Origin of the sequence: Endozoicomonas sp. G2_1, from assembly GCF_017744155.1 — a bacterium.
Taxonomy (GTDB): Bacteria; Pseudomonadota; Gammaproteobacteria; order Enterobacterales; family Alteromonadaceae; genus JAGHQT01.
This window is the reverse complement of record NZ_JAGHQT010000014.1, coordinates 1-57,671: the sequence shown is the minus strand read 5'-3', so window position 1 is coordinate 57,671 and position 57,671 is coordinate 1. Positions and strand designations below refer to the sequence as shown.

The 57,671-nt window shown below is 43.8% G+C and carries 50 protein-coding genes (1 of these 50 running past the window's edge); 34 read left to right on the top strand and 16 right to left on the bottom strand.

The window, feature by feature from the left end; all coding sequences use genetic code 11:
* The 3 genes from argH to J7384_RS14460 all read left to right on the top strand — a co-directional run.
* Nucleotides 1-975, top strand: partial view of an argininosuccinate lyase gene (gene argH, locus J7384_RS14470; protein ID WP_209115173.1) — the 3' portion only. 960 nt of this gene lie to the left of the window's left edge; only the last 975 of its 1,935 coding nucleotides appear in the window; its start codon lies beyond the left edge, outside the window; the stop codon is at nt 973-975.
* 105 nt (nt 976-1,080) lie between these two features.
* Nucleotides 1,081-2,391 (top strand): amino-acid N-acetyltransferase, encoded by a 1,311-nt coding sequence (gene argA, locus J7384_RS14465; RefSeq protein WP_209115172.1) that lies wholly within the window; start codon nt 1,081-1,083, stop codon nt 2,389-2,391.
* A 59-nt stretch (nt 2,392-2,450) separates the two neighbouring features.
* On the top strand, nt 2,451-2,984 hold the full coding sequence (locus tag J7384_RS14460) for a hypothetical protein (protein ID WP_209115171.1): 534 nt from the start codon (nt 2,451-2,453) through the stop codon (nt 2,982-2,984).
* 64 nt (nt 2,985-3,048) lie between these two features.
* Here the strand turns inward: J7384_RS14460 and J7384_RS14455 are convergent, their stop codons facing one another.
* The gene (locus J7384_RS14455) at nt 3,049-4,032 is read right to left on the bottom strand and encodes an endonuclease/exonuclease/phosphatase family protein (protein ID WP_209115169.1); all 984 of its coding nucleotides are present in this window, start codon (nt 4,030-4,032) and stop codon (nt 3,049-3,051) included.
* Nucleotides 4,033-4,254: 222 nt separating this feature from the next.
* On the opposite strand from J7384_RS14455, the gene J7384_RS14450 reads away from it, so the two are divergent.
* Both J7384_RS14450 and J7384_RS14445 read left to right on the top strand, forming a co-directional pair.
* Nucleotides 4,255-5,259, top strand: a complete 1,005-nt coding sequence (locus J7384_RS14450) for a 2-dehydropantoate 2-reductase (protein ID WP_209115167.1) — start codon at nt 4,255-4,257, stop codon at nt 5,257-5,259.
* 30 nt (nt 5,260-5,289) lie between these two features.
* A complete protein-coding gene (locus J7384_RS14445) occupies nt 5,290-5,604 on the top strand; it encodes a DUF2007 domain-containing protein (RefSeq protein WP_209115166.1) in 315 nt (104 codons plus the stop codon).
* An 18-nt stretch (nt 5,605-5,622) separates the two neighbouring features.
* Here J7384_RS14445 and J7384_RS14440 read toward each other — a convergent pair whose 3' ends face one another.
* From J7384_RS14440 to J7384_RS14425, 4 genes are all read right to left on the bottom strand, one after another.
* The gene (locus J7384_RS14440) at nt 5,623-7,365 is read right to left on the bottom strand and encodes a sugar phosphorylase (protein ID WP_209115215.1); all 1,743 of its coding nucleotides are present in this window, start codon (nt 7,363-7,365) and stop codon (nt 5,623-5,625) included.
* Between the two features lie 11 nt (nt 7,366-7,376).
* Entirely contained in the window at nt 7,377-8,603 is a 1,227-nt protein-coding gene (locus J7384_RS14435) for a glycosyl transferase (RefSeq protein WP_209115164.1), read from the bottom strand.
* Nucleotide 8,604: 1 nt separating this feature from the next.
* Complete coding sequence (locus J7384_RS14430) at nt 8,605-10,368, bottom strand: HAD-IIB family hydrolase (protein ID WP_209115163.1); 1,764 nt, start codon at nt 10,366-10,368, stop codon at nt 8,605-8,607.
* A gap of 307 nt (nt 10,369-10,675) precedes the next feature.
* Nucleotides 10,676-13,300 carry a penicillin-binding protein 1A gene (locus J7384_RS14425; RefSeq protein WP_209115162.1) on the bottom strand — a complete coding sequence of 875 codons (2,625 nt, stop codon included), beginning with the start codon at nt 13,298-13,300 and terminating at the stop codon, nt 10,676-10,678.
* Between the two features lie 210 nt (nt 13,301-13,510).
* Here J7384_RS14425 and J7384_RS14420 point away from each other — a divergent pair, with 210 nt between their 5' ends.
* From J7384_RS14420 to J7384_RS14375, 10 genes are all read left to right on the top strand, one after another.
* Complete coding sequence (locus tag J7384_RS14420) at nt 13,511-14,590, top strand: pilus assembly protein PilM (protein ID WP_209115161.1); 1,080 nt, start codon at nt 13,511-13,513, stop codon at nt 14,588-14,590.
* Entirely contained in the window at nt 14,578-15,150 is a 573-nt protein-coding gene (locus tag J7384_RS14415; protein ID WP_209115160.1) for a PilN domain-containing protein, read from the top strand. The genes J7384_RS14420 and J7384_RS14415 overlap by 13 nt, the downstream gene beginning before the upstream one ends.
* A gap of 2 nt (nt 15,151-15,152) precedes the next feature.
* The gene (locus tag J7384_RS14410) at nt 15,153-15,755 is read left to right on the top strand and encodes a type 4a pilus biogenesis protein PilO (RefSeq protein ID WP_209115159.1); all 603 of its coding nucleotides are present in this window, start codon (nt 15,153-15,155) and stop codon (nt 15,753-15,755) included.
* Complete coding sequence (locus J7384_RS14405) at nt 15,752-16,282, top strand: pilus assembly protein PilP (RefSeq protein ID WP_209115157.1); 531 nt, start codon at nt 15,752-15,754, stop codon at nt 16,280-16,282. The genes J7384_RS14410 and J7384_RS14405 overlap by 4 nt, the downstream gene beginning before the upstream one ends.
* Nucleotides 16,283-16,311: 29 nt before the next feature.
* Nucleotides 16,312-18,345 (top strand): type IV pilus secretin PilQ family protein, encoded by a 2,034-nt coding sequence (locus J7384_RS14400; RefSeq protein WP_209115156.1) that lies wholly within the window; start codon nt 16,312-16,314, stop codon nt 18,343-18,345.
* 179 nt (nt 18,346-18,524) lie between these two features.
* A complete protein-coding gene (gene aroK / locus J7384_RS14395) occupies nt 18,525-19,043 on the top strand; it encodes a shikimate kinase AroK (protein ID WP_209115155.1) in 519 nt (172 codons plus the stop codon).
* Nucleotides 19,043-20,107, top strand: coding sequence for a 3-dehydroquinate synthase (gene aroB / locus J7384_RS14390; RefSeq protein ID WP_209115154.1), 1,065 nt, complete (start codon nt 19,043-19,045; stop codon nt 20,105-20,107). Before aroK ends, aroB begins: the two co-directional genes overlap by 1 nt.
* Before the next feature lie 42 nt (nt 20,108-20,149).
* Entirely contained in the window at nt 20,150-21,550 is a 1,401-nt protein-coding gene (locus J7384_RS14385; protein ID WP_209115153.1) for a hypothetical protein, read from the top strand.
* A gap of 41 nt (nt 21,551-21,591) precedes the next feature.
* Nucleotides 21,592-22,560 carry an elongation factor P--(R)-beta-lysine ligase gene (gene epmA / locus J7384_RS14380; RefSeq protein ID WP_209115152.1) on the top strand — a complete coding sequence of 323 codons (969 nt, stop codon included), beginning with the start codon at nt 21,592-21,594 and terminating at the stop codon, nt 22,558-22,560.
* A gap of 130 nt (nt 22,561-22,690) precedes the next feature.
* Entirely contained in the window at nt 22,691-23,071 is a 381-nt protein-coding gene (locus tag J7384_RS14375; protein WP_209115150.1) for a MerC domain-containing protein, read from the top strand.
* An 83-nt stretch (nt 23,072-23,154) separates the two neighbouring features.
* On the opposite strand, the gene glnG is transcribed toward J7384_RS14375, so the two are convergent.
* The 4 genes from glnG to glnA form a co-directional block, all read right to left on the bottom strand.
* Nucleotides 23,155-24,555, bottom strand: coding sequence for a nitrogen regulation protein NR(I) (glnG, locus tag J7384_RS14370; protein ID WP_209115149.1), 1,401 nt, complete (start codon nt 24,553-24,555; stop codon nt 23,155-23,157).
* Complete coding sequence (glnL, locus tag J7384_RS14365; RefSeq protein WP_209115148.1) at nt 24,552-25,637, bottom strand: nitrogen regulation protein NR(II); 1,086 nt, start codon at nt 25,635-25,637, stop codon at nt 24,552-24,554. Before glnL ends, glnG begins: the two co-directional genes overlap by 4 nt.
* Before the next feature lie 80 nt (nt 25,638-25,717).
* On the bottom strand, nt 25,718-26,239 hold the full coding sequence (locus J7384_RS14360; protein WP_209115147.1) for a DUF4124 domain-containing protein: 522 nt from the start codon (nt 26,237-26,239) through the stop codon (nt 25,718-25,720).
* 126 nt (nt 26,240-26,365) lie between these two features.
* Nucleotides 26,366-27,772: a glutamate--ammonia ligase gene (gene glnA / locus J7384_RS14355; RefSeq protein ID WP_209115146.1), complete on the bottom strand. Its 1,407-nt coding sequence runs from the start codon at nt 27,770-27,772 to the stop codon at nt 26,366-26,368.
* Between the two features lie 337 nt (nt 27,773-28,109).
* Here glnA and typA point away from each other — a divergent pair, with 337 nt between their 5' ends.
* The 4 genes from typA to J7384_RS14335 all read left to right on the top strand — a co-directional run bounded on the left by typA (nt 28,110) and on the right by J7384_RS14335 (nt 31,587).
* Nucleotides 28,110-29,933, top strand: coding sequence for a translational GTPase TypA (gene typA / locus J7384_RS14350; protein ID WP_209115144.1), 1,824 nt, complete (start codon nt 28,110-28,112; stop codon nt 29,931-29,933).
* 180 nt (nt 29,934-30,113) lie between these two features.
* Nucleotides 30,114-30,527 (top strand): MAPEG family protein, encoded by a 414-nt coding sequence (locus tag J7384_RS14345; RefSeq protein ID WP_209115142.1) that lies wholly within the window; start codon nt 30,114-30,116, stop codon nt 30,525-30,527.
* Nucleotides 30,528-30,573: 46 nt separating this feature from the next.
* Nucleotides 30,574-31,044: a two pore domain potassium channel family protein gene (locus tag J7384_RS14340; RefSeq protein WP_209115140.1), complete on the top strand. Its 471-nt coding sequence runs from the start codon at nt 30,574-30,576 to the stop codon at nt 31,042-31,044.
* Nucleotides 31,045-31,062: 18 nt separating this feature from the next.
* Nucleotides 31,063-31,587, top strand: coding sequence for an ATP-binding protein (locus J7384_RS14335; RefSeq protein WP_209115138.1), 525 nt, complete (start codon nt 31,063-31,065; stop codon nt 31,585-31,587).
* 63 nt (nt 31,588-31,650) lie between these two features.
* On the opposite strand, the gene J7384_RS14330 is transcribed toward J7384_RS14335, so the two are convergent.
* From J7384_RS14330 to J7384_RS14320, 3 genes are all read right to left on the bottom strand, one after another.
* Entirely contained in the window at nt 31,651-32,553 is a 903-nt protein-coding gene (locus J7384_RS14330) for a fused MFS/spermidine synthase (protein ID WP_209115136.1), read from the bottom strand.
* Nucleotides 32,546-33,172, bottom strand: coding sequence for a fused MFS/spermidine synthase (locus J7384_RS14325; protein WP_247741805.1), 627 nt, complete (start codon nt 33,170-33,172; stop codon nt 32,546-32,548). Before J7384_RS14325 ends, J7384_RS14330 begins: the two co-directional genes overlap by 8 nt.
* A gap of 163 nt (nt 33,173-33,335) precedes the next feature.
* Complete coding sequence (locus J7384_RS14320) at nt 33,336-33,707, bottom strand: hypothetical protein (protein ID WP_209115134.1); 372 nt, start codon at nt 33,705-33,707, stop codon at nt 33,336-33,338.
* A gap of 128 nt (nt 33,708-33,835) precedes the next feature.
* Between J7384_RS14320 and J7384_RS14315 the strand changes: the two genes are divergently transcribed.
* On the top strand, nt 33,836-34,387 hold the full coding sequence (locus tag J7384_RS14315; RefSeq protein WP_209115132.1) for a MarR family winged helix-turn-helix transcriptional regulator: 552 nt from the start codon (nt 33,836-33,838) through the stop codon (nt 34,385-34,387).
* A 48-nt stretch (nt 34,388-34,435) separates the two neighbouring features.
* Here the strand turns inward: J7384_RS14315 and uvrA are convergent, their stop codons facing one another.
* On the bottom strand, nt 34,436-37,258 hold the full coding sequence (uvrA, locus tag J7384_RS14310) for an excinuclease ABC subunit UvrA (RefSeq protein WP_209115130.1): 2,823 nt from the start codon (nt 37,256-37,258) through the stop codon (nt 34,436-34,438).
* A 275-nt stretch (nt 37,259-37,533) separates the two neighbouring features.
* On the opposite strand from uvrA, the gene J7384_RS14305 reads away from it, so the two are divergent.
* From J7384_RS14305 to J7384_RS14290, 4 genes are all read left to right on the top strand, one after another.
* A complete protein-coding gene (locus J7384_RS14305) occupies nt 37,534-38,898 on the top strand; it encodes an MFS transporter (RefSeq protein WP_209115129.1) in 1,365 nt (454 codons plus the stop codon).
* Between the two features lie 38 nt (nt 38,899-38,936).
* Complete coding sequence (locus J7384_RS14300; RefSeq protein ID WP_209115128.1) at nt 38,937-39,467, top strand: DinB family protein; 531 nt, start codon at nt 38,937-38,939, stop codon at nt 39,465-39,467.
* 49 nt (nt 39,468-39,516) lie between these two features.
* A complete protein-coding gene (locus J7384_RS14295) occupies nt 39,517-39,732 on the top strand; it encodes a hypothetical protein (RefSeq protein WP_209115127.1) in 216 nt (71 codons plus the stop codon).
* A 96-nt stretch (nt 39,733-39,828) separates the two neighbouring features.
* Nucleotides 39,829-40,638 carry a UDP-2,3-diacylglucosamine diphosphatase gene (locus tag J7384_RS14290; protein ID WP_209115126.1) on the top strand — a complete coding sequence of 270 codons (810 nt, stop codon included), beginning with the start codon at nt 39,829-39,831 and terminating at the stop codon, nt 40,636-40,638.
* Nucleotides 40,639-40,664: 26 nt separating this feature from the next.
* Here the strand turns inward: J7384_RS14290 and J7384_RS14285 are convergent, their stop codons facing one another.
* Complete coding sequence (locus J7384_RS14285) at nt 40,665-41,156, bottom strand: hypothetical protein (protein WP_209115125.1); 492 nt, start codon at nt 41,154-41,156, stop codon at nt 40,665-40,667.
* Between the two features lie 199 nt (nt 41,157-41,355).
* On the opposite strand from J7384_RS14285, the gene J7384_RS14280 reads away from it, so the two are divergent.
* The 4 genes from J7384_RS14280 to J7384_RS14265 all read left to right on the top strand — a co-directional run bounded on the left by J7384_RS14280 (nt 41,356) and on the right by J7384_RS14265 (nt 49,422).
* Nucleotides 41,356-43,383 (top strand): NADPH-dependent 2,4-dienoyl-CoA reductase, encoded by a 2,028-nt coding sequence (locus J7384_RS14280; protein ID WP_209115123.1) that lies wholly within the window; start codon nt 41,356-41,358, stop codon nt 43,381-43,383.
* Nucleotides 43,384-43,408: 25 nt separating this feature from the next.
* The gene (locus J7384_RS14275; protein WP_209115122.1) at nt 43,409-45,433 is read left to right on the top strand and encodes an NADPH-dependent 2,4-dienoyl-CoA reductase; all 2,025 of its coding nucleotides are present in this window, start codon (nt 43,409-43,411) and stop codon (nt 45,431-45,433) included.
* A gap of 157 nt (nt 45,434-45,590) precedes the next feature.
* Complete coding sequence (locus tag J7384_RS14270) at nt 45,591-47,555, top strand: methyl-accepting chemotaxis protein (protein WP_209115120.1); 1,965 nt, start codon at nt 45,591-45,593, stop codon at nt 47,553-47,555.
* Nucleotides 47,556-47,664: 109 nt separating this feature from the next.
* Entirely contained in the window at nt 47,665-49,422 is a 1,758-nt protein-coding gene (locus J7384_RS14265; RefSeq protein ID WP_209115118.1) for a GGDEF domain-containing protein, read from the top strand.
* Between the two features lie 18 nt (nt 49,423-49,440).
* On the opposite strand, the gene J7384_RS14260 is transcribed toward J7384_RS14265, so the two are convergent.
* On the bottom strand, nt 49,441-50,163 hold the full coding sequence (locus tag J7384_RS14260) for a 2OG-Fe(II) oxygenase (protein ID WP_209115117.1): 723 nt from the start codon (nt 50,161-50,163) through the stop codon (nt 49,441-49,443).
* Nucleotides 50,164-50,290: 127 nt separating this feature from the next.
* Here J7384_RS14260 and J7384_RS14255 point away from each other — a divergent pair, with 127 nt between their 5' ends.
* The gene (locus J7384_RS14255) at nt 50,291-50,686 is read left to right on the top strand and encodes a thioesterase family protein (RefSeq protein WP_209115115.1); all 396 of its coding nucleotides are present in this window, start codon (nt 50,291-50,293) and stop codon (nt 50,684-50,686) included.
* 13 nt (nt 50,687-50,699) lie between these two features.
* Here the strand turns inward: J7384_RS14255 and J7384_RS14250 are convergent, their stop codons facing one another.
* Nucleotides 50,700-52,820, bottom strand: a complete 2,121-nt coding sequence (locus J7384_RS14250) for a TonB-dependent hemoglobin/transferrin/lactoferrin family receptor (RefSeq protein ID WP_209115113.1) — start codon at nt 52,818-52,820, stop codon at nt 50,700-50,702.
* A gap of 243 nt (nt 52,821-53,063) precedes the next feature.
* On the opposite strand from J7384_RS14250, the gene J7384_RS14245 reads away from it, so the two are divergent.
* The 5 genes from J7384_RS14245 (at nt 53,064) to ssb (ending at nt 57,489) form a co-directional block, all read left to right on the top strand.
* The gene (locus tag J7384_RS14245; protein WP_209115111.1) at nt 53,064-53,921 is read left to right on the top strand and encodes an ABC transporter substrate-binding protein; all 858 of its coding nucleotides are present in this window, start codon (nt 53,064-53,066) and stop codon (nt 53,919-53,921) included.
* Nucleotides 53,922-53,955: 34 nt separating this feature from the next.
* Nucleotides 53,956-55,005, top strand: a complete 1,050-nt coding sequence (locus J7384_RS14240; RefSeq protein WP_209115109.1) for an iron ABC transporter permease — start codon at nt 53,956-53,958, stop codon at nt 55,003-55,005.
* Nucleotides 54,998-55,909 (top strand): heme ABC transporter ATP-binding protein, encoded by a 912-nt coding sequence (locus J7384_RS14235; protein ID WP_209115107.1) that lies wholly within the window; start codon nt 54,998-55,000, stop codon nt 55,907-55,909. The genes J7384_RS14240 and J7384_RS14235 overlap by 8 nt, the downstream gene beginning before the upstream one ends.
* Complete coding sequence (locus J7384_RS14230; protein ID WP_209115105.1) at nt 55,887-56,612, top strand: DUF2470 domain-containing protein; 726 nt, start codon at nt 55,887-55,889, stop codon at nt 56,610-56,612. Before J7384_RS14235 ends, J7384_RS14230 begins: the two co-directional genes overlap by 23 nt.
* 169 nt (nt 56,613-56,781) lie before the next feature.
* Nucleotides 56,782-57,489 (top strand): single-stranded DNA-binding protein, encoded by a 708-nt coding sequence (gene ssb, locus J7384_RS14225; protein ID WP_209115104.1) that lies wholly within the window; start codon nt 56,782-56,784, stop codon nt 57,487-57,489.
* Nucleotides 57,490-57,671 lie beyond the last annotated feature (182 nt).

The following is a 57,671-nucleotide window of genomic DNA, read 5'->3' as shown; positions in this document are numbered from 1 at the left end:
ATGCAGGAAGATAAAGAAGGGCTATTCGACGCTCTTGATACTTGGCATGAGTGCTTAGAAATGGCGGTGTTAGTGGCTGATGGCTTGAAAGTAAATCGCAATAGAACGCTGGCGGCGGCGCAACAAGGTTATGCAAATGCCACAGAACTTGCCGATTATTTAGTCAGTAAAGACATTCCATTTAGGGAAGCCCATCACATTGTCGGTGAAGTGGTACTTGCCGCCATTGATAAAGGCTGTCCATTGGAAGATTTAACCCTCACCCAACTTCAAGAGTTTAGCGATAAAATCGAGCAAGATGTTTATCAACACTTGTCGATTGAATCGACGTTAGATAAGCGTGAAGTGCTTGGTGGTACCTCGCGTGGCCAAGTGGAAAAAGCGATCGCGAGTATTCAGTCGGGCAACGACGAAATTCTTAACGAACAAGTGGTTGGTGCACCGGGTAAACAGCAAATTAAAGTAGCGTTAAAGCAAGTTAAGCAGCGCTTAGATGCTCAACGTGCGGCCGCTATTTCTGTGCGTCGCGCGCGTATGTCAGACGTTGATAAAATTTATCAACAAGTGGATTACTGGGCCGATAAAGGCGAAATTTTACCGCGCTCACGCGACAATATTATTCACGACATTCAAAATTTTGTTGTTGCTGAAATTGCCGGTGAAGTGGTTGGCTGTGCCTCGCTTTACATTTACCAAACTGGTCTTGCCGAGATACGTTCAATTGTTGTTGACGAAAAAGCTCATGGCCAAGGGCAAGGGCAGGCAATGGTCCAGTATTTATTAGATTTTGCTCACCAAATCGAGCTGCAAAAAATCATTGTGCTAACTTATGTACCTGATTTCTTTACCAAGCTTGGTTTCAACTTAATTGATAAGAATTCGTTGGCTGATAATATTATTGAAGACAGCGAGCCAAGCCCGCATAAGAATCCAGACGACGAGGTGGCAATGGAATATTTGGTCGGCGGCTACTAAGTTGCTCAACCACAAGGGGCGAAATGATTCGCCTCTTTTTCATTAAAACGACAAAATTAATCCGTTTAATAACGAATAGCTTCAACAAAAAGAGTTTAACAGCCTATGTATAAGAGTGGTCCAAGCGACATCAAGTGGTTTAGACATGCAGCCCCTTATATTAATGCCCACCGCGGCAAGACTTTTGTCTTGATGTTTGGCGGCGAAGCGGTGCAAGACGCCAACTTTGCCAACATTATTCACGATATCGCCTTGTTGCGCAGTCTTGGTGTGAAGCTGGTATTAGTACATGGCGCGCGTCCGCAAATTGACCAGCGCATGCAGTGGCAAAACGTCGCGCCCAATATGCAGGACAATGTTCGCATTACCGATAGCGATACTTTATCTGCGGTAAAAGACGCCACAGGTTCAATGCGCATTCATATTGAAGCATTGCTGACCATGGGCTTGATTAATTCGCCGATGCACGGCGCTGAAATTCGCGTCAGCACAGGTAATTTTGTCGTTGCTCGTCCAATTGGTGTTAAAGATGGTGTTGATTACAAATACACAGGCGTTGTTCGCCGCATCGACACCGTTGGTATCAACACCCAGCTCGATTACGGCTCTATTGTGTTGTTGTCACCGGTCGGTTATTCACCGACTGGTGAAGTGTTTAATTTGACCTTTGAAGACGTTGCCACACAAGCGGCAATTGCACTGAATGCTGATAAGTTGATTACCTTTAGCAAAAACGACGGTTTACTCGACAGCTCAGGTAAGTTGATTAAAAGTTGTGATGTTAGCCGCGTGAAAAAGCTACTCAATAGTAGTGATGATTACCAACAACAATTGTTGCTAAAAGCAATCGCTGAAAGTGCTGACGGCGGTGTTGAGCGTTGTCATTGCTTGAACTACCAAAGTGATACCGCCTTACTACAAGAGTTATTTACTCGCGACGGCGCTGGTACGCTAGTGGCAAAAGACTACAAAGAACAAATCTCAACCGCGTCTATTGATGATGTTGGCGGCATTTTAGAACTGCTTGAACCACTTGAAGCTGAAGGGGTACTAGTAAAACGCTCGCGTGAATTGCTAGAAATGGAAATTGACCGCTTCACTGTCATTCGCAAAGAAGATGTTACCATCGCCTGTGCCGCGCTTTATCCTTATTCAGAAGAAAACTCTGGTGAAGTTGCCTGCGTTGCTATTCATCCTGATTATCGCAAGGGCAATCGCGGTGTCCGTTTGCTACAAGCGCTTGAGCAACAGGCCAAAGACTTAGAACTGTCGAGTATTTTTGTGTTAACCACGGTCAGTGGCCACTGGTTTAGAGAGCAGGGTTTCATTGAGCAGCCAATAGACAAATTGCCAGAGGGCAAAAAGCAAATGTATAACTATCAACGCAAGTCTAAGGTGTTTGTGAAGGATATTTAGTTTTTTTGTACTAAGTAAACTAATTTAATCAACCGGATTAATAAGCGGGAATATAGTTTATGTTTCTTACAAAGTCCTTAGTTAAATATACTGTTTGGCTTTCCGTTGTGTTGATTTGCTTTTCTAATAAAACATTTGCGAATTGTGAGTTAAAGAATCTCTATCAAAAATACCTGCACTTTGATAAGAGCCATGAATCTCAAGAGGATTATTGGAAGCGCGTCAATTCTTTTATATTTATCGATAAAGAAAAGTTAACTGAACAATATGAAAAACTTAGCTCAAGTGATAAAGATTCTAGCTTTTTAAGTCAGTTTACAGACTTAAATGATTTTATATTGTATCACCGGTACCAAAAGTTTGAGTTGCTAACTATCTACAAAACACCTTCACATTTTTCTCAAAGATGTAAAAAAGAGAGGGGGCATTTAAAACTGTTAATGGATGTCCACTTTGTCTCAGAGCATTGGAAAGGTGTTAACATCTATTTCATAAAAATTAAGGGCGAATGGATGTTTGATTATACTTGGCCTGTTGTCAACAATGAGTTTGATAATTGGAAGCAGGATTCAAGCTTTAGAATCTACAATTAGTGTATTCTTGTCGCAATATGTCAGGCTTAGTTCAACCTGACATATTGCTTGATTAATGAAGTCACTACCAATTCAACTCGACAGCTATTGGACAGTGATCACTTAGCGCATTGCTTAGCTCCCGGCTGTACTCACCATCAAACACCAACTGGCTAAACGAATCAGCTTGGTACATTTGCTTAGCTCTTGGGTCGAAGACAATATGGTCGATGTAGTCTTTGTAGTAACCACCCCAACACTTAGATTCGGTAGTTAGGGTTGGCGACCACAATTTTTCTGCGTCGTGATCGTCAATGATTTGCCAAAGGCCTTGGTTTTCTGGGTATTGTTTGGCAATGTCTTGACTAAACCGGCGGTTAAAATCACCTAAAACAATAAAGGGTTTGTTTTCACTGGCGCGGGCATCAATCCAGCTTTCCAGTGGTGAGCGTTGTTTGGCTAAGCGCTGACAAGCATCTTTTCTGCGCAACTCGCGATCTGTGCTAGCAGGCATGGCAGCGACACTTTCGGGATCAAGCGGATTGTCAAAACAACCTGACTTTAAGTGCACGGCAAGTAAACGCAGTGATTTATCACCTTGAGTTAAGGTAATGTCGATACCATTGCGCACACGACCCACATCCAGTGCACGATATTCAGCTGATTTGATCTCTAGGTTCAGTGACTTTCGCACCGCAACACCGACTCGCTGAACCCAGTCTTTGGTAGAAAAGTAATAGTGATAATCATCGCCAAAGACCTTGCGGGCATAGTCAGCGTTTTCTACTTCTTGCAAGGCGATAACATCGGCGTCGAGTGCTTTCGCGTACTTAGCAAGCTGTTGATAGTCGTCGTTATCACGCTTGTTATATTCATGCGAGCCAAGCCATGCGATGTTCCAAGTGGCGACTTTTAAACTTGATACAGTAGTTTCTTGAGTTGCAGGCTCGTTGCCAGCAGTGGTATCAGTCGAGCAAGCGCTGACAAGACTTAGCGCGCTAATAATCGCCGACGCGGCAATGAGTTTTTTAAATCCTAGTTTATTAACTCGAGGTTTTTGTGAATTCATGATTTTGTCCAGTTGGTCTGGTTTTCCAATATTAAGGCTATTTTAATGGTTTGCCCCGCGATTGATAGCGCTTTTGCCGATATCAATCTTGTCGAGCCTGTTATTTACCGCATTTATCTTAGTTATGCTCATCAATAAGTTCGTCCATTTACTATAAGCCCTTGGCCTTACTAGCTTTTTGTTTTAGTCTGAAAACTCTGTTTAATTCAAAAGCGCGTGAATATGAAAATTGCAATTTTTGGTGCCGGTTCTATTGGTTGTTACCTTGGCGGGCGGCTGCTAGCGAGTGGTCAAGACGTCGTGTTTATTGGCCGCGATAGCATTAAAAAGACATTGGCTGACCACGGCCTTGTATCAGCTAATCTCGATGGCTCTGAAAAATTCTGTGTAGCAAACGCGATTAAATTTATTGAACCGAGCGATTTAGCAAATGTCGATGTTGTGTTACTGACGGTAAAATCAAAAGACACTGAAAGCGCTGCCCGAGACATTAAGCCTTATTTAGCCAAGCATTCAGCACTCGTGAGTTTGCAAAATGGTATCGGTAATGGCGAGTTGCTTACCAAGCTAATGCCTGAGCACAAAATTATTACCGGTATGGTGCCGTTTAATGTCGTTAACCAAGGTCAAGGGCGCTTTTTTTGTGGCACTGAGGGTGCACTTGCCTTTGAGAGTATTGAGCCAGCGAAAATGCTTAGTCAGTACTTTGTCAGTGCTGGTATTGATGCTATGGTCAGCGACGATATTGCCAGTATTCAGTGGGGCAAACTGCTGTTAAACCTAAATAATGCAATTAATGTGATCGCTGATTTACCGTTGAAACAACAACTGGAAAACCGCGACTACCGCCGAGTTTTAGCGCTATCAATGATTGAAGCACTTGGCGTATTGGCCAAAGCAGGTATTGCACCGGCAAAAGTAGCCAAGGTAGGGCCAAGTTTGCTGCCTCATTTACTTAAATTGCCAAACTGGCTGTTCACGCGAATTGCCGCCAGTATGCTCAAGATAGATGCTCAGGCGCGCTCGTCAATGTGGGAAGATTTACAGTTAGGTCGACCAACTGAAATTGCCTATCTCAATGGTGAAATTGTCAAATTGGCACATCAAATAGGTAGCTCAGCGCCAGTCAACGAGGCAATTATCAAGTTAATTGAGCAGATTTTTACTGAGGGTAAAGACAACCGCATGCAGATAACTGGTAGCCAGCTGTATCAGCAGCTCAGGTAGTTGAATTAGTGCTGGTACGGAAGGCATTTGATGAAACTAGTTTATAAAAGTGAGCAGCGCTTTAGTGTTAATCATCTGGAACTGCAGCTTAATCAATTAGGGATAAAAACACTGATTAAGAACGAGTTTGCCGGCGGTGCAGCCGGTGAGTTGTCACCGATTGATGTATGGCCTGAACTCTGGATTTTAGAAGATACCCATGAGCAGTTAGCACTAAAAATTGTTGCAGAGCACGAACAAAATCAACAAAAAGGTAACGATATTGATTGGTTTTGTCGCAGCTGTGGCGAAGCCAACGGCGCTCAGTTTGAACTTTGCTGGCAATGCCAAACAGTGCGCAATTAGCGAGCAAAAACTTAATTATTAAACATTACTCAACCACACCGTTTGATAGGGGCTTAAGGTCATAGTATCGGTTAACGCTGCTAGTTCAGTGTCGGTAATAAGTTCGCGCCAGCGCTCTGTTAGTACTAGGTTTAATTCACTGAGCGGCAATTGAACGCTTTGGTCACTAATATTACTGATACAAAAAATACTTTGCTTGCGGTCGATACTTTGGCGCCAAAAACCAAATAACTGTAAACCTAAGTGCAGAGTAAACTGAGTAGCGTTAGGGTGAAAAGCCGCTTGTTGCTTGCGTAAATCAATTAATGCTAAAAGTTGGTTCAGTACTTTGTGGTGATGACTGTTACCGTCAGCCAGCTTGTCTTTTAGTTCGGGGTATTGCCAACGGTGGCGGTTAATGGCGCGATTGTGATGGGTATTTTTGAGCTTTTCATAATCGTTCGTGGTGGCCAGTAAACTGTGAATATAAATACCGGGAATTCCCTCTAAGCCCAACATGATGGCATGAGCACAAATAAAACGCGCCATCCCCCATTTATCTGGGCCGTTAGTAGTACCCTGTAGTGCGTCGAATAGGGTAATATTCATTTCATAGGCTTTTTGTTCTCCACTTTCACTGGTGCGCCAAGAAATACGACCGCCAAATTGCTTCATGGTGTTGATCAAGGTGCTGATTTCTTGATCGGTCAGTAGGCCTTCGGCGGGGCGTAAGCCAATGCCGTCGTGAGAGGCAATAAAATTAAAATAAGTCGTGCCATTTTGTGCCGGTGGCATACTCATCAACCAGCGCTTTAGATACAGACAGTCTCCGGTAATCAAAGTGTTAATTAGCAGCGGCGGTAATGAAAAATTGTAAATACAATGGGCTTCGTTGGCATTGCCGAAGTAGGTTAAGTTTTGGGTGTTGGGAATATTGGTTTCGGTAATAATTATGGCATCGTTACGGGCGTGCTCCACCAAAGTTCTCAGCAGCCGAATCACTTCATGAGTTTGTACTAAGTTGATACTTTTACTACCGACTTCCTTCCACAAAAACGCGACTGCGTCGAGCCTAAAAATACTGATGCCAGCATCGAGATACTGCCGAATGATGCTAACAAATTGCAGCAGTACTTCAGGGTTGCGAAAATCTAAATCGACTTGGTCGTGGCTGAAGGTACACCACACGTGTTGTTCACCGTTGGCAGTTTGGACTGTGCGCAGCAGTGGCGATGTTCGCGGCCGAACTACCAGCGATAAGTCGTCTTCTGGGCTAGCGGTAAAAAAGTAATCGCAACCTTGGCCTTCACCTTTGATGAAGTTGTCAAACCACGCGCTGCGGCTTGAGCAGTGATTGATCACCAAATCTGCCATCACTTTTTTGCTCTCGGCAAGTTGACTAATGTCTTGCCAGTCGCCCAAGCTTTCGTTAACGCTGGAATAATCAATGACCGAAAAGCCGTCGTCTGAACTGTAGGGAAAAAACGGCAATACGTGAATGCTGTTGATTGTTTGCCCTAAGTAGCTGTCGATAAAGTGTTGCAGGTTTTCCAGCGGTTTGTACTGATGATCAATAATGCTGTCGCCGTATGTGATCATGACAACATCTTGCTCAGACCAATGATTGGCAAATGGCACCGGTGGTGTTGCGTTGTTATCAAGCGCCATAGTGGTGATCAAACGCTCGGCAAGCTCAGCATAGTCAGTGTTAAGCTCAACATCATTGTAAATAATCGCCAACTGCTGAGATAGTTTTTGCTTCAATTGTTCCAATATCGCCATCACACCATACTCTACGCTTGACTGAATTCTTGGTTGTCGAGTTCTACCGCTTGTTTAATTTGGGCCAAAATGTCTGGCTCGGCGCTAATCACTCGGTTCCACGCCGGAATAAACGGTGTCGCCATTGGGTTGTCGAGGAAGGTTTGACCGGCAGTCACGATATTTTGGGCAAACATTTCTACCGCTTTTTCTTCGTTGTGAATGTCGAGGCTGAGGCCATTCATCATGGCATCGTGGCGGTAGGTTTCGACATAGTCTAAAGCGATTCTAAAGTAGGTTGCTTTTAAGGTGCGGAAGGTTTCGGCGTTAAAGGTTTGACCCTGAGTGGCGAGCTTGCGAATAAAGGCTTTGGTGATGTCGATCGACATTTTCGACAAGCCCGCTTCTTTGTTGTCGAGGGATAAATCTTGGTGCTTGTGATCGTAAATATCAGCGATATCGGCCTGACAAATGCGGTTGTAGGCATAGTTGCGCTGCATTTCGCTGAGCACACCAATTTCTAAGCCCCAATCGCTGGGGATGCGCAGGTCAGTTAAGACATCACGGCGGAATGAAAACTCACCCGCCAGTGGATAGCGAAAGCTATCCATATAATCGAGGTATTCGTTACAACCGGCGACTTTTTTAAGTGCTTTGATCAGTGGCGTAACTAATAGTCGCGAAACCCGACCGTTGATTTTGCCATCGGCGACGCGCGCGTAAAAGCCTTTACAAAACTCATAGTTGAAGTGAGGGTTGGCGACAGGGTAGAGTAATCTTGCCAGTAAGTCTTTTTCGTAGGTGAGAATGTCACAATCGTGCAGTGCCACTGCCTCAGCTTTATTGGAGGCGAGAATATAGCCCATGCAATACCAAACATTGCGGCCCTTACCGAGCTCTTTTGGCGCTAGCCCCTTTGCTTGTAACTTGGCATCAAGAGCTTTTAGCCTAGGGCCATCGTTCCACAGCACTTTATGCTCTTGCCCAAGCTTACTGAAAAACTTGAGGGCGTGTTGATATTGCGCTTGGTCGGCGCGATCTAATCCTATGACGATTTGATTGAGGTAAGGCACTTCAGCGATTTGGTCGATGATCTTGGGTAGTGCTTTACCTTCAAGTTCTGAGAACAACGAGGGCAGAATTAAGCCCATTGGCCGACTTTTGCCAAACTCGACTAACTCTTGCTCCATACTTTGATAGCTGCGTTGCTTGAGGTTGTGCAGTGTTGTTACTATGCCGTTTTGATAAAAATCTGCCATTTTAGTGCTCCTGATTCGCCGTGTCGGCGCTAGAGAAAAGTAATTCGGTTAAACATTGCTGCCAGCCTTCTGGGCCGTATGCTTGGCTTTGATAAAACTGATGCGTGCGTTTGAGAATAGGGAAATCGTGTTTAGGTGAACGAATTTGAATGGCGATATCGGCACGTTCAAGCATGTCGTTGTCGTTGCCGCTGTCGCCTAAGGCATAACTAACAAAATTAAATTGCTTTTGCTGCCCTTGATAAATATCCACCAAGTATTGCATTGCGCAGCCTTTATCCCCTTTACCCGTAAGGTGAATAAAGCGACCACCGTGCAGAATATGGCCGCCAAGTTCGGTGATTTGGTCAATAAAATGTGCTTTATTTTCATCACTATCACGCCATAAAATCGGTTCGCCAAATTGTCGCTGTTGAGCGAGTTCTGCTTGGGTAAGCGTTAAACCGGTGCAGCTAGAAACTTGCTCCACGCTCATGTTGTCAAAGTGATCAAATTGATAGTGACTTGAAGCCTTTAATTGGTTCAGTAAATCGAGCCAGTGGTGCCTTGGTTTGTTAAAGCGCTTAACCCAAAAGTCGTCGATCGCATTCATGCCATTAGGTTTACAAGCAAAATAACCTTGAGGAACATAAACCGCGGCGCCATTTTCCACGATAAAAGGTTCGTTGAGATCCAGTTGAGTTTGCAGTTGGCGAATCTCAGCAAAGGTTTTACTGGAATTGATAATTACGGGGGTATTTTGACGTTTAAATTTTTCAATTAATGGTAATGCCGCATCAAAACGATAACTGTGATGATCGAGCAAGGTACCATCGAGATCGGTAAAAATAAGCGGCTGACTCAAGCTCGCGCTATGATCTTGACTCGCAATGATTTCTCGCTCTTTATTTAGAATAAAAACTTGTTGGCAGCGCTCGGGTAACTCGCTTAATGCAAGTTCCGTTAACCGCTGGAAGTGCTGAATAAATTGATCTATCTGAGCTTTGTTCATCAACCCAACACTGCTCGATGCTTGAGCCTGGTTTAAACTTTGGGTTAGTTTTTGCTCTTGTTGCCAACGCCAATCGGCAACGCAGGCAAAGCTGGGTGCTTGCAGCATCAACCAAGTATCAAAATATCGATACAAAGGTTGGTAATATTCAGTTAGCTGTTGATTGACATAGTCGCGCCACCTACCGTCTCCGTCGTGTTCCTGCTCTAGTTTATTACACGGATGTTTTAGCTGTTGCTCGCTTTGTGGCATTGCACCCCAGCACCAACCTTCTAGCAAAACAATATCCGCAGGTGCCTTAGATACTTGCCATTGCTCTTGATCAACAGGGTTGTCGCTGGCTTTGTCAAAACGCGGCAATAAACACGCTTGGCCCGCTGCTAGTTTCGACAAAGTTTCCCGTAACAAAACGGTGTCGTGGCTGCCAGGTACACCGCGCGTTTTTAACAGGGGGTGAATACTGTCGCTAAGCGCTTGTCGCTGTTTGCTCGACAAATAAAAATCATCGAGTGATAAGTCGATTACATTGAGTTGATAGCGCTCACTGAGGTAGTACTTGATGAACGCTACTAAAGTACTTTTACCTGAACCTTGGCAGCCGTTGATGGCAACCATTAGCGGGATTTTGTTGCCGTTGCCGTCTTGGTTTTGTTTCAAAAAATTTTGGTATAGGTGGTCGGCGTAGTCGGTGAAGTAATGCTCAGCACTGGCGATAAAGCTGTCGGCCAATTGATGTTGGCTGACAAAGTCTGTGATCAATTTTGTTTTGAGCATAATGAAATTGCTTAGTCCTTAAAATATTTACTTAAGGATAAACAACTAATATGCCATTAGTGTTTTAAATTTTTGTTTGGTGCTGATTTTAATAAACAATAACAAATGTTTAGGTGTTATGTGGTGCTCGTTTTTTGTTTAATTACCCAATCGAACAAACTGTAAACGCTGAACCAAAAAAGCCCTTTGCACTTTATTGGTGCAAAGGGCTCTGCTATTCATTATTATTTTGTCTATACGTTGTTAATAGTTTGCTGAGCGGTATCTAAACAACGCAAATCGCAGTATTAGTCAACGTAAACGACTGTTAAAAAATTTCTTCCTCAGGTTCAGGCTCTGACTCATTAGATGAGGTCAGCTCTTGTTCAAAGATAATATTGCTATCGTCTTGCTTAACAAACTCAGTGGGTGCGGTGCCTAACGCGAAATATTCAAATAGACTCGATTTGTCGGTTTTGTTGGTTAACTTACCGCTGGCTTTATCAATGCGTACCGAGACAATTTGTTCTGGTGGCTGAAATGGCTCTTCGGGGATTTCGGCAAGTGCAGATTTCATAAACGCAATCCACGCAGGTTGTGCTGACTTAGCGCCAAACTCTTTGCCGGTAATTTGGTCGCGCCCTAAATTTTTGTTGAAACGCGATTGACCCAAGTTGCGGGTGTGGTCGTCAAATCCAATCCACGAGGTGGTGACTAATCTGCGGCTATAACCAGAAAACCACGCGTCTTTTGATTCGTTAGTGGTACCTGTTTTGCCAGCGATATCTCGGCGTTTTAAGCTGCGAGCTCGCCATCCTGTTCCTTGCCAGCCGGGCTTTTTCGACCAGTCAGCGCCCCAAATTGCAGTATTCAATGCTTCGGTGATCAAAAAGGCATTTTCAGGGCTTATCGCGCGCTCGGCATAGCGCGGTAACATAACATTATCGCTTTGCGTTGATACTTGTTCAGAATTATCCAAGTTGTTCGTACTATCGACGCTCGCCTGATTGTTGGTTAATGTCTGATCTAATTGAAGCTCAGTTTGGGTGTTCAGCTCACTCGTTTCAAAAGCATCGACTAAATCTGATGGCGCGCAGCTATCACAAGCGAGAGCAGGGTTAGCTTGATATAAAACATTGCCAAAAGCATCTTCAATGCGCTCAATTAAATAGGGTTCGATTAAGTAACCGCCATTGGCAAAAGTGGCAAATCCGGTCGCCACTTCTAGCGGCGTTAGTGATGCCGAGCCAAGCGCCAGTGATTCATCTCGCGGTAATTCATCTGGCGCAAAACCAAACAGTGAAAGATGGTCGATAATTTTACTCAATCCTACTTTGCGCAATAGCCTTACTGCGATCACGTTTTTTGATTGCGCTAGGGCAAGTCGAACGCGCAACGGGCCATCGTAACGAGGGGGAGAGTTTTTCGGTCGCCAAACCACGCCTGAGCGTCTATCCCACTGATTAATTGGCGCATCGTTAACTAAACTCGCGAGCGTAGTATCATTTTCTAATGCTGCCGAATAAATGAATGGCTTGATATTAGAGCCGACTTGACGTTTTGCTTGAGTAACGCGATTGAATTGACTCTTTTTAAAACTAAAACCGCCGACAGCAGCTTGGATTGCACCGTTATCTGGAGAAATCGCCACTAACGCTGAACTTGCTTGAGGTAATTGACTCAAGGCGTAGTCGGTATTTTGAACATCATCGTTCAATGCCTCAACCCAAATGACATCGCCATAATTAACGATTTGATAGGCATTTTCGGGCTCTTTTCCTTGTTTAGTATCAGAGATATAAGGTCTAGCCCACGCCATATCTGGCCATTTGATATAGCCCTCTCGACCATCTTTTGCGCGTATGGTGATTTGTTGTGCTTTAACGTCTGTGACTACTGCCGCTTCAATGTTTTGATAGCTGGTGATGTTGGCAAGCGCTTGGCTAATTTCATCATCGGTCAATGGTTCAATACCGTAGTCAGTTAATGCTTGAACATCGATTTCGGTTTGTTCACTCAGTAGCGAGTTGAGTTGCTCTTGCCATCTATCTTCTGCGAGTGATGGTCTTAGCTGCGCAATAGCACCTCGGTAGCCGTGACGTTGGTCGTATTTTTTAAGGTTTTCTATTAAGGCGTTTTGTGCTGCCGACTGCATGGTTGATGGCGTTGTTAAGTAGACCTTGTAGCCGCCAGTGTATGCCTGTTCTCGACCGTAGCGTTCGAGCATTTCTTGGTGCGCCATTTCAGCAATGTAAGGAGCATCAAGTGCTATTTGGGCACCGTGACGTTTACCGGTAATCGGCGCATTGTTGGCTTGCTCGTATTGCGAGGTGTTAATGTAACCGCTGACTAACATCCGTTGTAATACCACTGAACGCCTTGCTTTTGCGCGACTTGGTGAACGAATCGGGTTAATGGTTGACGGTGCTTTGGGTAAACCCGCCAATACCGCGACCTGCGCTAACGTTAACTCTTTCGGCTCTTTGCCATAATAAACTTGCGCAGCTGCGCCAAAGCCGAAAGCTCGATGACCCAAAGGAATTTTATTCATGTAAAGAGCGAGAATTTCGTCTTTCGTCAACAGGCTTTCAATGTGAAAGGCCAAAAATACTTCGCGAATCTTACGGGTATAAGTTTGTTCTCTGGTGAGGAAAAAGTTACGAGCAACTTGCATGGTAATGGTACTGGCACCGCCTTTGTTTTGTCCCATCAGCTTACCGACAACCGCGCGCATAACCCCTATTGGGTCGACACCAAAATGGTGATAAAACCTATCATCTTCGGTGGCTAGAATTGCGTCGATTAATTGTTGCGGCATGTCTTCTAGTGCCATTGGTGTGCGCTTTTTCTCGCCAAATTGAGAAATGAGCTTGCCATCGAGGCTGTAAATTTTCATCGGCGTTTGCCATTGGACGTTTTTCAGCGACTCGACACTAGGTAGTTCGTCGCGCATACTCAAATAGAGGCCGACCAGTGCTAAGCAACCTAAAACAAAGAGAATAAATCCAATTTTTATAAATTTTTTCAGTAATTGCACAACAAAAGCTCAATTTTTTGCTAAAAAAGGTCCAATGGGGCTAGTATATCGTGTAAAAGCATGTAATAAATGTATTTATACATATAATGTTTGATTATTATTATAAAAACTATCAAGTAGGACGTTATGCTGAGTAGTCTATGGAAAAAGAAAACACCAGTTATGGTGGGCATAGATATTGGTACCCACTCGGTGAAGGCTGTTTTGTTAGGACAAAATGGTGATGGATACGTACTTGAAGCAGTTGCCATGGAACCTATGCCAAGAGGTGCCGTGATCGACAGGGAAATTCAGGATATCGAAGCGGTTGGCAATGTCATTGCAAAAGTCCGCAAAAAAATTAATGCTTCAGTGAAGCAAGCCTCGACAGCTGTTTCTGGTCAAACAGTGATCACCAAAGTTATTTATATGGACGTCAACCTCAGTGAAGACGAACTCGCTAGTCAAATTGAGATTGAAGCCGATAGCCTTATTCCTTACCCGCTTGACGAAGTTAGTCTTGATTTTGAATCGTTAGACGTTAACGAATCAGATCCAACTAAAGTTAATGTTTTGTTGAGCGCCGCTCGCACTGAGTCGGTTGAGGCACGAGTTTCCGCCCTTGAAACTGGCGGCTTTGAAACCAAAGTTGTCGATGTTGAAGGCTATGCCATGAGTAGGGCTTATGATTTAGTCTTGCCGATGTTACCTGACGACGCCGACAAAAAACTGGTCGCTATGATTGATATTGGTGCCAGTATGACTCTGTTTTCGGTAATGGACGCTGGCAAGCACATCTACAGTCGCGACCAAGCCTTTGGTGGTGAGCAATACACTCGCTCCATTGTTTCTTATTATAATCAGTCTTTCGAAGAGGCTGAATTGTCAAAAGTAAATCGCGATTTACCGCCAAATTATACCTTTGAAGTGTTGGCACCATTTCACACCGTGTTAGTGCAACAAATTCGACGTGCTATTCAAATGTTTCTGACCTCTAGCGGTAAAGAAAAGATTGATTACCTCGTGGTATCTGGCGGTACTGCGCATGTTGAGGGTATTGAAGAATTGCTCAATGAAGAGTTGGGTATTCACACTGTGATGGCTACGCCGTTTAGCAACATGGAAATTAGTGACAGTATCAATCAAGATGAGCTTGCGCAAATAAGTCATCAGCTGATGGTTGCATCTGGTCTGGCATTAAGGAGTTTTTCTTCATGGCATATATAAATTTATTGCCTTGGCGCGAAGAGGCTCAAAAGGCAAAACAAAAGCAATTTTTTACCATTCTTGCCGCTGTTGCTTTGTTTGTTATTGCCATTGGTCTGTTAGTTGGCCAATTTTATCAGATGCGTATCGACGGTCAAAACGCGCGCAATCAGTTTTTGACTAACGAGATTACTCTGCTCGATCAGCGCATCGCTGAAATAAAAACGTTGAATGATAGAAAATCTGATCTGCAAAAACGGATGGACGTTATTGAACAGTTGCAGCTTAGCCGCAATGTCGGTACCCAAGTACTCGACGAAATTGCCAAAGTAGTTCCGGTTGGTATTTACTTAACCAGAATGGAGAAGCAAGGCAATGTCCTACAATTGTTCGGCAAGAGTGAATCGAATAACCACTTAGCGAATATGATTCGCGCTATTGAAGGCTCTGATTTGTTCGACAATGCAGTGCTGGAATCGATTACCAACAAAGATGAAACCAATAAATTGCTTAGTGACTTTAAAATGAAAGTGACTATCAAAGGCTTATTGGCCACTACAACACCAACGGGAGGAAAATAAGTATGAATATTGATTTCTCCCAACTTAAAGACGCCGACTTAGACCTAAATAATATTGGTCAGTGGCCCGATGCGGCCAAGTTAGTTCTTGGTATTTTTACCGCCGTAATGCTGGCGTTTTTGTCTTATATCGGAATTGTTAAAGACAAAATAGAGACACTTGAGCGTGTGCAAGCCGAAGAGCAGACCCTTAAAGGGCAATATCAAGCCAAGTATCACGTTGCTGCGAATTTGGAACAGTTTCGCGAACAAATGGCGCAAGCGGAAGAGTTGTTTGCCCAGCAGCTGAAAAGCTTACCTGAAAGCCACGAAACGCCAGGTTTGTTAGATGATATTACTTTTGTTGGTACCACCAGCGGCTTAAATTTTGTCACCTTAAATTGGCAGCCGGAAATCGAACAAGAAATTTATATCGAACTGCCTATCGATATTGAAGTACTGGGTAGCTATCACGAGTTTGGTAGTTTTGTCAGTAAAATTGCCGGTTTACCTCGTATTGTTACTGTGCACGACTTTAATATTGATATGGAACAAGAATCGAATGAAGTGTTGCGCTTGAAGTTACAGGCTAAAACATATCGTTATCGGGAGGCTCCAGCACAATGAAGAAATTCTTGATTGCGGCAACTCTGCCGATTTTGTTGACGGGGTGTTTCAACGATACTAGTGATTTGAGAGAGCATATCGCTCAGGTACAAGCCAATACGTCAAATCGCATTGAGCCAATGCCTGAAGTGACTGAATTCGACCATGTTGATTATTCCGCGCAAACCTTGCGCAGTCCTTTTGTTATTCCCAAGCCTGAAGCCATTCAAGAAAAGCTTCAGCAAATGTCTGGTTGTCTTAGCCCTGACCCTCGTCGCCGTAAACAGCCGCTAGAAAAATTTGCCTTGAGCAATTTGACCATGCGAGGCACGCTTGGTGAGTTAGGTGTGACTTGGGCCTTGGTTGAAGCCTCGGACCAAACTTTACACAGGGTAACACTGGGAAGTTATTTGGGTTTGTTTAACGGCCGAATTTCAGAAGTAAGTGACCAAGCAATTAAAGTTATCGAATTAATCCCTGATGGTGCAGGTTGTTGGGTTGAACGTGAAACCGTAGTCGCCATCACTGATACGGCAGCAGCGGGGTAATGGATACAATGTTAGTTATAAATAGATTTATGAAAAATAATAAAATCATCTCGAATGCGATTAAGCTAATCACGTTTGTCGGTCTGTCTCTCTCAGCAACACTGAGCTACGGAGCAAGTCTCACTGGTATTAAATACAATACCTTACAAAACGACGAAATTGCGCTCGAATTTAGTTTGTCTGAAGCGATTAGCCAGTCGCCAAGTGTTCAAACATATATGGCGCCAGCTCGAATTGAGCTAACCTTTGCCGCTGACCAGTTTGATGCTCAGCTAGCGGAAACCCCTGTCGACCACGCTGGTGTAAATGGTATTAGCGTTCAACGTCTAGGTGGTCAAGTAGTTGCGACAGTTAGTTTGGATAAGTTAACTGTTTTTGATGTTAATCAAAGTGGCAACAAATTTACTTTGGTACTCAACCGCTCAGGCGCCGGCTCGCCAGTATCGCAAGTTAGCTCTGTTGGCGCTGACTTTATCAATCAGATTGCTGAAATTGATTTTCGCAAGGGCAGTAACAACGAAGCACAATTGTTAGTTAACCTAGAAGATAGCATGGTTGCCGTTGATGTTAGTGACCGCTTGGGTAAGCTCTACGTTGAATTTCACAATACCAATATCACTGAAGACCACCTTTATAAACTAGATGTTACCGACTTTGGTACCGTTGTCACTGGTGTTGAAACCTTTAAGGAAGGCCGCAACGCGCGCCTAGTGGTTGATATTGATGGCGCATTTACCTTTGAACACCAACAAGTTAATAACGTATTTTCATTAACCGTTAGCCAAGACGTTGAACAACCTGGTTACTTGGGGGATAGCGAAGACTTCACCGGCAAAGCAATCTCGTTAAATTTCCAAGACATTCCTGTGCGCACCGTGTTACAAATTATCGCCGATTATAACGGCTTTAACTTAGTGACTAGTGATACCGTTGCCGGCAATATTACCTTGCGTCTCGATGGTGTACCTTGGGACCAAGCGCTAGATATTATTTTGAAAGTAAAAGGCTTAGATAAGCGCACTGAAGGCAATATTTTATTAGTGGCGCCAAGCGATGAATTAGCAGCTCGTGAAGCACGTGACTTGCAGGCCAAGCAACAAGTCGCAGAATTGGCGCCTTTGTATTCTGAATATTTACAGGTCAACTATGCTAAAGCAGCTGACCTTGCCAATTTGATTCAAAACGATAGCACTAGCATTTTATCGGGGCGTGGCAGTGTTAGTGTTGATGAACGTACCAATACCTTATTGATTCGCGATACGGCTAAGAGTATTGAAGACATCAAACGCATGGTCAGCGTCTTAGATATTCCGGTTCGCCAAGTGGTGATTGAATCGCGAATGGTGACAGTGAATGACGATTTGCGTGAAGAACTCGGTATCCGTTGGGGAATTACCGACGCCGGCGACGATGGCTCTATCTCTGGTACTATCGCCGGTAATGATAGCGCTGCGGCTGGTAATTTACCGAGTATTAACGACAGATTAAATGTTAACTTACCGGTTAATAACGCCGGTGGTCGTTTAGCTTTACAAGTCGCTCGTTTAGGTGATGGCACTATCCTCGACTTAGAACTGACGGCGATGGAACGTGAAAACAAAGGTGAGATTATCGCCAGTCCGCGTATTACCACTGCCAATCAAAAAGAAGCCTATATTGAACAAGGTGTTGAAATTCCATATCAAGAGGCCGCTTCAAGTGGTGCCACAGCTGTTCAGTTTAAGAAAGCAGTATTGAGTTTGACGGTAACGCCGCAAATTACCCCGGATAACCGTATTATTCTTGACTTGCTTGTCACTCAAGATACCGTTTCTGAAATTACCAATGGCCAAGCGCCAGCGGTTGATACTCAGCGTATTTCAACGCAAGTATTGGCCAACAACGGCGAAACGATAGTCTTGGGTGGTATTTACCAGCAACAGATTATTAACAGTGTCAGTAAAGTGCCGGTTTTAGGTGATATTCCTTACTTTGGCTGGTTATTTAGAAATACTAACAATTTTAATGAGAAAACTGAGTTACTTATCTTTGTAACGCCGAGAATTGTTACCGACAATTTATAAAATTATCGCAAGTAAGTGAGATATTATCGCTCACTTACTTGCAATTATCCTCCAACAATTGCGATAATTACGCCCTTAAAATTTTTGAGGGGGTAACCTCTTAGTATCATTATCGAACAAATTTTGATTTTGATAACGCCTGTTAATCAAATTAATTAAACGAGTATTAAGTTAGTCTAATGGCAGAGAAACGTAATATTTTCCTTGTAGGCCCAATGGGTGCTGGTAAAAGTACTATTGGTAGAGAATTAGCAGATAAACTGCATTTAGAGTTTTTCGACTCGGATCAAGAAATTGAGCGTCGCACAGGTGCTGACATCGCTTGGGTTTTTGATTTGGAAGGTGAAGAAGGCTTCCGCAAAAGAGAAGAAGCAGTTATTGAAGATTTGAGTGAAAAGCAAGGCATTGTCTTGGCCACTGGTGGTGGTTCTGTTATCAGCAGCCATGTTCGCAATCGTCTTTCTGCTCGCGGTATTGTTGTTTATTTAGAAACGACTATCGACAAGCAAGTTGCTCGTACTCAACGCGATCGTCGTCGTCCTTTGCTGCAAACATCAGAAGAGCCACGCTCAGTATTAGAAAAGTTAGCGGTAGAACGCAACCCGTTATACGAAGATGTTGCTGACGTTATCGTTCAAACTGACGATCAAAGCGCAAAAGTTGTCGCAAACAAAATTATTGAGCGTTTAGACTTCTAATGACCACGTTAAACCTTGACCTAGGTGAGCGCAGTTATCCAATTTACATCGATAGCCAATTGCTATCTGACGATACACTGCTCACCAAACATATCAAAGGCAAACGAGTTTGCCTCGTTTCCAATGATGTTGTTTATCCGCTGTACGGTGAACAGGTTAAAGGTTTACTTGCTGGTTACGATGTTGACCAGATAGTGCTTCCCGATGGCGAAGCCGAAAAAAGCCTCGCCAATTTTGAAAAAATAATGTCACATTTATTGGCCAATGGTCATGGCCGAGATTCCACCTTGATTGCTCTAGGTGGTGGCGTTATTGGCGATATTACTGGTTTTGCTGCTGCTTGCTACCAACGCGGTATCGATTTTATTCAAGTGCCAACCACCTTACTCTCTCAAGTCGACTCTTCAGTTGGTGGTAAAACTGCGGTTAATCATCCGCTTGGCAAAAATATGATCGGTGCTTTCTATCAGCCCAAAGCAGTCGTCATCGATATTGATAGTTTGAAGACTTTGCTACCGCGAGAATTTGCTGCCGGCATGGCTGAAGTGATTAAGTACGGTATTCTAGGTGATGGCGAATTCTTTAATTGGCTAGAGCATAATCAAGCATTGATTCAAGCTGGTGACAAAACAATATTAGCAGAAATGATAGCGCGCTGCTGTCAATGTAAAGCCGATATTGTTGCTAGTGACGAGACTGAGGCTGGCGTTAGAGCATTACTCAATTTAGGCCATACGTTTGGTCATGCAATTGAAGCAGAACAAGGCTATGGCAAGTGGCTTCACGGTGAAGCAGTTGCTGCTGGTATGGTACTTGCTTCGAAGCTTGCAGTTAAGTTGAATTTGTTGTCTTCGTCAGATCTTTGTCGCGTTGAGAAGCTGTTGAGTTATTTCAATTTGCCGACAGAAGCGCCAGCAGATATGGGATTTGATGCGTTTATTAAACATATGCGCAGAGATAAGAAAAACCTCGGCGGTAAATTGAGGTTGATCATTCCAACGGCTATCGGCCGTAGCGAGATTCGTGACGATATTAGTGAGGACACGCTGCAACAAATTCTGTAGATAAGGGCAGGTTATTCTGTCGAGATACAGGTTAGGTGGAGCATGTCAGCGTTGCTAGAGCACGAGAACATACAAGCGAATAGAGATAGTGTGACCAACATTAGTCCAAGTGCGCGCGTTGATTATATTCTGCGTTTTTCTAAGCAAGCCGTTTACGTCGTCGACGAACTTGCTGAGCACTATGCGCCTGTTTCCAGCCAGTTTCTTTCTCAGCTAGACAATACCCGCAACGCGGCCTATTTAACGGTTGCTCGCAAACTGAATGATATTCAAATCCGCTGTCGACTTTTCGAACAACTCTTTTCTAATCAATTGTTTGATCCTGAGCAATCGCTCGCGGTTACTATTGTCAATGCCGTAAAACAAGAACCACAATCAATCAGTATTGTTGTTGAAGACTGTCAGCATTTATCACTGCAACTATTACACGAACTGTGTCAACTTGCTGAAATTGCCAATCGGGCAAATTTAGATATTCACGTATTGATGGTGGGATCACCTGATGCCGGTCAGGTAATGGCGAGCAACAAGATGTTGTTTGACAAAAAGGTAGCGATAGTCGCTGCCCAGAGTGCGCAGTTAGTACCGCTGACATCGCCAATGTTTAATCACAATTATGGCTTTAAGCTTTCTAAAACAGCTCAGCGTTACACACTTGGTTTCATCTTACTAGTCGCCATAGCAGCGGGTGTTGTTTGGTTTTTATATCAGCAAGACTCTTTGTCGTTTAGTGGTTTAACCGCCGACAGCCCAGTACCAGCGACTGAGCCTCTGAAACTGGTTACTGACAATGAGAATGGATTGGAGTCAGCCGTCACTCATTTGCCTGCCGATATAGCCAATACTCTTTCTGAATCACCCGAAGTAATTGAAAGTGCTGCGCCTCAGGACATTTTAAACGCAATTATACTGGGTGAACCAGAACCTGAAATTGTCGCACCGGCGAGTAATCAAGATATTATCGACGCTTTAGCGAGTACAGTGACTACTGACGATACTGAAACTAGTCAATTAGAGGTTACGCTAGAACCACAACCCGTTAGTGGTGTTAATGAAAATACCGATAAGTCTGCCAAGCCTCTTTCTGGATTTGAACAAGCTATTGCACCTTACCAGCAAGTATTGGTAACCAGTGTTTATCAGCCCGACTACTATTTACGCGATGATAATGGCGTTGTTATTCAGTTTGGCGCATTTGTCGTGCAAGATGCAGCGGTGTTTCAGCAATTTACTCGCCAGTATCCTGAGTTATCCCATTACGGTTACTTACGAACCTTAAATCAGAAGCTGATGTTTGTTATTACCTCTGGACGTTTTGCCAACCGCGCTAGTGCCAGTGCGGCAATGGCCGAACTTCCTGATAGCCTAAAATATAAAGGAGTTTGGATAAAATCAGTTCGCGCTATTCAAAACGAGATCAATCAAACCACACAGGGCTTTTAAGCCCTTTTGATATCTTTTAGGTACTTAGCAGGTAGAAGACAATGCAATGGCAGCCTCATTTAAACTGGCAACAAGCTCAGCAGCGCGCCCATTTAATTCGCCTTATTCGCGACTTTTTTCAACGGCGCAATGTCATTGAAGTAGAAACACCATTACTTTCACAAGGCACTATCACAGATGTCTATCTCGATGCTTTTAGTTGCCGTTATGACTTTCTAGCAGAGCAGCCAAATCTTAACTTCTACCTACAAACATCTCCCGAGTTTGCTATGAAGCGCCTACTGGCGAGTGGTTATCAGTCGATATTTCAGATTTGTAAGGCGTTTCGCGATGAACCTCATGGTAGTCATCACAACCCTGAGTTTACCATGCTTGAATGGTATCGCGTTGGTTTCAGCCAACACGATTTAATTGAAGAAGTGGGGGAGCTGCTCTGTTCAGTATTAGCTGTTGATGGTTGGCACTGTTACTCTTATCAAGAGGTATTTATTGAAGTACTGGATCTTGACCCGTTGACAGTTGAACTTGAGAAATTAAAACGCTTGTTAACCGAGCGAGAAATGCTCAGTGATTGGTTAGCGAACAGTGATGACTTAGATACCTTGTTACAATTTACCTTTACCGAGTTGATAGAGCCTAATATTGGCTTAGATAAACCGTGTTTTGTTTATAACTTTCCGGCGAGTCAGGCTTCATTAGCACAAATTAATAAAACAGATCCGCGTGTCGCTGAACGTTTTGAGTGTTATTACCGTGGGCTAGAGCTGGTTAATGGTTTTCACGAACTCACTGATGCTGACGAGCAGAGAGCGAGATTTGAAGCTGACAATTGCAAGCGCGAGCAGCAAGGCTTGCCAACACGACCACTTGATGAACGATTTCTTGCCGCGCTTGCTGACGGTTTACCTGATTGCTCTGGTGTCGCCTTGGGCGTTGATCGTTTGATTATGTTGGCTCTTGAGCAGAGCAAAATCTCTCAGGTACTAACCTTTGATATCGAGCGCGCATAAGGTCATTTGACATCTGTCAAAAAACTCGCATTTTTGATATGTTGTAATATATCTATTGTGATACAATATCATTCTTATTGCTGTCTTTTTCGACGGCATTGTTTGTTTCTAGCGAGAGGTATCGTTCAACATGTTAAGTAGGTTAGGTATTGCAGCAACATCACTATGTGCATTACATTGCATTATGCTGCCGATCTTGCTACCTGCTTTACCTTTGTTTGGCTTGAGCTTTCTTGCCGACCACAGCTGGGAACACGGCTTTTTACTTGCCACTGCGGTGTTAGGGGCGATTACCATCTTTTCTGGTTTTAAACGTTATCACAGAAAACTTTACCCTTTCTATTTGCTGTTCCTAGGTGTTGCTATTTACTGGCAAAACCATCAAGTTGCTGAACAACTACAACCCTTAGTGATTATTTTGGGGAGTGGTTTAATTGTTGCGGCTCACTTTATTAACTTGAAATTGTGTAACAGCTGCAAGCAGTGCGATGAACACGGCTGCAGCTCATAATTAACTTGTAAAACAAGCCCGTAAAACAAGCCCGTAAAACAAGTCCTTAAGATTCGATTTTAAAACCTCTAGTACTGATACGACTAGAGGTTGAGTTCTTTCAGTTTCCTAGTCAATGTGTTTCTACCCCAACCGAGTTTTTTCGCCGCTTCTTGTTTATGACCTTGGGTATGCGCGAGCGCTTTTCTTAGCATAATCCGTTCAAATTCAGGCTGTAGTTCGTCTAGAATTGCCGATTTACCACTTTTCAGTTCTTGATCTAACCATGTCTCCAACGCCGATTGCCAGCTTTGGTCACCAGTCTGAATTGATTTGGATGTTTCAGTAAGCTCGGCGGGCAAATCATCAATTAGGATTTCTTGGCCACTCGCCATTACCGTTAAAAAGCGACAAATGTTTTCTAGTTGTCGAACATTACCGGGCCATTCACAGTGTTTTAAAAAGTTAACTGCTGATTTGTCTAAGGTTTTAGGTTCGACACTGAGCTCTTTTGCCGCGAGTTTTAAAAAGTGATTGGCAAGTTGTGGAATATCTTCTTGTCGCTCTCTTAAGCTTGGTAATTGAATTCTGATCACATTGAGTCGGTGAAATAGATCCTCGCGAAAGTCACCAGCCTGTACGCGCTGTTCGAGATTTTGGTGAGTCGCCGCGATAATGCGAACATCGACCTTAATCGGCGAGTGCCCGCCAACCCGATAAAATTGGCCATCGGCCAAAACACGTAACAATCGCGTTTGAATATCAAGTGGCATATCGCCAATTTCATCTAAGAATAAGGTGCCATTGTGAGCCTGTTCAAAACGGCCTTGACGGACTGAGTTAGCGCCGGTAAACGCGCCTTTTTCGTGGCCGAACAACTCAGATTCGATTAAGTCTTTTGGGATAGCCGCCATATTAAGTGGAATAAAAGGTTGAGCAGCACGTGGACTATGGGAGTGCAGCGCGTGGGCAACTAACTCTTTACCTGTACCTGATTCGCCATTGATCAAAACACTGATACTCGAACGTGACAAGCGACCAATGGCGCGGAAAACTTCCTGCATTGCCGGAGCTTCGCCGATAATACCGACACTGGCTTGGCTGTCGTCTTTTTGCTGCTGTTGTGCGTTTTGTTCACGAGCATGGGTGAGTGCTCGTTTGGTTAAGGCGACGGCCTCATCGATATCAAATGGTTTGGGCAAGTATTCAAACGCACCACCTTGGTATGCGTTAACTGCGCTGTCTAAATCGGAGTGCGCGGTCATAATAATGACGGGTAATAACGGATATTGTTCGCTGATGCGATTTAACAAGGTCATGCCATCGATGTTCGGCATTCTAATGTCTGAAATAATCACTTCAGGCTGGTTGTGATCCAATGCGATTAAAAGGTTGTCGGCGCTATCGAAGGAGGCGGCGCTGATATTGGCATTGGCAAAGGCTTTTTCTAAAACCCAACGGATTGAGCTGTCATCGTCAACAATCCAAACTTGTTCTGTGATCATGCAAGGCTCGCTTCATTAATTGGTAGTAAAATAGTGAATTCGGTTTGACCAGGTCGGCTGCTACAAGACAATTTACCTTGGTGTTGGTGCACCAGTGTTTGAGAAATCGACAAGCCGATACCAGTGCCGTCAGAACGGCCAGACACCATAGGGTAAAACAGCGTATCTTGAATTTGTTCGGGAATCCCTGGGCCATTATCAACAATGCTGACTTTGACGCAGAGTTTGATGCGTTTACCATTAATTGTTTGGTTGCTGGCTACGCGGGTTTTCAGGGTTATTTTGCCTTGTCCTTTAAGTGCCTGAACGGCATTGTTAACAATGTTTAAAATCGCTTGTAGGATTTTATCTTGATCAAACTCGATATCGGGGATTGAAGGGTCGTAGTCACGGACAATTTCAATATTGTGCTCACTGCCTAAACTGACAAGTTGGTATACCTTTTCAATCACTTGGTGGACACTTTGAACGCTGAATTTTGGCAATTGGTTTGGCCCAAGCAATCGGTCAACTAAGTTGGTCAGTCGATCGGCTTGTTCAATAATCATCGCGGTGTATTCTTGTTGCTCAGGTGTAATTTCTCTATTGAGTAACTGAGCCGCACCACGCAAGCCACCGAGCGGATTCTTTATTTCATGCGCTAGTCCGCGAATAAGATCTCTGGCCGATTCCCATTGTTGTTGTTGGAAGGTTTCATTGCTGATTTGTTTTTGCTGGTCGATCTGTTTGCACTCTAATAGTACATGTGGCTCTTGATTGACATCAATTGACGATGCTGTGAGCTCAACCGTAATCGCATAGTTGTCGTAAAGTTGGAACAATACTTCGTTGTCGGTGAACTCTTGTCCCGATTCAATCAACTGTTGTAAGCGATGAATACCAATCGGTTCTTTGGTGAATATCTCGTTGAAATGTTTGCCGTGTAGTTTATCTAAGCTTTTGATTAGCAAAGCTTCTGCCGACGGGTTGGCATATTGAATAACCAGTGATTGGTCTAAAACTATCACTGCGGTGACTAACTGATTAGTGAGCTGTCTCTGGTATTCTAGCTTATGCTGTTGGCGTTCACGACGATCAAGCAAAATAAAATCCTAACGCACTAAATTGGTGCAAACTAAAGTTAAGTGTAAAAGAATAAACTTTAATATGCACCTAACTAGTGCTAATTTGCTCTAATTATCGAGGTTCTATGCATATAAAAGGTTATTGGCTTTGATGATGCAATAACCTTGCCTTGTGCATTGATTAGATCCATTTTTACTTGGTGTTCGCCGCGGTCAACGTTGCGCAGGACAAACATTGAGTTGGCTTGAGGTTTTTCGTACGGCTTGTCGTCTAAGTACAATTGTACTTTTAGCCCTTGTTTGAAGATTGGCTTGATACGCCCCGCGATATAGACAGAGCCGGTATTGTCGCGAATGGTAGCATTGTCTTCAGGTTGGCTAATTTCAACGTGGTATTGTTCTTGAATTTCCTTGGGCTTGATATCCAAGATAGAGGTATCAACTGATGGTAAAACATCGTTATCAGTTTTTACGTCAACTTCTTCTGCACCTGGCCTTGGACTGTCTGAAAAGACCAGTACTCCTTGTTCATTACGCCAGACATAAACTTTCGTCGACGTAGCGTAGACGGCAGTCGATGACAAGATAACTATAAGGACAATCAAATAGAATGCTCTCATACAGTTACTCAGCGTTCCTTTTTTAGTCAATCATATTTACTAATCTATCTAAAATTGACCGGTAGTGCTACAAAAAAAGCCCACCGAAGTGGGCTTTTTATTATCTCAGTTGTTTTTCAGCGCAAATTATACGCTGTAGTACATTTGGAACTCAACCGGGTGAGTTGTCATGTTAAGGGTTTCAACTTCTTCACGCTTAAGGCCGATGTATGCATCAATCATATCTTCGTCCATAACACCGCCAGCAGTTAAGAACTCTTTGTCAGCTTCTAGCGCATCTAGTGCTTCTTCAAAAGAAGACGCTACTTGAGGAATTGCTGCCGCTTCTTCTGCAGGTAGGTCGTATAAATCTTTGTCCATAGCATCGCCAGGGTGGATCTTGTTCTTAATGCCGTCAAGACCAGCCATTAACATTGCAGAGAATGCTAAGTATGGGTTAGCTGTTGGGTCAGGGAAACGTACTTCGATACGACGTGCCTTTGGTGAAGGTACTACAGGAATACGGATTGACGCACTGCGGTTACGCGCTGAGTAGGCAAGCATAACAGGTGCTTCAAAGCCAGGTACTAAACGCTTGTAAGAGTTAGTTGAAGCGTTAGTGAAGGCGTTAAGCGCTTTAGCGTGCTTGATGATACCACCAATGTAGTAAAGAGCAGTTTCAGACAAACCGCCGTACTTGTCACCAGCAAAAAGGTTAACACCGTCTTTCGCTAAAGATTGGTGACAGTGCATACCAGTACCGTTGTCGCCAACTAATGGCTTAGGCATGAAAGTCGCTGTTTTACCGTAAGCGTGAGCTACGTTGTGAACAACATACTTGTAAATTTGAACTTCGTCAGCTTTACTCACCATAGTGTTGAAGCGACAAGCGATTTCGTTTTGACCAGCTGTTGCAACTTCATGGTGATGCGCTTCAACCACTAAGCCCATTTCTTCCATTACTAAACACATTGCTGAACGCAAGTCTTGTGAAGAGTCAACTGGTGCAACTGGGAAGTAACCGCCTTTAACACCTGGACGATGACCTTTGTTGCCACCTTCGTAATCTGTGTCTGAGTTCCAAACCGCTTCTGGATCGTCAATTGAGTATGACGCGCCTGACATGTCAGCTTTGAATTTAACGTCTTCAAATACGAAGAACTCTGGCTCTGGACCAAATAAAACAGTGTCTGCAATACCCGTTGAACGCATGTATTCTTCAGCGCGCTTGGCTACTGAACGAGGGTCGCGGCTGTAACCTTGCATAGTTGCAGGTTCAACGATGTCACAACGGATGTTTAAAGTAACTTCTTCAGTGAACGGGTCTAAAACAGCAGTAGATGCGTCAGGCATTAATACCATGTCAGATTCATTAATACCTTTCCAACCAGCGATTGAAGAGCCGTCGAACATTTTACCTTCTTCGAAGAAGTCTTCGTCGATTTGGTGATGAGGAAGAGAAACGTGTTGCTCTTTACCTTTAGAGTCGGTGAAACGTAAATCAACGAATTTAACATCGTTTTCTTTGATTAAATCTAAAACTGCTTGTGACATCGAAAGTCTCCAGTACTTATTTTTGTGAAATCTAACGTAAACTTGTTAAGTGTGTACACTTGTGCCAGCACAAAAGCGAGTTTCGTGCCAAGGGTAAACTTCTTTGTTTTCAGTGTATTACGATCTGAAGGTGAATGTCTTTGCACTGCTTTGGTGCTTGTTGTGGATCTTTGTGGTGCATTTGGCTGTTTTTGCTCTATTGTTGAGCACTATAAGTCCAACTCTCGCTCGCTTTTAGCTTTGTGACAATTCGGTAAATAAAGCGGTTAACTGTTTTATTTGTTGACGTTAGTCCTGTATAATTCGCGCCCAATTATAGCCCTAAGAGCAAAAGCCTGTGTTAGATAAATTAAGAAATGTAGCGATTATCGCTCACGTTGACCACGGTAAAACCACGCTTGTTGATAAGTTGTTGGAACAATCGGGTACGCTTGATTCAAGAACTGAACTTGAAGATCGCGTAATGGATTCAAATGATATCGAGAAAGAGCGCGGTATCACTATTTTAGCGAAAAACACTGCTATTAACTGGAACGACTATCGTGTAAATATCGTAGATACTCCAGGTCACGCCGATTTTGGTGGTGAAGTTGAGCGTGTTATGTCGATGGTTGACTCTGTATTGTTGATTGTTGACGCGCAAGAAGGCCCGATGCCACAAACGCGTTTCGTTACGCAAAAAGCTTTTGCTCAAGGCTTAAAGCCAATCGTTGTTATTAACAAGATTGACAAGCCGGGCGCTCGTCCTGATTGGGTAATGGATCAAGTGTTTGACTTGTTCGACAACTTAGGCGCTAGCGATGAACAGTTAGACTTCCAAGTGGTATACGCATCAGCAATTAACGGTTGGGCATCTTTGGAAGAAGGTGAAACTGGCGCTGATATGACGCCGCTTTTCCAAACGATTATCGACCAAGTACCTGCACCAGACGCTGATCCTGAAGGCGCTTTCCAAATGCAAGTATCACAACTTGATTACAGCTCTTACTTGGGCGTTATCGGTGTTGGTCGTGTTACTCGTGGTAGTGTTAAGCCAAACCAACAAGTGACTATTCAAACTGCAGCGGGTCCAGTACACAACGGTAAAGTTGGTAAAGTATTTGGTTACTTAGGTCTTGAGCGTCACGAAGTTGAAGAAGCCAAAGCGGGCGACATTATCGCCATTACTGGTTTAGGCGAGCTTAAGATTTCTGACACTATTTGTTGTCCGTCAGAAGTTGAGCCATTACCAGCGCTTTCTGTTGATGAACCAACGGTGACCATGACCTTCCAGGTAAATACTTCTCCATTTGCTGGTCAAGAAGGTAAGTTTGTTACTTCGCGCAACATTCTTGAGCGTTTAGAAAAAGAGCTCGTTCACAACGTTGCTTTGCGTGTTGAAGAAACTGATGACCCTGACAAGTTCCGCGTTTCTGGTCGTGGTGAACTTCACTTAGGTATTTTGATTGAAAACATGCGTCGTGAAGGTTTTGAATTAGCCGTATCTCGCCCTGAAGTTATCATGCGTGACGTTGACGGTCAGATTGAAGAGCCTTACGAAACGGTAACCGTTGATGTTGAAGAAGAGCATCAAGGTTCAATCATGGAAAAAATGGGTCTGCGCAAAGCTGAATTGACCGATATGGCGCCAGATGGCAAAGGCCGTATTCGCATGGACTTCATTATGCCAAGTCGTGGTTTGATTGGTTTCCAAACTGAGTTCATGACCTTAACTTCAGGTTCAGGTTTGATTTACCACACATTCTTACAGTATGGCCCGCACAAAGGTGGCGAAATTGGTCAGCGTTTGAACGGTGTATTAATTGCCAATGCCCAAGGTAAAGCGTTAACTAACGCATTATTTAACTTACAAGACCGCGGTCGTTTGATGATTGGTCACGGTGTTGAAGTTTACGAAGGTATGGTGATCGGTATTCACAGCCGTGATAACGACTTAACCGTTAACGCCCTTAAAGGTAAGCAGTTAACTAACGTTCGTGCCGCAGGTACTGATGACGCGCAAGTATTAACGCCGCCAATTCAAATGACGCTTGAACAAGCACTTGAGTTTATTGATGACGATGAGCTTGTTGAAGTAACCCCTGAGAATATTCGCATTCGTAAGAAGTGGTTGAAAGAGTCTGATCGTAAACGTGAAAGCCGCAACGCTAAAAAAGCTTAGTTGCACGCTTGAGTGATTAACTAACTTGGCGTGCAATAGCGTGCTAAATTAGTGACTTGATAAGCCATTGCTGTTGCAGCAATGGCTTTTTTGTTTATCTTCAGCCACGTGTTAACTCAGTTGCCAAGCTATGATAACGTATCGGTTTTAAATTCAAATTGTAATACTGGAGTGTTTTCCATGAATGGCCAAGCGATCTTTTATCCCGTGTTAGCGCATTTGCTGTTAGTGATTAGTTTGTACTTTTTAATGGCAGCTCGAAAAAGCAAAGCGGTTAAGGCCAAAGAAGTCGATCGCAAGAAAGCCGCGTTAGACAATAAAGCTTGGCCTGACTATGTCTTGCTGGTATCGAATAATCTTGCCAATCAGTACGAAGCACCGATTTTATTTTACGTGGTTTGTTTAGTCAGCTATGTCACCAACAGTGTGACTGACTTAACAATTTGGTTAGCATGTGGCTTTTGTGCGCTGCGTTATCTGCATTCTTATGTTCAGATCAGCAGTAACTACGTGCCACATCGTATGGCGGTATTTAGTTTGTCACTATTGGTTTTGTTAGTGATGATGATCCAAACAGCGATAGCCATCATTTAATTGTCGGCTAGGTAATGATGCAAAAGAGTGTGAAAGAGGAAGAACGATGGCGATAGTCGTTAAAAGTGTCATGGAAAAAACAGGCATGTACAAAATCGATGAATTTGGCGTAGTTAACTACAGTGTTTTCGCCATTGCCTTATTTTCGATTTTAGCGATGACCGTTTTGGTTTGTAGCTTGGGTTATGTGACTTACCTTGCTGAGTTAGGCGCTGAAAATGCTAATATTGCCAATTACACCGATGCCTTGTGGTTGATGCTAATGAGTTCTAGTACTATCGGCTTTGGCGATCATTACCCTGTCACCTTGGTTGGTCGAGCTATGGTGCTACTAATGTTCGTACTTGGCGTAGGCATTCTCGGCGGCATAGGCGCCATTTTTGCGGGCAAAGTCTTTGGCTTTTCAGACACTAATGTCAAAAATCGTGAGCTTCGTAAGCAAAATGATCAAATTTTGAAGAAGCTGATAGAGCTTGAAGCACAGCTAGACAAATTAACGAAAAAAATAACTGAGTAAGTAGGAATAAAGTTACCAATGCAAGCAGTAAAACGCGTGGTATTTTTGGGCGCGCCCAGTACAGGTAAAACAACCATTGCCGAGTTAGTGGCAGAGCGTCTTGAAACTGAGTTTATCGCGGAATTCGGTCGAGAATATTGGCTCGAACATCAGTGTGATCGTTTGCTCAGTCAAGAACAGTTGCTCTACATTGCCGAACAACAAATTAGATTAGAAGATGAAGCAATAGCCAATGCCAACAAGTTTTTAATTGTTGATACCAACGCTTTGACCACTTGGCATTTTGCACAAGACTACTACGGCTGCGCCCATCCCAAATTAGACCAATTAGCTGATGAGAGTAAGGAGCGTTTTGACGTAGTGTTTCTGTGTAAAGATGACATTCCTTTTGAAGACACTTGGGAGCGCAGTGGCGACGTTAAACGCGACGAGTTTCAGCGTTTTATTACTGAGCAACTTCATTTGAGAAATATTGCCTATACAGAACTTTCAGGTAGTGTTGAAGAGCGTTTTCAGCAGGTTACCGAAGTCTTGCAAGCTTAGTTTGATGTAAAAAGGAACGCTCTTTTAGCACGCTTAATGCAGAGCGCTCCTCTGATTTATTTACTATTTTAACAGATTGGCTGGCGAGTATTGATCGGTCAGAATACGGGTATTTTCAGGCCAATCTTTGCGCTCTGAGATTTGTCTATTGACGTGCTCTAGGTCAACACCAAAAGGCGTTAACATAGCTTTTAATTGACTTGCTCTCGTGGTCATTGTTGCTCGAGCAGGACGCCCATTTTTACCGGCTAAAATAATCCTATTGCCACCGTTTTCATTACTAACATTGTAAAAATCACCAAAGACATCGTGATAAGTGGCTGATTCATAATCGTAAAGACGACTAATTGAGAAAGTGTTGGCCAAAACAATGCCTTGCTCGCTAAGTAGTGCTTTTACTTCTTGTAAAAACTCTCGGGTCATCAAGTGTTCTGGAATATAATCGCCGTTGAAAGCATCGAGAATAATCCAATCGTATTGTTGTTTTTTCACCAAAGCGCGCTTGACAAAAATACGACCATCTCGAGCAATGGTTTGAATCTTGTCGTTTTCTAGGTAGGCAAAATACTCTTTCGCTACTTTGACGACAGCAGGATCTATTTCAACATTATCAATCGTGATATCGGGAAATAACTGATGCAATGTATTTGAAATAGTACCGCCACCTAGGCCAATAATCAGTACTCGCTCTGGCTCAGGTTGGGCGAGTAAGCCCGCAAATAGTAGCTTAGTGTAAGAGAAAATCAGTTTTTGTGGATTGCTTTTCGACATGCAACTTTGGTTGCTGGTGTTGCGCTTAACAGTAAATTTTAAGCAGCGAATATCCTTTTTATCTTCAACAATGATATTTCTGTATAGCGAACGTTCACTGTGAATGACTTTTGCAGATACCGAACTTGCACAGGTGATTGTTAGCGCGATCGCTGCGCTAAACTGAACTGCTAGTGACGAAACTTTGTTAAGCATGAGCGCGCTCCAGTTGGTTTAAAGGTTTGGTGAGAAAAATAGCGCATAAGCCCAAAACAACCAATATGGTGCAGTAACTTAAAATAATGGCGTTGACTTCAAACCATAGAACAAAATAAAACGAGGTCATTATCGTGCCAAGCGCACTACCAAGTGTCGAGACAAAATAAAGCTTGCCCGCCACTTGTCCACTCTCTTCTTTACTGGTTACTAGCAGTCTTACTGAATAAGGCGAAATCATGCCAAGAATAATCGTTGGGATAAAAAACAGTGCCATAGAGGCGAGTAACGAGCCATAGCGACTGTCTTCAATCGCCGTAAAAATAAATTCCATAATCGGCTCGGCAAATAGCGCAACTGGCGTCACGGTAATTCCAGCGATAATAAAAATAGTGCCGTAGCGTGTTAGCGATGCGTTGTGTGTAGAGTATTTGCCACCGAGTAGGTAGCCAATCGACAAACTCAACATAAATACTGTGATTATACTGCCCCAAATATGAACACTACTGCCAAAGTAGGGTGCCAGTATACGACCGGCCAGAAGCTCTATTCCCATAATGGAAAAACCACTGGTAAAAGCCAATAAATATACGAGTAAATTGATAGCGCTAGCGGGCATCTGTAGTCCTGTGTAAAGATTATTATGGAATATTATGCCCACAGCCTATCGACTTTGCTTCGACAATTCTAGCGTTAAATAGTTGATCTACCCTGTAAATGAGTCGGCTGGCATCTTGATGTAACTGGCAGCTGGTTAAGGGAGATAACAGTGAACAGTGTTACTAGGCCTTACTAACTGAGATTGGTTGCTGGTTAGATAAGGCGATAACAACAATAACGCCACCGCCCATGACCAAACAGTAAACCGTACTTAGCAAAGTTCCTTGGTGTAGCACTGCAAGTAATAAAAATGCTGAGCTAGCTAGTGCATCTAAAATTAAATGCATTTTATAACTGAAAAATTTAAACAAACTCAATTTATAGCTTGTTAACAGGCTGTAGCTCATTAACCCGAGTCCAGCAGTAATTGAAAACCAATACACTAGTGCGGATTCTTGTTTTAGCGATAACAGCATAGGCAATAAGACTAGACCAAGAGCGGCGGTATAATCGAGCAAGCCGTGTAAGGTTGGTGAAATAACTTTTAAATTCATAATGACCTCGTTGACAATTGTTTTTATTCGAAACAAATGTTATTCGATCAAAATATGAACTGTCAATATGTTTTTATTCGAAACAAATAATCGTTGTCTAAGTATGTTGGCGGGTATAAGATAAAGCCATGATTACTAATAACGTTACCGACTACCTAGAAGCGCTCGTCAATATCTTGCGCAGCGAGCAAAAAAAGCTCGCCAATGAGCACGGCTTGCAACTGATTCATTTGCAAATAATTCACTATTTAGCGCGTTGTAACCGTTACAGTAATACCCTATTGGTGCTGTGCGAGTTTTTAGGGCAAACCAAAGGCACAGTCTCGACCTCGGTCAGCTTGCTTGAAAAAAAGCAGTTAGTCCGAAAAGAAGCTGATTTAATCGATAAACGCAAGCAGCATTTAAAATTGACTGCTGATGGTAAAAAATTGGCTAAACATCAGAGCAAAGCGTGGTCGATCGCCGAAAGTCAGTATCAAGATGGCGAACATCAGGCCTTGTTAGCAGCATTTGATAGCTTGTTGAGAAAACTACAACAGGGCAATAACTATAAAGTATTTGGCGTTTGCCATACTTGTAGGCACTTTAAACGCCAGCAGGGGCAGGTGATTTGTGGCTTGACTCAAGAAGTGTTACAAACTGATGAGCACCAGCAACTTTGCGTTCATCACAATAGCTAACAAAAAAGCCCGATAAACTGAAGTTTATCGGGCATTCAACCAGTGAGCTTATAGAAGAGGTTTTAAAAACCTCGCAGTGTGGGAGGCACAATGTTCGGCGACACTTTCTGGGGTTCCGGTAACCAATATTTGGCCGCCACCGGAGCCACCTTCAGGACCTAAGTCGACAATCCAGTCTGCCGTTTTAATCACGTCTAAGTTGTGTTCAATAACTACTATGGTATTGCCGTGATCGCGCAAGCGATGAATCACTTCCAACAGTTGCTTAATATCGTGGAAGTGTAAACCGGTTGTCGGTTCATCAAGAATGTATAAGGTTTTACCGGTATCGCGTTTTGACAACTCTTTTGACAGTTTCACCCGTTGTGCTTCACCGCCTGAAAGCGTGGTTGCCGACTGGCCGAGTTTGATATAGCTCAGGCCAACATCCATTAAAGTTTGCAACTTACGTTTAACTGCCGGAATCGGCGCGAAAAATTCAAAGGCATCTTCAATCGTCATATCCAATACTTCGTGAATATTTTTGCCTTTGTATTTTACTTCTAGGGTTTCGCGGTTGTAACGTTTGCCTTTACAAACATCACAAGGCACGTAAACGTCGGGCAAAAAGTGCATCTCAACCTTGATTACGCCGTCGCCTTGGCACGCTTCACAGCGGCCACCTTTAACGTTAAAACTAAAGCGACCGGGCTTGTAACCGCGCGAACGCGCTTCTTGGGTACCAGCAAAAATCTCGCGCACTGCGGTAAAAATACCAGTATACGTTGCTGGGTTTGAGCGTGGTGTTCTACCGATTGGGCTTTGGTCAATATCAATGACTTTATCGAGCTGGTCTAGACCGCTAATGCTTTTATGCGGCGCCGGCTCTTGGGTTGTTGCGCCATTGAGCTCGGTATGAGCAAGTTTGTATAAAGTGTCGTTGATTAAGGTTGATTTACCTGAACCCGATACACCTGTAATACAAGTCATCAAACCAACTGGAATGGTTAAATCAACATTTTTTAAGTTATTACCGCTAGCCCCTTTAAGCTCTACCAAGGCTTTGTCGTTAAACGGGGTTCTTCTGCTTGGTACTTCAATTTTTTCGACGCCGGATAAATACTTGCCGGTAAGTGACTCAGTGCTGGCTTTAATCGCTTCAACGTCGCCTTGAGCAATCACACTGCCGCCATGGACACCAGCGCCGGGGCCAATATCGATAACAAAATCGGCCGCGCGAATCGCGTCTTCGTCGTGTTCAACCACAATCACGGTATTACCGAGATCGCGCAGGTGAATCAAAGTGTTGAGTAAGCGTTCGTTATCGCGTTGGTGCAATCCTATTGATGGCTCGTCAAGTACGTACATAACGCCAACTAAGCCAGCGCCAATTTGACTGGCCAAGCGAATGCGCTGCGCTTCACCACCTGATAGCGTATCGGCGCTGCGCGATAGGTTGAGGTAGTTCAAGCCAACGTTAACCAAAAAGCCCAAGCGATCGTTGATTTCTTTTAGGATTTTTTCGGCGATTTTACCTCGTTGCCCAGTCAGGTTAAGGCTTTGAAAAAAGTCCAATGCTTCGGCAATTGAGTATTCGGTGATGGTTGGCAAAGGCGTGTCGTTGATAAAGACATTGCGCGCTTCTAAACGCAAACGACTACCGTAACAGTCGTGACAAGATTGGCTATTTAAGTACTTGGCCAGTTCTTCGCGTACCGCATTTGATTCAGTTTCGCGATAACGGCGGTCCATGTTGTTTAAGATACCCTCGAATGGGTGCTTGCGAACGATGATGTCGCCGCGATCATTCATGTACTTAAACTCGATTTCTTGTTTACCACTGCCGTAAAGCACGAGCTTTTGCGTTTTGTCGTCGAGTTCTTGAAAAGGCGTGTCAACGGCAAAGTCGTAGTGTTCGGCTAAGGCTTGCAACATCTGAAAATAATAAAAGTTGCGTTTGTCCCAGCCGCGAATAGCGCCGCCAGAAAGGCTTAATTCAGGGTTGGTGATCACACGGCTTGGGTCGAAAAACTGCTGATTACCCAAACCATCACAGGTTTGGCAAGCGCCAGCAGGGTTGTTAAACGAGAACAACCTCGGCTCCAACTCCTGCATACTATAGCCACATTGTGGACAGGCAAAGTTAGCTGAAAACAGCAACTCTTCGCGCTCGGGTTCGTCCATAAAAGCGACTTTGGCGGTACCGGCGGAAAGTTCGAGAGCATTCTCAAATGACTCGGCCAAGCGCAATTGAATATCTTTACGCACTTTTAAGCGGTCAACCACGACTTCAATGGTGTGCTTTTTGTGTAATTCTAATTTCGGTGGATCTGATAAATCACACACTTCACCGTCAATACGCGCGCGAATGTAGCCTTGAGCGGCGAGGTTGTCCAAAAGCTTAATATGTTCGCCTTTGCGATTTTGCAGCACTGGAGCTAGCACCATCACTTTTGTCCCTTCTTCAAGCGTTAGGACTTTGTCGACCATTTGCGAGACGGTTTGTGCTGCTAACGGCTCGTGATGGGTTGGGCAGCGAGGCTCGCCAACTCGCGCGTAAAGCAAACGCAAGTAGTCGTATATTTCGGTAATGGTACCAACGGTTGAGCGCGGGTTATGTGAAGTTGATTTCTGTTCAATTGAAATGGCCGGTGACAGCCCTTCAATATGATCGACATCGGGCTTTTCCATCAAGGATAAAAACTGACGGGCATAGGCAGAGAGCGATTCTACATAACGGCGTTGGCCTTCCGCATACAAGGTATCAAAGGCGAGAGATGATTTACCTGAACCAGAAAGGCCGGTAATAACAATGAGCTTGTCGCGAGGAATATCGAGATTGATGTTCTTTAAGTTGTGAGTGCGCGCGCCCCTGACTTCAATTTGCTGCATAAAATATCCGTAAACGAGAATTTGACCGAAAAGCGAAACAATCGCTTATTATCGCATAAAATTTGTTGGAATTTCAGTCATAATTGGCTTTTTTATCGTATGTCCATAGCGCTAGCTTCATGTTAAAATAGTGTGTTTTTTAGCTCACTTATTTTTGTTAGACCTAAGCTAATTAAAGTAGCCGTGATTTAGTTAAACGGCGTATAAAGCTGTCGGTGAGCTTGCTCGTCAATTACGACAAGCTTCTTCCATATTTAAGAGTTACAGAGATTTCGATGTCAGCATCAGGATTAAATAAAGTAGAGAAAAAAGCAGCGTTCTCCCTTGCTGCAGTATTTGGCTTACGCATGTTAGGCCTATTTATGATTTTACCGGTGTTTGCGCTCTACGGTCAGGAGCTTATTGGTTATAGCCCGCTTTGGTTGGGATTGGCAATTGGCGCTTATGGTTTAACCCAGGCGCTTTTACAAATTCCAATGGGGATTTTGTCAGATAAATTTGGTCGCAAACCGGTAATATTGGCGGGCTTGTTGGTATTTTTATTAGGTAGCGTTGTCGCCGCGATGTCAGACACTGTCTACGGTGTGGTCTTTGGTCGAGCCTTACAAGGTATGGGGGCAATTGCCAGCGCCGTATTGGCATTAGCTGCTGATTTGTCACGGGAAGAACAGCGCTCTAAAGTAATGGCCACCATTGGTATGTTTATCGGTTTGTCTTTTACCGCAGCCATGATCATCGGGCCAGTCGTTGCCGAAGGCTTCGGTTTATCTGGCCTATTTTGGTTTACCGCAATACTTACGGTACTGGCAATGGCAATGATTCAGTTTGTTGTGCCATTTTCAGTCAATAAGTCGCCGCGTGGTGATAATGTCGCGCTGCCAGAAAAGCTCGGTCAGCTGTTTAAAGCGCCACAACTCGCTCGATTAAATTTTGGCGTTTTTGTTTTGCATATGGTGTTAACTGCGTGTTTTGTCAGTTTACCTAAATTATTCGTTAGCGCCGGTTTACCATTAGCTAATCACTGGCAACTTTATCTACCTGTATTACTTGGTGCCTTTGTTTTAATGGTGCCTTTGATGATTTATGGCCTGAAAAAGCAGAAAGAAAAACAAGTCTTTATTCTGTCGATTAGTTTGATGATTATCGCCATGTTATTGCTTTTCACCGCTAGCCACAGTTTGACTATGTTAGTGGTTTGTTTACTGCTGTTTTTTGTTGCCTTCAATTATCTAGAAGCCAGTATGCCCTCAATATTATCGCGCTTAGCGCCAGCGGGAGTTAAGGGCAGTGCGATGGGGATTTATTCATCTAGTCAGTTCTTTGGTGCTTTCCTCGGTGGTGCTATTGGCGGTTTAATTGCCAGTATTTGGTCAGAGCAGGCGATTTATTTGGTCATGGCGAGCGTGTTAGCGGTGTGGCTGTTATGGAGTTTAACCATGGCACCGCTAGTGAAATCGAAAAGTTACAGTTTGGCGGTGAACACCAGCAATGAGCAGCAAACGCAAACTTTAGCCAGTCAAATCAGTGAACTGCCAGGCGTACTTGAAGCAACTTTAGTTCACGAAGAGGCTGTCGCTTATTTAAAAATTGATGAACAACAGGCTGATTTAGCGCAGATAAAAGCCTTGTTACAAGCTTGATAGTGAACTGATAACTAACCGATGAACAAGGGGAGACGATGACTTTAGTTAATAACTTTCAACATTTAGCGAAGTATAATCAACGCCTGAATCAGCAGTTATTGTTGGCTTGTCAGACAATGAGTCATGAAACACTAACCAAGGATTTAGGCGCGTTTTTCCCCAGCGTATTAGACCATTGGAATCACATTTTATTCGGCGACTTAATCTTGCTGAGACGCTTGTTGGCAAGTGACTGTTTCGATGTAGGAATAGAGCTTTTAGCTGAGTTGCCAATTGCAACTGAGCCGAGACAAATTTTTGCTAAAAACTTTGCAGAATTAAAAGCACTTAGAACACGCCTTGACCAAGATCTAGTGACATTTTTCCAGCAACTTACCGATGTTCAAAGCCAGCAAACGATTAGCTACCAAACCACTGAAGGCGTTCGCGTTAGCCAAAGTGTTGCGCTAGTCTGTCAGCATTTATTTAATCACCAAGCACATCATCGCGGCCAGCTTACCTGTTTACTGAGCCAACTTGGCATTGAATACGGTTGTACAGACTTACCTGTCATTATTGCATTGTAAATAGTCATGTGCTGAGATGGTTCAGATAAGAAAACTAAAGGATAGAACAGTGAAAGTTAAAGTTTTTAGCAAGGAATTAGACACTAACCTCGGGAAGCCACTCTTCTTTACCAAGGTAGCTCATGAAAATGCAGAGTTATTAGAAGTGGAAATTAACAAATGGTTAGAACAGAACCCGAATATAAGTATTAAAGAAATTAGACAAACTCAAAGCGGTGGCAGCTGGCTAACAGCCAAAGTTGTAGTTACCCTTTGGTATGAGTGATTGTCATCATTCGTTCAAAAACTCGTCATCGACCTGTAAGAAATTGTTTTGAAAATAGCCAGTGTGAATTTTTGAATCACATTGGCAGGTATAGCGATGACAACGGGTACTCATTACAAAACGGTATGGCTATCGGACATTCACTTGGGCTACAAAGACTGTAAGGCTGAATATTTACTCGACTTCTTGCAACACAACAGCTTTGATACCTTGTATCTGGTTGGCGATATTGTTGATATGTGGGCGATGAGTAAACGCTTTATGTGGCCTGAATCTCACAACCAGTTATTGCACACTTTGCTTCAATTGTCTCACCAAGGCACCAAAGTGATTTATTTACCGGGTAATCACGATGCTCCGGCGCAAAAATACGACGGTATGCACTTTGGCGAAGTAGAAATTCACCGCGAATACATACACACCACAGCTGACGGTAAAAAGCTCTTGTTATTACACGGTGACCAGTTTGACCCTGAAGTGTGTTTTGGTCCTATTCAAGCTTGGCTTGGTGATAAGGCCTATGACTTTTTGTTGTTTTTAAATCGTTGGTACAACAAAGCTCGTGCAGCTTGTGGCTTCCCTTACTGGTCATTAGCAGGCTATATCAAAGGCAAGATCAAAGGTGCTAATGTTGCGATTGAACGTTATAAAAACGCTTGTCGCAACCGAGCTAAAGAACTCGGTGTCGACGGCGTGGTTTGTGGCCATATCCATCACCCAGAAATTGATACCAAAGCCAGTGTTGATTATTGCAACACAGGTGATTGGATTGAAAATTGTTCGGCACTGATTGAGTCAGAAAATGGCCAATTAAGTTTGCTCTATTGGGCTAAAGTTAGTGCGCAAATTGAGCCAGTAACACCGATAACACTGACTAAAGCCGACACCGACAAAAAGGCGGCTTAAGGTACAAGAAAAGCTATTGAACGCGGTTATTGAACACGTTCAATTTCGTCAATAACCCGGTTGGCGAGTAATACTTCATCGTCGCAGTATAGACCAATAAGTGCTTTTGCCATCGGAGACTGCGGTGTAACTATTGTGATGCTGTTGTGCTCATCGCCGTCGGCTAATGCTATTTTATAACCGCCAGCAGCTGGGCCAATAAAAAACCATTGTCCTGATGCTTGGTCGCCGGCTAATTGGACTAAAGCACCCAACCCAATTGCTTGTTCAGGTAAATATTCTCTAATTGTCAGTTGGCGATAATTGGCGATAGCTTGTTTAATTTCTAGTGCTCTTTTGGCTTGTCCTTCAGCCAAATAACCAGCCTCGATGGCTAGGGTGTCGTACTGCGTTTCAGCGACTGACTGATCGTCGGTCGCCGCTAAATGGGCATTGTCTGCAGCCACTAAGCAATCTGCTAGTTCACATTCCAGTTGGTTAATAATTTGGGCAATTAATTCCGCTTTATCTAATGGCATCAGTTCAGTTTATTTTCTCATGTATATCAACAGTATAAATTGCTTTGATGAAAGTCGTTAGCGGTCGTGATAGCTTTTTAATCTGACAGGTGTCAAAATACTGCTTGCGTCAAAGCAAAAAGCCGATTATTTTACCATGACTGGTTAGACCATGTGTGCGGTCGATCAAACAATATTAGCTTGAGAGTGGGGACTCATCATGACAACAACGAATGCATATCCAAACCTGCTAGCGCCGCTAGATTTGGGTTTTACTCAATTATCTAATCGAGTGCTAATGGGCTCGATGCATACCGGTTTGGAAGAAGAGCCCAATGGCTTTGAAAAACTCGCGGCTTTTTATCAAGCGCGCGCCAAAGGCGGCGTTGGTTTGATTGTCACAGGTGGTATCAGTCCTAATTTAAATGGTCGCTTGTTCGCTCAAGGCGGAGAAATGAGCGATGACTCTCATATTGATGAGCACAAATTTGTCACCGATGCCGTGCATCAATACCCAACTAAAATATGCTTGCAGATGTTGCATGCTGGCCGCTATGGTTATCATAAACACAACCTTTCAGCCAGTGATACTCAATCGCCAATTACACCATTTGCCGCCAAAGCGATGTCTGAACAGCAAATTCACCAAACGATTGAAGATTTCGCAAAATCGGCACAATTGGCGGCAAAGGCCGGTTATGACGGTGTTGAAATTATGGGTTCTGAAGGTTATTTGATTAATCAGTTCAGTTGTAAACGCACTAACCAACGCACTGACCAATGGGGCGGTCCAATTGAAAACCGCATGCGCTTTGCCGTTGAAACCGTTAACGCAGTGCGAGCGGCAGTTGGCCAAGAATTTATTATTATTTTTAGATTATCAATGCTCGATTTTGTCGAAGGCGGTAATGAGTGGCATGAAGTTGTCACTATGGCCAAGGCGCTTGAGCAGGCTGGCGTTAGCATTATTAATACGGGGATTGGTTGGCACGAAGCAAGAGTGCCGACGATTGCGACCTCAGTGCCAAGAGCCGCCTTTACTTGGATTACCGAGCGAATGAAAAAAGAAGTATCGGTACCATTGGTGACCACTAACCGCATTAATACACCAGAAGTTGCCGAACAAGTGCTCGCCGATGGTCATGCTGACATGGTGTCGATGGCGCGTCCATTTTTGGCCGACCCAGATTTTGTTGCAAAAGCCGCTGAAAATCGCAGTCAAGACATCAACACGTGTATTGGCTGTAATCAGGCTTGCTTGGATCACGTGTTTAGCGAAAAACGCGCTTCGTGTTTAGTCAACCCAATGGCTTGTTACGAAACCGAGCTCAAGCTCGAACCTACTCATCAAAGCAAAAATATTGCCGTTGTTGGCGCAGGTCCTGCCGGCTTAGCATTTAGTGTTTACGCCAGCCAACGCGGCCACAAAGTCACCATTTTTGATCGCGCCAGTGAAATAGGTGGTCAGTTTAACGTTGCTAAACAAATTCCGGGCAAAGAGGAATTTTACGAAACGCTGCGTTATTTTTCTGAGCAGATTAAAAAACACCAAATTATTCTTGAACTGAATAGCGAACAAAGCGCTGAGCAATTATCGGCATCGGGTTTCGACGAAGTGGTATTGGCAACCGGTATTGTCCCTCGTCAGCTAGATATTGAAGGAATTACACATCCGAAAGTTAAAACCTATTTGCAAGTATTAAAAGACAAAGAGCCGATCGGTGAAAAAGTTGCGATTATCGGTGCCGGTGGTATTGGTTTTGATGTTGCGAGCTTTTTGGCTGAGCCAGAGTCATTAACCAATGACTTACCGGCGTGGTTGAATACTTGGGGCATTGATCGCAGCTATCAAAACGCTGGTGCCTTGATGCAAGCGACGATGGAAAAATCAGCGCGCGATATAGTTTTACTTCAGCGCAAATCGTCAAAAGTTGGCGCAGGCTTAGGTAAAAGCACGGGCTGGATTCACCGTACTAGTTTGCAGACCAAAGGCGTTAAGATGTTACCGGGCGTTAGCTACAAAGCGGTAACCGACCAAGGGCTAGTTATTGAAGTTAACGGCGAAGAGCAGCTGCTAGAAGTTGATAACGTCATTGTTTGTGCTGGCCAAGAACCTGAGCGAAGCTTATATCAAGCTTTACTCGATGCAAAACAGAGTGTTCATCTCATTGGTGGTGCCGATGTTGCTGCCGAACTCGATGCTAAACGAGCAATTCGCCAAGGCGCTGAATTAGCCGCTGCGTTGTAACTTTGAATTAAAAGGGGAATTCATTATGACAACCAATAGTTATCCAAATTTGTTAGCACCGTTAGATCTGGGCTTTACCCAGTTAGCTAACCGGGTATTAATGGGCTCAATGCACACCGGCCTAGAAGAAGAAAAAAACGGTTTTGCCAAGCTTGCTGCATTTTACGAAGCACGTGCAAAAGGCGGTGTTGGTCTGATTGTTACCGGCGGTATTAGTCCAAATACGCGCGGCCGACTAGCACCATTTGGTAGCGAAATGAGCAAATTCTGGCATGTTAATAAGCACAAGCAAGTGACCGACGCCGTCCACAAATACCCAACCAAAATTTGTTTGCAGTTATTGCACGCCGGTCGTTACGGTTATCACCCGTTTAGTGTTGCGCCGAGTAAGATCAAGTCACCGATTACACCATTTACGCCAAGTGAAATGTCATCAAGGCAGATTCAATCGACCATTAAAGACTTTGGTCATTCAGCTAAGTTGGCGGCTAAAGCCGGTTACGACGGTGTTGAGATCATGGGCTCTGAAGGTTACTTGATCAATCAATTTAGTTGTAAGCGCACTAACCACAGAACCGATGAGTGGGGTGGACCCATTGAAAACCGCATGCGTTTGGCACTTGAAATTGTTAAATCGGTGCGCGCTGCTGCTGGCGAAAAGTTCATTATTATCTTTCGTTTGTCGATGCTTGACTTAGTTGAGGGTGGCAACGAATGGCATGAAGTAGTGACTATGGCAAAAGCGCTTGAGCAAGCGGGCGTTACTATTATTAACACTGGTATTGGTTGGCATGAAGCGAGAGTACCAACCATTGCCACTTCGGTGCCTCGTGCCGCATTCACTTGGATTACCGAGCGAATGAAAAAAGAAGTGACAGTACCTTTGGTCACAACGAACCGCATTAATACCCCAGAGGTGGCCGAACAAGTCTTAGCTGATGGTCATGCTGACATGGTGTCGATGGCGCGTCCGTTTTTGGCGGATCCTGAGTTTGTTAACAAAGCGGCGCAAGATCGCAGCCAAGATATTAATACCTGTATTGGCTGTAACCAAGCCTGTTTGGATCATGTATTCAAACAAAAGCGCGCTTCTTGTTTGGTTAACCCAGTTGCGTGTTACGAAACTGAATTGACCTTTAAGCCGGTGACAGTGAAGAAGAAAATCGCCGTTGTTGGGGCAGGGCCAGCTGGCTTAGCGTTTAGTGTTTATGCCAGCCAACGCGGCCACGAGGTCACTATTTTTGATCGCGCCAGTGAAATTGGTGGTCAATTTAACTTTGCCAAGCAAGTGCCGGGTAAAGAAGAGTTTTATGAAACACTGCGCTATTTTGGCGAGCAGGTTAAAAAGCACAATGTTCAGCTAGAACTCAATAGTGAACAAACTGCTGAGCAATTAGCACAAGCGGGTTTTGATGAAGTGGTGTTGGCAACGGGCATCGTACCGAGAAAGCTTGGTATTGACGGTATTGATCACCCGAAAGTGAAGTCTTATTTGAACGTTTTAAGAGATAAAGAAGAGATTGGCGAAAAAGTCGCGATTATTGGTGCTGGCGGCATCGGTTTTGACGTCGCGAGTTTTCTTGCCGAGCCTAAGTCGGTCACCGAAGACTTGCCTGCATGGCTTAACACGTGGGGCGTCGACAAAACCTACCAACAAGGTGGTGCGTTAGCAACGCCAGACCATCATCAGTGTGCTCGCGAAATATATTTGCTCCAACGCAAAACCACGAAAGTTGGTGCTGGTTTAGGTAAAACAACTGGCTGGATTCATCGTTCAAGCTTGCAAAACAAAGGTGTGCGCATGCTGCCCGGGGTGAGCTACAAAGCCGTTAATGATGAAGGGCTAGTGATTGAAGTCGACGGGCAAGAGCAAGTATTAGCGGTTGATCACGTTATTGTGTGTGCCGGACAAGAACCAGAGCGCAGCCTGCAACAAGCGCTGCTAGATGCTGGCCAAAATGTTCACTTGATTGGTGGTGCTGACGTTGCCGCTGAGCTCGACGCCAAACGTGCGATTAGACAAGGGGCTGAGTTAGCAGCAGCGCTTTAAGTTCGCATCTTATTATTAATAAACTGAGATAATCGCACGAAAATCGGCTAAATGTCGACAAGTGTGCGGTTATCTGTGTTGAAACGCCTTGTGAAAGTATCGGTTTGCCGATAAGGTCATTGTTAACCTGTCCTTTTATCAAACCAGAAGCAAGGCTATGAACAGTTTATTGTCGTCGGTTGTTGCAAGCTCTAATAAATTAAGGTTTAAAACCAAGTTTTTATTGCTTGCTGTCGTCTTTTTTATTCCGCTACTGGCGAGTTTTTCATGGATTGTTAGCCAACAATTCGAGCGCCTCGATGTATTAAAGCAAGAACAACTCGGGCAAGCACTTATCGCTGAGATTACCCAGTTAGAACAAAAAGCTTATCAAGCGAATCAACAGTCACAAGCCAATCGTTCAATTAACCAAATAGCTGGACAAATCGATCAACAATACATGTTGATGCCAATGGCGACTAAGCTCAATACTCTGAAAAATAGCTGGCAACAACATCAAATTGAAGCAAACGATACTGAACTGGTGAGCTTTGACAGTTTATATCAACAAACCTTATCGCTACGCGAAGAGCTCTCGGCACTTACTGGTTTGGGCCGCGATAGCGAAGCAACAACCTTCTACCTAGCCGACCTATCAACCCAGCGTTTACCGGCACTGATTGAGTACCTAGCACGCAGTACACGATTGGCTGAAAATATTATTCGTCAGGGCGGTTTTAACGCGCAGTCATACACGCTATTGGTAGCGCTCAATCAGCGTATTGACGAAGTACAAGTACAGTTAAACAAATCTAGTCAGCAGCTGTTTCGCACCAGTGAACTAAAAGAGCAAGCGTTAAAGGCCCGCTTTCAGCAATTAAACCAACAACTCGACCAATTTCAAACAGGACTGAGCCAACAGGTGATTGAGCCTGACCAGATTGCTTGGTCAGCGACCACTCTAAATAGTGAGTTTGCCGAGCCATACCAGACGGCAACCGCATTGCTGCAAGAGTTGAATAGTGGCCTTGTTGAAAGCTTATCTGCAGCCCAGCAGCGCAGCTATCAAGCACTTACTTTGCTCACGGTTGTGCTAATAGGTGGCGTACTTGGTTTGTTGGCACTACTGGGCATTATCTACAAATCGATTGGCGACAGTGTTCAAGTTATTCAATCTGCTGCTTCTCGTATGGGACAGGGTGACTTCTCACAACCCGTGGTGCTAGACGCGAAAGATGAGCTTGGCGACATTGCTGGCAGCTTCCAACAAATGCAGGAAAAAGTGCACCAACTGCTCAAACTTGTCCAAGTTGATGTGATTAAATTGAAGGATGACACCTGTAATATTCACGAGTTGACCGATGATATGGAAGAGCAGCTTGCGGTTCAACAAAGCAATACTCACGAAGTGGCAACCGCAGTTGGCGTGTTGTCTAACTCAGTACAGTCGGTTTCCAACAATACTGTCGGTGCTCTTGAAATTACCGAATTGGCTAGTCAGCATGTAGCACAGGGGCAAACGGTTATTTCACAAACCGAGCAAGTGATTACCGATATTTCCGATGAAGTAAATAGTGCTGCTAATGTCATTAATTCTGTTGCTCAAAACAGTAATGACATTGCTCAGTTTGTTAATGTCATTCGCGAAATTGCCGACCAAACTAATTTGCTTGCCCTTAACGCGGCGATTGAGGCTGCTCGCGCTGGTGAACAAGGTCGAGGTTTTGCTGTAGTTGCCGATGAAGTGCGCACCCTAGCGAGTCGAACACAAGATACCACCGGTGAAATTCAGTTGATTATCGAGCGCTTGCAACAAGGTGCTGAACAGTCGGTACAAGTGATGGAACAAGGTGTGATTAAAGCCCAACAAGGTGTTGAACAGACTAAGCTGGTCGCAACCACCTTTACCGATGTCACCGAAGATGTTGGCAATATTGTGGTTGGTACCAATGAGATTTCCTCTGCGGTTACTGAACAGGGGCAAATGATCACCAGTATTGATACTAACACTGAGAGTATTGCCGAAGGCGCTGACTCTATCCTGCAAGCGGCACAACACGCAGCGCAAGCCAGTGAAAACCTGTTGGGTTTAGCCGATGATTTAACTAAACAGCTTAGCCAGTTTACCTTGATGGCGGAGTAACTTGGTTTAAAGCAATTAACCGATAACTTGCTGATTGCAATGTCATAAATCTTTCACAAATAACTTCTAGACTAACTGGTTCATGAGTGTGTCATAAATGGAGTTGTTTGTGGTAGGAGACTATCAAACGTTAAAAAATATCATTGAACAAAGTTTACTAACGGCTTTGTTTCAACCTATTTATGACACTGAGCAAGCTCAGCTTTACGGCTACGAAGCACTTATTCGCGGGCCATCAAATTCACCACTGCACTCACCTATTGCACTTTTTGACAGCGCTGTTGAACACGGTTTGTTATCTGAACTCGAACTGATTTGCCGACAGGTTTCTATTGAAACATTTGCCAAGTTAGGGCTACAAGGTAAGCTTTTTCTCAATGTTAGCCCGATGGTTTTCTTGCAAGACGACCACCCAAAAGGGGCGACGCTGTCTTTTCTCGAACAATACGGTGTCGCGCCGGAAAAAGTAGTGATTGAGCTCAGTGAGCGCTACGTTGTTAACGACCCCGAGTTGCTTGCCCAAGCACTGCTCTATTATCGCGAATTGGGCTTTAAAGTAGCGATTGATGATTTGGGATCGGGCTATGCTGGCCTTAAATTATGGTCGGAAATATTGCCTGATTTTGTCAAAGTAGATCGCCACTTTATCAGTAATATCGATAAAGACTCGGTCAAGCGAGAGTTTGTTAAAAGCATCTTGGCACTTGGTGCCAACATCAATTCTAAAGTCATTCTTGAAGGGATCGAAACCGAGCAAGAGTTCTATCAGCTCCAAGAACTCGGCGCGAGTTTAGGGCAGGGGTATTTACTCGGCCGACCTGAACTCTTGCCGGTTAAAATACTGCCGAGTGTGCTGACTACTCATCAGCGCAAGGTGAAATACGGCAATTATCTCGACAAGCTCGCCAGCTCTGTTTTTCAGCACGCAGTCAGCTTTGACTCGCAAACCAAAACTGGCGCAATTGTCGATTACTTTACCCAGCATAAGCACTTGCACTCATTGCCTATTGTTCGAGATCAAATACCTGTGGGTATGGCGCTTAGGGAAGAAGTGCTAGAGCTATTTGCTTCGCCTTATGGCCGAGCGCTACACGAAAAAAAGCCCATTATCGACATGCTGAGTTCTCAACCTGTGGTGGTAGAAGCGGACACTAAACTCGATGAAGTGGCTAAGTTAGTGACGTCAGTACACGATGAACAATTGCTTTGGCATTTTATTATTACTGAGCAGGGCCGTTATATCGGTATTGGCTCGGTTCGAGATTTGTTAAAACAGTTAACTGAACAGCAATTACAGCAAGCGAGCTATGCCAATCCATTAACCCAATTGCCGGGCAATGTTCCTATATATCAAAAAATAGATGACTTACTGACTAAACAGCAAGCTTTTCATTTTGCCTATTTCGACCTTAATAACTTTAAACCATTTAACGATGTTTATGGTTATGCCAAAGGCGACTCGGTAATTAGAGTGTTAGCTGATATTCTGCAAAGCTATTGCACTGCCGAAGACTTTATTGGTCACATTGGCGGTGATGATTTTATTGCGATTTTTGTCAGTGATAATTGGCAGCAAAAAGCAGATAGTATTTGTCAGCATTTCGACCAAGCGATCAGAAGCTACTATACCCAAGAAGACTTGAACCAAGGTGGTATTGTCAGTCCATCGCGCTCGGGTGAATTACAAAAGTATCCGATTTTGAGTGTCGCGGTTGCAGTTGTAGAGCCTGATGTTGAGCGCTGCCGATCACATCACGATATTGCTGAACTTGCCTCGTCAGCCAAAAAAGAGGCGAAAAAGCGTTGTAAAGAACTGGGCAAGTCAGCAGTTTATCTGTGCCAACGACGTGGGCCTGACGGTTTGTAAACTTAGTCGTGACGTATACTAGGCGTTGGTGTAAATATCTTTTGCTTGATTGAATAGTACCCAGGAAGTAAGCACATACTTATCATCAGAGATAGGAACATTGCCTCTATGGGTGTGAGTAAAACCACAAGGGGCAATCACCATAGAGCCCGCTTTCGGCTTAATACTTTTGTTTTGATAGAAAAAGTCGGTTTCTCCGCCTTCCTCAATATCGTTTAAGTAAATAAGAAATAGTAGCACTCGGTGCAGCGCGTCGTTGTCACCAGCTTGCGGGTAAATTTCTGAATGCCAGTAGCCGTAGTTGCCTTTGTTTTGTTGATACATTTGCATATTTACCGGCGCCATTCTGAACAGGTATTGCATCAAGTTATTGGCATTGGGTTTGCCAACTTCATCAAAGTTGTCAGCGGTTAGTTGCACGGGCTGTTTAGTCACAGGGTGAACAACGGTTAGCGAAATACCACTGATAATGCTGAAAAAATACTTGGTTAGATAAGCCTGAATATTTTCAGTACAGGCCTTAAATACCGCAGGTAAGCTAGATTGAAAAACTGCATCACTTTGTAAATAGATATCTTGGCTGAGCTTTTTTGAAGTATCGACACCACCGCCAGTACGACCGGGTTGCGTGAGCTTACTGTGGTTGAATTGTTGAATCAGTTGTTGGCAAACTTTAGGGCTAATAGCGTCGGGATAGACTTCAATGAAGTCGGTATGCTCTGTATTATTTGGTGCGATCATAATGCTGGCGTGATGAAAAGAATCTGTTAAATGAATGTAAATTAATAATGGTAGAGATTACACTATTTCATCTGATCTGATAACTAATACCAGCGAATTAACGCAATCAATTACTCAAGAGGTCGCAATGTTTACAGAAAAGTTTATGCCGAGGTTTAGTGATACTGATGCCTTAGGACATATTAACAACACTATGGTGCCAGTGTGGTTTGAAGGGGCACGAGAGCCTGTATTTAGATTGTTTACCCCAGATCTCGATGTCAATAACTGGCGCTTGATTATTGCTAAAATAGAGGTCGAATATTTAGGCCAAATGTACTTGGGGCAAGAAATTGAAATACGCACCTACTTTAGCCGTCTTGGCAAGTCGTCGTTCGATGTTTATCAGGAAGTTTGGCAGCACAACGAATTATGTGCCCGTGGTACTGCCGTATCTGTTCACTTCAATTATGACAACCAATGCTCACAGCCCATCCCTGAGGCAATTCGCAACACCATGTTAGAGCATATGTTTGAAAGCTAACGCCAACTAACAATTAGAAGGTATAGCTAACTTGAGCCGAAACATTGCGACCTGGTTGGCTAAACTGGCTTAAGTCTGCATCAGCTGCTTGGCCGGCAACACTAGTGTAAGGTGTGTAATCCTTATCAAAAGCGTTGGTTACCGCTAAGTCTAATTGCCAGTTATCAAGTTGATAGCGCACAAATAAGTCAACTAAACCGTAACCTGCCGTGGTCGCTAAATCATTGCCTTGGCGATCTGTTGGTAGGTCAGTCATGCGTTTTGCCAAGCGCCATGCTGCGGTAAATTGCCAGTCACTGATATCGTAATTTACCCGAATATTGCCGTTTAAAGGACTAATACTGGTGAGAGCTTGGTTAGTATCCTTGTTTTCACCGTCGGCATAGGCGGCACTGGCGGCAACAGATAAGTTGTCGTTAAACCAATATTCACCGTCGAGCTCTAAACCTTTAATCTCGGTTTTGTCGACGTTTTGATATTGGAAAATGCTTTTAGTAACGCCCGGGATAAAAGTTGCTTCTGTGCGTACTAACGCGGTTTCAATAAAGTTATCAAACTCACTGTAAAAAGCGTTTGCCGTCAGTCTAAAGTCGTCGTAATTAGCTCTAAAGCCAAGTTCAAACGAGTCACTTTCTTCCGCTTCTAGATCGTTGTTCGGTAAGATTTGGTAGAAAGGTTCAACGCCATGGCTTTGATAAGCTTGATCGTGTGGTGGAATCTTAAAACCAGACACATATTGGCCATAAACCGACAAGTTCTCTGTGATGTCGTAAATCGCAGCAAGTTTAGGTGATACCGCGGTTTCGTTGTAGTCTTCTAAATCGGCAGTGTTGAAAAAGTCATTGTTTTTGGCTTCTAGGCTGTAGTAATCGAAACGGGCTCCCGCAATTAATGACAAACCTGTGTCTTTGACTTCAATCGTATCTTGGACGAAAACACCTGCCAATGTGGTATTGGCGCCTGGGAAGGCTTTTTGTGGTTGATTGGTAAACTCAGTACTACCATCGGCGGCAATACGCGTTTTGTATCTCGGTCTTAGCGTGTCGTAGTAGTCGTAGTCTAAACCATAGACAAGCTGGTGTTGGTAGTCGCCATTGTCGAGCTTTTTACTGAACACGTTGCGCAAACCGATGATGTCCTGTTCAAAGCGATAATCGTTAAAATCCAGTGATGTGCTGCGGCGAACAGCTCTAATTTGGTCGCTGTCTTGCTCATAACGGCTAAAGTAAAGTTGGCTTTGCCAGCTGTCGTACCAAGTGGTTTGAGCGGTTGAGTGGTAGTCTGCACTGATTGCCCAGCTGGTGTCTTGATTTTCAGTACTGCTGCGCCCTGCGCTGATCACTTGCTCTAATTCTTGTTGATAGTAATCGAAGGTGAACTTCAAGCTACTTTCTTGATCAAGTTGTTTGTAGGTTTTTAACAAGGCGGAATGACTATCGCTGTCATAACCGGGCAGTGTTTCGGCAAAGTTTTGTACTTCATGTCCTTTTTGATAGCCCAATACCGCGCTAGTTGCCCATTCACCTATGTAAGTAGCACCGGTGACATTAAGCTCGGTCTGGTCACTTTGTCCTTGATAAGCTGTACTGAATGCCAAGTGTTGTTTGTCATCGTTTAAGTAGTCGAGCGGATCTTTTGTGCTGATCACGACAATACCACCCAAGCCGTCAGAGCCGTAAAGGGATGAAGCTGCACCTTTAGCGACTTCTACTTGTTTAATACTGTAGCTGTCGAAATAGCCTCGACCTACGAGTAACGAGCCGCCACCTGCGTAGCCGTCGTTTGTCCGACGTCCATCTTTAATGTAAACCAAGCGGTTCCCACCGACGCCGCGAACAGTGATGCCTTGTGCCTGTGCACCATTACCCTCAACGCTAATACTGGGATCATAGCGGAACATGGTATTTAGGTTAGTGATCAGTTGACGCTCAATTTGCTCTTCTGTGACTACGGTAACACTACCCGCAACATCTGCTAGGTTTTGCTCAATGCGAGCGCCAGAAATAACGACGTGCTCGATGTCGTTACCATCGTCTTCTGCGTATGAAAAAGGGCTAGTAAATACAGTAAGACTGGCTAATGCGAGTGTAAGAGGTGATAAAGTAAATTGAGTTTTGCGTGTTATCTGTTTCATTGTAATTGCTTAAAGTGTTGATACGCCCCGGTAGCACTTACGATGATTACTTTATTCACTTTGCTAAATTGGGCGTAATTTTAATATGGCAACATCCCTTGTTAAAAATAATTCTCATTTCCCTTAAATCTTTTTTAGCTTATCAATGAATAAAAATCAGATCAAATAAAAATAATTATCATTTGTATTTCTTTGTGTCGATTGTCATAATATTGCCATTGTTTTTATTTTAAGAGGTGTTTTGTGTTCTCACTCAAGCACAATCAATTACTATTTTGGGGCCTGTTATTACTGTCGATAACAGCCACTGAAACGTCGGCCAAGCGCTTGATAACCGCTGGTGGTACCATCACTGAAATTACCTATGCACTTGGCGCAGGTGAGCAAATTGTCGCGGTTGATCAATCCAGTACTTACCCGTTAGCGGCAACCAAATTGCCGATGATTGGCTATTATCGAGACTTAGCTGCTGAAGGTGTTTTGTCACAAAACGCTGACTTGCTATTAGCACTTGAGGGGGCAGGTCGTGCCAGCGTGCTTGAACAGATTAAGCGCGTTGGTGTTGATGTAAAAGTTTTTGATAAGCCACAATCGGTTGATGAGCTTTATCAATTGGTTGACGAAATAGCTGAGGTACTTGATAGACAGACTCAGGCAAAAGCGCTGAAGCAACAAATTGCCCAGTCATTACCTGAACAACAAAAGCTTGGTGGTAATGCCGTATTTTTACTTTCAGTTGGCAGTCGCGGTTTAGTGGCTGCAGGTCGAGAAACCGTTCCTAATTTATTGTTTGAGTACTTGGGTATTAACAATATTGCCAATGGTCAAAACGGTTACAAAACCTTAGGTAGAGAAGCACTACTAACCGCGGACCCTGATTTTATTGTTGCCGCTTCACACAGTGTTGCCAGTATTGGCGGCAAACAAGCTTTTTGTCAGCAGCCAGCATTAGCACTAGTGCCAGCGGCAAAAGAGTGTCGATTGTTAGTGATAGATGGTTTGAAAGTACTTGGTATGACTACTCGCTTAGCAGAGGCCATCGCCGAGCTTGACCAATATGCTCGTCTTGCTCGAACAGGTTCAACCAACTCAAATGAATAAAGTATTTTCGCTTAAGAACTTGGTGGAGTAGGAGATGAATTCTGTCGCCCAAGTTTTTGCCAAACAGCAGCAACACAGTACTGTTTGGCAACTCACTATTGTTGCTTTTGTATTAGTATTGGCGGTTGTTGCCTTGGGTTTTGGTCCTGCAGGTTGGGATTGGCGTTTGGCTTTTGCTTGGCCGTTTAGCCCTGAAACTTTTGGTTTTAGTGAACTGCAACTACAAGTGGTTACGCAGATTCGCTTCCCTAGATTATGCGTAGCAATTGTTATTGGCGCTGTGTTAGCACAGTCTGGCACTGCTACTCAAAGCTTGTGTCGTAACCCGTTAGCTGAGCCAAGTATTATTGGTATTAGTGCGGGCGCTGCGGTCTTTGCTGTTGCCGTGATTGCTTTTGCGCCGCGCTTTGGTTACTCGCCAGACTTAATTTTACCTTACGCGGCCTTTGCTGGTGCGCTACTGACCACCTGTTTGGTCTACTTTCTAGCGAACCGCAATGGCGATATGCAAGTTATCACTCTTATTCTTGTTGGTGTTGCGATTAATGCATTAGCGATGGCATTGATCGGTTTATTTAGCTTTTATGCCGATGATAATGCACTGCGGTTAATTAACTACTGGACTTTGGGGTCGTTAGCAGGCGCAACCTGGCCGACCATTCTTCAAGCTTTACCTTTATTGTTACTTAGCTTGGCTGGATTGTATTGGCGACAATCACAAATCAATATTTTGCTATTAGGTGAATCTGAAGCTAAATACCTTGGCATTGATACCCGAAAATTAAAGAGAGAAATTATTATTTGGGTTGCCTTAGGTATAGGTGCAGCAGTTGCGCTAAGTGGCATGATTGGTTTTGTTGGCTTAGTTATGCCTCATATTGCTCGCTTGATTGTCGGGCCTAATTTGAAGCAAATGTTGCCACTGGCCATGTTGCTCGGTGCCTTGATGCTACTGTTAGCAGATTGGCTAGCAAGAGTATTGGTTGCGCCAGCGGAACTGCCGATTGGTATTATTACCGCCATGATCGGTGCGCCACTGTTTGTTTATTTACTATTAGAACAGCAAAGGGGGCGTCGTGGTTAGTCAAATTGATTTATACAGTCATACCCAACGGCCAGTATTAGCGTTTCAAAATATCCAAATTTTTCGCGGTAAAAACCAAGTCGTTAGGCAAGCTGGCGGTGCTGTTCATCAAGGCGAGTTAGTTGCTTTAATTGGCGAGAACGGCGCGGGTAAATCAACCTTGTTACACGCCCTAGCAGGTCAGATGTCAGCTTCGGGCAATATTGAATTTTTAGGACAAGATATTGCCAGTTGGCCAGTCGATGTGCTGGCGACTAAACGGGCAGTATTGAATCAACACACGAGCTTGCCATTTGCATTTACTGTGCCTGAGTTAGTTGCGATGGGGCGTTATCAAATTGCAGAAACCAATCAGCAACGAGACGCAAAAGTTGAACAATATTTAGCGTGTGTTGGTTTAGCTGGGCATATGAGCCGAACCGTTAATCAACTCTCAGGTGGAGAACTTCAGCGCCTACAGTTTGCTCGGTGTTTGGCACAACTCGATGCGTTCGAACCCAACCATCAACACCGTGAAGACCAGAGCGCAAAGCTGATGTTGTTAGATGAACCAACTGCAGCACTTGACCTGCGTCATCAACACAGTTTACTGCAAGCAGTTAAAGCTTTTACGGAACAAGGTAATAGTGCAGTGATTGCTATTCACGATTTAAATTTAGCGGCACTGTACGCTGACAAAATCATGTTACTAAAAGATGGTGTTTTGGCCCATCAAGGTAGCCCGAGTAGCGTGCTAACTGCAGACATTTTAACGAACACTTATCAAACCCCAATTAATGTCATGCCTTATCCGAACGCGGATGCACCTATGGTGTATTCAGCTGTCGCTCAAGGAGCAAATCAATTATGGCAAATACAGAGTAAAAATTTAGGAGAACAAGATGCGCAAACAAGCATTGTATGAAGCCAAACAGTTATTGCGAAGCAATGGCGTTGGCGTTATTTCTACCCATTCAAATAACTTAAAAGGCTACCCGTTTGGCTCTGTTAGTCCTTACCTTTGCGATAGCGATGGCAGCTTGTATTTCTACATTAGTGATATTGCTCAACACGCAAAAAATTTGACGATTAATGAAAAAATGTCGATCACGATTTTTAACCAAGCGGATGCCGGAGACCAAAATACCGAAGGTAGAATTACCATTGTTGGTGATGCTGTACCAGTCACTTCAGAGCAACAAGACGCTATTATTGAAAAATACGTGCGTTTGTACCCCGCTGCAGAGAGCTATAAACAGGCGCACGACTTTAAAATGTGGCGCTTAACGGCTAAGCGCGTAAGATATATAGGCGGTTTTGGTAAAATCTTTTGGCTGGAAAAAGATGAATGGCAAGCGCCAACTAATCCTTGGGATGACGTCACTGAAACTAATATGGTTGAACACATGAACGAAGATCATCAAGACGCAATGTCACTGATGTTAAAGCAACATTTCAATATCGATGACGACAAACCAACCATGGGCGGTGTATTAACCGACGGCTGTTACATACAAAGCCAAGACAAAAATTATTGGATTGCATTTGAGCAGGTTTGCCAAAACCCAACTGATGTTCGCAAGGCGTTAGTAAGCCTAACTCAAGACGCCAGAGCAGCAGTTGCTTGATAACCTTGATGTTAATATAACACCTCGAATAAAGTGAAAAAAGTTAACGAAGATTTTTTTCACTTGGTATAGAATATCCGGTCTGAAAATTTTAATTTTGATCGCTCGAAATAATAGCGAGCAACAAGCCAGTAGTTTTAACTACTGCCGACAATAGTAGGGTGTTTTCATGGCCAGTCGTGGTATTAACAAAGTTATTTTAGTTGGTAATTTAGGACAAGATCCTGAAGTGCGTTTTATGCCAAGTGGTGGTGCAGTGGCAAACATTACTATTGCAACATCAGACAGCTGGCGCGATAAGCAAACGGGTGAGCAAAAAGAAAAAACTGAGTGGCACCGTGTTGTGTTATTTGGCAAGCTTGCCGAAGTTGCCGGTGAATACCTTAAAAAAGGCTCAAAAGTTTATATTGAAGGTCAATTACAAACCCGTAAATGGCAAAACCAGCAAGGCCAAGACCAATACACGACTGAAGTGGTTGTTCAAGGCTACAACGGTATTATGCAAATGCTAGACAGCCGTCAAGGTGGTGGTTTTGATCAACAAGGCGGTGGTTTTGGTGGTCAAAACAACATGCAGCAAGGTGGTTTCCAACAAAACCAACAGCGCAACCAAAACCAAGGTGGCTTCCAACAGCAAGGCGGTTTCAGCGGTCAAAATCAAGGCCAAAGTAATCAAAGCCAAGGTGGTTTCCAACAGCAGAACTCAGGTTTTAGCTCAAACCAAAACCAAGGTGGTTTCGGTGGTCAAAACAGTAATCAAAGCCAAAGTAACCAACAAGGTGGCGGCTTTCAGCAAAACCAACAGAGCCAGCCTCAGTCAGCTAAGGTAAACCCACAAGAGCCGACTATTGACTTCGATGATGACATTCCGTTCTAACCAAAGACAAAAATTAGAATGTTGAAAAATAATTTAGAAAGCCGCTATTAAGCGGCTTTTTTGTTTTCTTGACAGCTAAACCACCTACTTTAGTAGGTGGTCATTGTTAAAAAGGCTATGCCTGAAATATCTACTCATGTTACATCCCCGTTTGATTTTTAGCGAAGTCAAATAGGAGACTA

Coding starts and splice junctions, on each gene's coding strand:
- argA (WP_209115172.1), top strand. CDS start 1,081: ATGTATAAGAGTGGTCCAAGCGACATCAAGTGGTTTAGACATGCAGCC.
- J7384_RS14460 (WP_209115171.1), top strand. CDS start 2,451: ATGTTTCTTACAAAGTCCTTAGTTAAATATACTGTTTGGCTTTCCGTT.
- J7384_RS14455 (WP_209115169.1), bottom strand. CDS start 4,032: ATGAATTCACAAAAACCTCGAGTTAATAAACTAGGATTTAAAAAACTC.
- J7384_RS14450 (WP_209115167.1), top strand. CDS start 4,255: ATGAAAATTGCAATTTTTGGTGCCGGTTCTATTGGTTGTTACCTTGGC.
- J7384_RS14445 (WP_209115166.1), top strand. CDS start 5,290: ATGAAACTAGTTTATAAAAGTGAGCAGCGCTTTAGTGTTAATCATCTG.
- J7384_RS14440 (WP_209115215.1), bottom strand. CDS start 7,365: ATGGCGATATTGGAACAATTGAAGCAAAAACTATCTCAGCAGTTGGCG.
- J7384_RS14435 (WP_209115164.1), bottom strand. CDS start 8,603: ATGGCAGATTTTTATCAAAACGGCATAGTAACAACACTGCACAACCTC.
- J7384_RS14430 (WP_209115163.1), bottom strand. CDS start 10,368: ATGCTCAAAACAAAATTGATCACAGACTTTGTCAGCCAACATCAATTG.
- J7384_RS14425 (WP_209115162.1), bottom strand. CDS start 13,300: ATGCGCGACGAACTACCTAGTGTCGAGTCGCTGAAAAACGTCCAATGG.
- J7384_RS14420 (WP_209115161.1), top strand. CDS start 13,511: ATGCTGAGTAGTCTATGGAAAAAGAAAACACCAGTTATGGTGGGCATA.
- J7384_RS14415 (WP_209115160.1), top strand. CDS start 14,578: ATGGCATATATAAATTTATTGCCTTGGCGCGAAGAGGCTCAAAAGGCA.
- J7384_RS14410 (WP_209115159.1), top strand. CDS start 15,153: ATGAATATTGATTTCTCCCAACTTAAAGACGCCGACTTAGACCTAAAT.
- J7384_RS14405 (WP_209115157.1), top strand. CDS start 15,752: ATGAAGAAATTCTTGATTGCGGCAACTCTGCCGATTTTGTTGACGGGG.
- J7384_RS14400 (WP_209115156.1), top strand. CDS start 16,312: ATGAAAAATAATAAAATCATCTCGAATGCGATTAAGCTAATCACGTTT.
- aroK (WP_209115155.1), top strand. CDS start 18,525: ATGGCAGAGAAACGTAATATTTTCCTTGTAGGCCCAATGGGTGCTGGT.
- aroB (WP_209115154.1), top strand. CDS start 19,043: ATGACCACGTTAAACCTTGACCTAGGTGAGCGCAGTTATCCAATTTAC.
- J7384_RS14385 (WP_209115153.1), top strand. CDS start 20,150: ATGTCAGCGTTGCTAGAGCACGAGAACATACAAGCGAATAGAGATAGT.
- epmA (WP_209115152.1), top strand. CDS start 21,592: ATGCAATGGCAGCCTCATTTAAACTGGCAACAAGCTCAGCAGCGCGCC.
- J7384_RS14375 (WP_209115150.1), top strand. CDS start 22,691: ATGTTAAGTAGGTTAGGTATTGCAGCAACATCACTATGTGCATTACAT.
- glnG (WP_209115149.1), bottom strand. CDS start 24,555: ATGATCACAGAACAAGTTTGGATTGTTGACGATGACAGCTCAATCCGT.
- J7384_RS14360 (WP_209115147.1), bottom strand. CDS start 26,239: ATGAGAGCATTCTATTTGATTGTCCTTATAGTTATCTTGTCATCGACT.
- glnA (WP_209115146.1), bottom strand. CDS start 27,772: ATGTCACAAGCAGTTTTAGATTTAATCAAAGAAAACGATGTTAAATTC.
- J7384_RS14345 (WP_209115142.1), top strand. CDS start 30,114: ATGAATGGCCAAGCGATCTTTTATCCCGTGTTAGCGCATTTGCTGTTA.
- J7384_RS14340 (WP_209115140.1), top strand. CDS start 30,574: ATGGCGATAGTCGTTAAAAGTGTCATGGAAAAAACAGGCATGTACAAA.
- J7384_RS14335 (WP_209115138.1), top strand. CDS start 31,063: ATGCAAGCAGTAAAACGCGTGGTATTTTTGGGCGCGCCCAGTACAGGT.
- J7384_RS14330 (WP_209115136.1), bottom strand. CDS start 32,553: ATGCTTAACAAAGTTTCGTCACTAGCAGTTCAGTTTAGCGCAGCGATC.
- J7384_RS14325 (WP_247741805.1), bottom strand. CDS start 33,172: ATGCCCGCTAGCGCTATCAATTTACTCGTATATTTATTGGCTTTTACC.
- J7384_RS14320 (WP_209115134.1), bottom strand. CDS start 33,707: ATGAATTTAAAAGTTATTTCACCAACCTTACACGGCTTGCTCGATTAT.
- J7384_RS14315 (WP_209115132.1), top strand. CDS start 33,836: ATGATTACTAATAACGTTACCGACTACCTAGAAGCGCTCGTCAATATC.
- uvrA (WP_209115130.1), bottom strand. CDS start 37,258: ATGCAGCAAATTGAAGTCAGGGGCGCGCGCACTCACAACTTAAAGAAC.
- J7384_RS14305 (WP_209115129.1), top strand. CDS start 37,534: ATGTCAGCATCAGGATTAAATAAAGTAGAGAAAAAAGCAGCGTTCTCC.
- J7384_RS14300 (WP_209115128.1), top strand. CDS start 38,937: ATGACTTTAGTTAATAACTTTCAACATTTAGCGAAGTATAATCAACGC.
- J7384_RS14290 (WP_209115126.1), top strand. CDS start 39,829: ATGACAACGGGTACTCATTACAAAACGGTATGGCTATCGGACATTCAC.
- J7384_RS14285 (WP_209115125.1), bottom strand. CDS start 41,156: ATGCCATTAGATAAAGCGGAATTAATTGCCCAAATTATTAACCAACTG.
- J7384_RS14280 (WP_209115123.1), top strand. CDS start 41,356: ATGACAACAACGAATGCATATCCAAACCTGCTAGCGCCGCTAGATTTG.
- J7384_RS14275 (WP_209115122.1), top strand. CDS start 43,409: ATGACAACCAATAGTTATCCAAATTTGTTAGCACCGTTAGATCTGGGC.
- J7384_RS14270 (WP_209115120.1), top strand. CDS start 45,591: ATGAACAGTTTATTGTCGTCGGTTGTTGCAAGCTCTAATAAATTAAGG.
- J7384_RS14260 (WP_209115117.1), bottom strand. CDS start 50,163: ATGATCGCACCAAATAATACAGAGCATACCGACTTCATTGAAGTCTAT.
- J7384_RS14255 (WP_209115115.1), top strand. CDS start 50,291: ATGTTTACAGAAAAGTTTATGCCGAGGTTTAGTGATACTGATGCCTTA.
- J7384_RS14250 (WP_209115113.1), bottom strand. CDS start 52,820: ATGAAACAGATAACACGCAAAACTCAATTTACTTTATCACCTCTTACA.
- J7384_RS14240 (WP_209115109.1), top strand. CDS start 53,956: ATGAATTCTGTCGCCCAAGTTTTTGCCAAACAGCAGCAACACAGTACT.
- J7384_RS14230 (WP_209115105.1), top strand. CDS start 55,887: ATGCGCAAACAAGCATTGTATGAAGCCAAACAGTTATTGCGAAGCAAT.
- ssb (WP_209115104.1), top strand. CDS start 56,782: ATGGCCAGTCGTGGTATTAACAAAGTTATTTTAGTTGGTAATTTAGGA.